38 protein-coding genes and 1 tRNA gene (1 of these 39 cut by a window edge) are annotated in these 41,705 nt (G+C 55.2%); 29 read left to right on the top strand and 10 right to left on the bottom strand.

Going from position 1 to position 41,705, the window contains the following annotated elements:
- Positions 1-3 precede the first annotated feature (3 nt).
- On the top strand, positions 4-1,329 hold the full coding sequence (locus tag AC13E3_RS19590) for an IS1182 family transposase (protein WP_053112091.1): 1,326 nt from the start codon (positions 4-6) through the stop codon (positions 1,327-1,329).
- Between the two features lie 165 nt (positions 1,330-1,494).
- Here AC13E3_RS19590 and AC13E3_RS19585 read toward each other — a convergent pair whose 3' ends face one another.
- The 7 genes from AC13E3_RS19585 to AC13E3_RS19555 all read right to left on the bottom strand — a co-directional run bounded on the left by AC13E3_RS19585 (position 1,495) and on the right by AC13E3_RS19555 (position 7,833).
- Complete coding sequence (locus tag AC13E3_RS19585; protein WP_482902419.1) at positions 1,495-2,421, bottom strand: carboxylesterase family protein; 927 nt, start codon at positions 2,419-2,421, stop codon at positions 1,495-1,497.
- A 452-nt stretch (positions 2,422-2,873) separates the two neighbouring features.
- A tRNA-Val gene (locus AC13E3_RS19580) sits at positions 2,874-2,950 on the bottom strand.
- A gap of 55 nt (positions 2,951-3,005) precedes the next feature.
- Positions 3,006-3,956, bottom strand: a complete 951-nt coding sequence (locus AC13E3_RS19575; protein ID WP_482902417.1) for a DMT family transporter — start codon at positions 3,954-3,956, stop codon at positions 3,006-3,008.
- A gap of 144 nt (positions 3,957-4,100) precedes the next feature.
- Positions 4,101-5,189, bottom strand: coding sequence for a hypothetical protein (locus tag AC13E3_RS19570; RefSeq protein ID WP_482902416.1), 1,089 nt, complete (start codon positions 5,187-5,189; stop codon positions 4,101-4,103).
- 102 nt (positions 5,190-5,291) lie between these two features.
- Positions 5,292-6,362, bottom strand: coding sequence for a hypothetical protein (locus AC13E3_RS19565; protein ID WP_482902415.1), 1,071 nt, complete (start codon positions 6,360-6,362; stop codon positions 5,292-5,294).
- A gap of 132 nt (positions 6,363-6,494) precedes the next feature.
- Complete coding sequence (locus AC13E3_RS19560) at positions 6,495-7,112, bottom strand: YceI family protein (protein WP_092029749.1); 618 nt, start codon at positions 7,110-7,112, stop codon at positions 6,495-6,497.
- The gene (locus AC13E3_RS19555) at positions 7,099-7,833 is read right to left on the bottom strand and encodes a CDP-alcohol phosphatidyltransferase family protein (protein ID WP_482902414.1); all 735 of its coding nucleotides are present in this window, start codon (positions 7,831-7,833) and stop codon (positions 7,099-7,101) included. Before AC13E3_RS19555 ends, AC13E3_RS19560 begins: the two co-directional genes overlap by 14 nt.
- A gap of 176 nt (positions 7,834-8,009) precedes the next feature.
- Between AC13E3_RS19555 and AC13E3_RS19550 the strand changes: the two genes are divergently transcribed.
- From AC13E3_RS19550 to AC13E3_RS19535, 4 genes are read left to right on the top strand one after another with little or no spacing between them, the layout of a single operon-like run.
- A complete protein-coding gene (locus AC13E3_RS19550) occupies positions 8,010-9,017 on the top strand; it encodes a zinc-dependent alcohol dehydrogenase (RefSeq protein WP_482902413.1) in 1,008 nt (335 codons plus the stop codon).
- A 30-nt stretch (positions 9,018-9,047) separates the two neighbouring features.
- Complete coding sequence (locus tag AC13E3_RS19545) at positions 9,048-9,446, top strand: 6-pyruvoyl trahydropterin synthase family protein (RefSeq protein WP_008171956.1); 399 nt, start codon at positions 9,048-9,050, stop codon at positions 9,444-9,446.
- On the top strand, positions 9,433-11,373 hold the full coding sequence (locus AC13E3_RS19540) for a glycosyltransferase (RefSeq protein WP_482902412.1): 1,941 nt from the start codon (positions 9,433-9,435) through the stop codon (positions 11,371-11,373). The genes AC13E3_RS19545 and AC13E3_RS19540 overlap by 14 nt, the downstream gene beginning before the upstream one ends.
- Complete coding sequence (locus AC13E3_RS19535; RefSeq protein WP_482902411.1) at positions 11,370-12,293, top strand: lysylphosphatidylglycerol synthase transmembrane domain-containing protein; 924 nt, start codon at positions 11,370-11,372, stop codon at positions 12,291-12,293. Before AC13E3_RS19540 ends, AC13E3_RS19535 begins: the two co-directional genes overlap by 4 nt.
- Here AC13E3_RS19535 and AC13E3_RS19530 read toward each other — a convergent pair.
- Positions 12,277-13,149, bottom strand: a complete 873-nt coding sequence (locus AC13E3_RS19530; protein ID WP_482902410.1) for a RibD family protein — start codon at positions 13,147-13,149, stop codon at positions 12,277-12,279. The genes AC13E3_RS19535 and AC13E3_RS19530 overlap by 17 nt on opposite strands.
- 308 nt (positions 13,150-13,457) lie before the next feature.
- Here AC13E3_RS19530 and AC13E3_RS19525 point away from each other — a divergent pair, with 308 nt between their 5' ends.
- On the top strand, positions 13,458-13,700 hold the full coding sequence (locus AC13E3_RS19525; protein ID WP_482902409.1) for a hypothetical protein: 243 nt from the start codon (positions 13,458-13,460) through the stop codon (positions 13,698-13,700).
- 16 nt (positions 13,701-13,716) lie between these two features.
- On the opposite strand, the gene galU is transcribed toward AC13E3_RS19525, so the two are convergent.
- Entirely contained in the window at positions 13,717-14,553 is an 837-nt protein-coding gene (gene galU, locus AC13E3_RS19520; protein WP_482902408.1) for a UTP--glucose-1-phosphate uridylyltransferase GalU, read from the bottom strand.
- A 383-nt stretch (positions 14,554-14,936) separates the two neighbouring features.
- Between galU and AC13E3_RS19515 the strand changes: the two genes are divergently transcribed.
- The 11 genes from AC13E3_RS19515 to prpD all read left to right on the top strand — a co-directional run bounded on the left by AC13E3_RS19515 (position 14,937) and on the right by prpD (position 28,210).
- Positions 14,937-16,523 (top strand): OpgD/OpgG family glucan biosynthesis protein, encoded by a 1,587-nt coding sequence (locus tag AC13E3_RS19515; protein ID WP_482902407.1) that lies wholly within the window; start codon positions 14,937-14,939, stop codon positions 16,521-16,523.
- A gap of 111 nt (positions 16,524-16,634) precedes the next feature.
- On the top strand, positions 16,635-17,315 hold the full coding sequence (locus tag AC13E3_RS19510) for a GntR family transcriptional regulator (protein WP_014577287.1): 681 nt from the start codon (positions 16,635-16,637) through the stop codon (positions 17,313-17,315).
- Between the two features lie 61 nt (positions 17,316-17,376).
- Complete coding sequence (prpB, locus tag AC13E3_RS19505; RefSeq protein WP_482902406.1) at positions 17,377-18,264, top strand: methylisocitrate lyase; 888 nt, start codon at positions 17,377-17,379, stop codon at positions 18,262-18,264.
- Between the two features lie 188 nt (positions 18,265-18,452).
- Entirely contained in the window at positions 18,453-19,583 is a 1,131-nt protein-coding gene (prpC, locus tag AC13E3_RS19500; protein WP_482902405.1) for a bifunctional 2-methylcitrate synthase/citrate synthase, read from the top strand.
- Positions 19,584-19,727: 144 nt separating this feature from the next.
- A complete protein-coding gene (acnD, locus tag AC13E3_RS19495) occupies positions 19,728-22,340 on the top strand; it encodes a Fe/S-dependent 2-methylisocitrate dehydratase AcnD (RefSeq protein ID WP_482902404.1) in 2,613 nt (870 codons plus the stop codon).
- 65 nt (positions 22,341-22,405) lie between these two features.
- Positions 22,406-23,584 (top strand): 2-methylaconitate cis-trans isomerase PrpF, encoded by a 1,179-nt coding sequence (gene prpF / locus AC13E3_RS19490; RefSeq protein WP_482902403.1) that lies wholly within the window; start codon positions 22,406-22,408, stop codon positions 23,582-23,584.
- Between the two features lie 112 nt (positions 23,585-23,696).
- The gene (locus AC13E3_RS19485; protein ID WP_482902402.1) at positions 23,697-23,951 is read left to right on the top strand and encodes a type II toxin-antitoxin system ParD family antitoxin; all 255 of its coding nucleotides are present in this window, start codon (positions 23,697-23,699) and stop codon (positions 23,949-23,951) included.
- Positions 23,951-24,247 (top strand): type II toxin-antitoxin system RelE/ParE family toxin, encoded by a 297-nt coding sequence (locus tag AC13E3_RS19480; RefSeq protein ID WP_482902401.1) that lies wholly within the window; start codon positions 23,951-23,953, stop codon positions 24,245-24,247. Before AC13E3_RS19485 ends, AC13E3_RS19480 begins: the two co-directional genes overlap by 1 nt.
- A gap of 30 nt (positions 24,248-24,277) precedes the next feature.
- The gene (locus AC13E3_RS19475) at positions 24,278-24,550 is read left to right on the top strand and encodes a helix-turn-helix domain-containing protein (protein ID WP_482902400.1); all 273 of its coding nucleotides are present in this window, start codon (positions 24,278-24,280) and stop codon (positions 24,548-24,550) included.
- 1,192 nt (positions 24,551-25,742) lie between these two features.
- On the top strand, positions 25,743-26,624 hold the full coding sequence (locus AC13E3_RS19470; protein WP_482902399.1) for a PEP-CTERM sorting domain-containing protein: 882 nt from the start codon (positions 25,743-25,745) through the stop codon (positions 26,622-26,624).
- Between the two features lie 101 nt (positions 26,625-26,725).
- On the top strand, positions 26,726-28,210 hold the full coding sequence (gene prpD / locus AC13E3_RS19465) for a 2-methylcitrate dehydratase (RefSeq protein ID WP_482902398.1): 1,485 nt from the start codon (positions 26,726-26,728) through the stop codon (positions 28,208-28,210).
- Positions 28,211-28,328: 118 nt separating this feature from the next.
- Here the strand turns inward: prpD and AC13E3_RS19460 are convergent, their stop codons facing one another.
- On the bottom strand, positions 28,329-29,039 hold the full coding sequence (locus tag AC13E3_RS19460; RefSeq protein WP_482902397.1) for a PEP-CTERM sorting domain-containing protein: 711 nt from the start codon (positions 29,037-29,039) through the stop codon (positions 28,329-28,331).
- Positions 29,040-29,408: 369 nt separating this feature from the next.
- Between AC13E3_RS19460 and AC13E3_RS19455 the strand changes: the two genes are divergently transcribed.
- The 12 genes from AC13E3_RS19455 to AC13E3_RS19400 form a co-directional block, all read left to right on the top strand.
- Positions 29,409-30,122, top strand: a complete 714-nt coding sequence (locus AC13E3_RS19455; protein WP_482902396.1) for a PEP-CTERM sorting domain-containing protein — start codon at positions 29,409-29,411, stop codon at positions 30,120-30,122.
- Positions 30,123-30,310: 188 nt separating this feature from the next.
- The gene (locus AC13E3_RS19450) at positions 30,311-31,723 is read left to right on the top strand and encodes a TIGR03013 family XrtA/PEP-CTERM system glycosyltransferase (RefSeq protein WP_482902395.1); all 1,413 of its coding nucleotides are present in this window, start codon (positions 30,311-30,313) and stop codon (positions 31,721-31,723) included.
- A 69-nt stretch (positions 31,724-31,792) separates the two neighbouring features.
- On the top strand, positions 31,793-32,437 hold the full coding sequence (locus AC13E3_RS19445) for an XrtA/PEP-CTERM system exopolysaccharide export protein (RefSeq protein WP_482902394.1): 645 nt from the start codon (positions 31,793-31,795) through the stop codon (positions 32,435-32,437).
- A 39-nt stretch (positions 32,438-32,476) separates the two neighbouring features.
- Positions 32,477-33,994, top strand: coding sequence for an XrtA system polysaccharide chain length determinant (locus AC13E3_RS19440; RefSeq protein WP_482902393.1), 1,518 nt, complete (start codon positions 32,477-32,479; stop codon positions 33,992-33,994).
- On the top strand, positions 33,994-34,896 hold the full coding sequence (locus AC13E3_RS19435; RefSeq protein ID WP_482902392.1) for a P-loop NTPase family protein: 903 nt from the start codon (positions 33,994-33,996) through the stop codon (positions 34,894-34,896). The genes AC13E3_RS19440 and AC13E3_RS19435 overlap by 1 nt, the downstream gene beginning before the upstream one ends.
- Positions 34,897-34,900: 4 nt before the next feature.
- A complete protein-coding gene (locus tag AC13E3_RS19430; protein WP_273157154.1) occupies positions 34,901-36,223 on the top strand; it encodes an outer membrane beta-barrel protein in 1,323 nt (440 codons plus the stop codon).
- 26 nt (positions 36,224-36,249) lie between these two features.
- Entirely contained in the window at positions 36,250-37,149 is a 900-nt protein-coding gene (locus tag AC13E3_RS19425; protein ID WP_273157155.1) for an XrtA system polysaccharide deacetylase, read from the top strand.
- Complete coding sequence (locus AC13E3_RS19420) at positions 37,149-38,303, top strand: glycosyltransferase family 2 protein (protein WP_482902391.1); 1,155 nt, start codon at positions 37,149-37,151, stop codon at positions 38,301-38,303. Before AC13E3_RS19425 ends, AC13E3_RS19420 begins: the two co-directional genes overlap by 1 nt.
- A gap of 12 nt (positions 38,304-38,315) precedes the next feature.
- Positions 38,316-39,455: an acyltransferase family protein gene (locus AC13E3_RS19415; RefSeq protein WP_482902390.1), complete on the top strand. Its 1,140-nt coding sequence runs from the start codon at positions 38,316-38,318 to the stop codon at positions 39,453-39,455.
- Positions 39,456-39,495: 40 nt separating this feature from the next.
- Positions 39,496-40,620 carry a glycosyltransferase gene (locus tag AC13E3_RS19410; protein ID WP_482902389.1) on the top strand — a complete coding sequence of 375 codons (1,125 nt, stop codon included), beginning with the start codon at positions 39,496-39,498 and terminating at the stop codon, positions 40,618-40,620.
- 16 nt (positions 40,621-40,636) lie between these two features.
- Entirely contained in the window at positions 40,637-41,695 is a 1,059-nt protein-coding gene (locus AC13E3_RS19405) for a GNAT family N-acetyltransferase (protein ID WP_482902388.1), read from the top strand.
- A protein-coding gene (locus AC13E3_RS19400) for a polysaccharide deacetylase family protein (RefSeq protein WP_482902387.1) crosses the window boundary here: on the top strand, positions 41,685-41,705 show its beginning. The gene runs 966 nt beyond the window's last position; 21 of the gene's 987 nt are visible here — the first part of the coding sequence; its start codon is at positions 41,685-41,687; its stop codon lies off the right edge, out of view. Before AC13E3_RS19405 ends, AC13E3_RS19400 begins: the two co-directional genes overlap by 11 nt.

The raw sequence follows: 41,705 nt of genomic DNA, 5'->3' as shown, positions 1-41,705 counted from the left end.
CTGATGGGAACCACTTTCCGCCCGTATTCGCCTGGCCAGGAACTGCTTCTTCCCCCGAGCCTGAACGAGTGGCTGCCTGAGGGGCATCTGGCCTATTTTGTCAGTGATGTCGTCGAGGAGCTGGATTTAAGCGCGTTTTATGCCCGCTACGAAGGCAACGGCCGACGCAACTCGCCCTTCGATCCACGAATGATGCTGAAGGTTCTGATCTACGCCTACGCCACCGGCGTTTTCTCTTCACGCAAGATCGCCCGGAAGCTGGAAGAAGACGTGGCCTTCCGGGTTCTGGCGGCAGGCAACTTCCCCAGGCATCGCACGATCTGTGATTTCCGCAAACACCATTTGGTTGCCTTCAAGGCCGTGTTTATTCAGGTGGTCCGGATTGCCCGGGAAGCGGAGCTGATCACGCTGGGAACACTGGCGATTGATGGCACCAAGGTTCGGGCTAATGCCAGCAAGCACAAGGCCATGAGCTATGGCCGCATGGGCGAGGAAGACGATCGTTTATCGAAAGAGATCGATGCACTTTGTCGTCAGGCGCGTCAGACAGACCAGTCGGAAGACCGACAGTTCGGCCCGGATAACCGGGGTGATGAACTGCCTGAAGAGCTTCAGTACCGGCAGGCGCGGCTGGACAAGATTCGTGCCGCCAAAGAGAAATTGGAAGCAGACCAGAAAGAGCGGGACAAGGCCCGGGGTCGGTCCCCGGACGATGATCGGCGCTCACCTCGCGGGGGCCCGAACTTCAAGCGGGATTATGGGGTTCCGGATGACAAGGATCAGAGCAATTTTACCGATCCGCAAAGCCGGATTATGAAAACGGCGGACGGGTTCCAGCAATGCTACAACGGCCAGTTGGCCGTGGATGGTGAATTCCAGCTGATTGTCGCCAACCACCTGGGCAATAATCCCAGTGACAATGGCTGTCTGATACCACTGCTGGATCAGGCAAAAGACACTCTGGAAACCTATCCGGATCAGTGTCTGGCTGACGCGGGTTACCGTAAAGAAGAAGATCTACAGACCCTGGAAGACAAAAGCATCGACGGCTATGTCTCGCTGCGCCGGGAGGGCAAGAAGAGTTCAGAGATAGACGCGAGCCGTTATCCGGCCAGCGCCCGGATGGCCGGGAAGCTGGCCACGGCAACCGGGCGATCGGTTTACGCTCAGCGCAAGCATCTGGTTGAGGCGGTCAACGGCTGGATCAAGCATGTTCTGGGCTTCCGACAGTTCAGTCTGCGGGGCCTTCACGCCGTGCAGGGTGAATGGGATCTGGTCTGTCTGTCGCTTAATCTCAGGCGGATGAGTTCACTGATGAGGCTGAAATAGAGGGTCCGAGGGATCCTTGGGCGTACTGAGTGATCGGACTACGATAACGCATTCGCTGATAACCGTCTTGACTGACTGAATAGAGAGAATCGAGACTCTATTCGGCTGGATATTGTGGATACGTTCTCGGGCCGAACTGTGATTCGACGCGGCGGGGTCACTTGCTCAAAATACTTCTGCCGCGCAGACCCCTAGTGTCAGATTACGCAGGCACTCCGCTGCTTCAGGCGACGAATCTCCCGCGCAAAGGCTGGCCATAAAGCCTGCGCCCCGTTGCTCCGCTTCAGTGGGCGTTTCCTGAAAGAAGGATGGACCACTTTGAACGATGACACGTTGGAACAAACCGTCCGTTCGATCATTTGCAGCCATTAACCCCTTGATGCTGAAGCCGCCTGCAGACTCACCGACCAGAGTTACGTTATTCGGGTTACCCCCAAATGCAGCAACGTTAGCCTGCAGCCATTCCAGGGCTTTAATCTGATCCATCAGCCCGTAATTTCCCGATCCCTTTTCAGAGGTTTGTGAGGTCGCAGTAAGTGCCGGATGCGCCAGGTAGCCAAGCACACCCAGGCGATAATTGATGGCCACTACAACAATGCCTTCTTTCACCAACCTGTCAGGTTTCGCGCTGGACTGAAAACCGGCGCCGGTATCCAGACTGCCGCCGTGAATCCAGACAACCACCGGGTGATTCTCACCCTCACCAGGCGCGTAGATATTGAGGTTCAGGCAATCCTCTGAGGTACTCGACCCCGGATTCGAACTTTGGATGGCAAACGGAGATTGCGCTGGCGTTTGTGGGCACGCATCACCAAATTCTGTTGCCTGCAAGACATCCGACCTGGGCTCCGGGCTTTGGGGTGCACGAAAACGGTTTGCTCCCTCGGTCGATTGGCCATATGGAACGCCTAACCATTGTTTCATCTCGGTGCCGTTACCGTCGCTGACAAGCACACCAGTGATTACACCTTCCGACGTTGTAACCTCCGTCGGATCAGTTGAAATCGCAGACGAGTCGTTCGAGTCGTTGTTACAGGCAGGCAGAGAAATAACGAAAATTGATACGATCAGAAGGCGCAAAGCCCTCGGCATTCGAGCTATACAGACACGCATAGGAGTCTCCACGTCGTTCATTCTTGTTTTAGTTGTGCTGACAGAGAGCCTTAACAGCTTATTTTCATTCAGCGTACATTTGTACGCTAAGGCTCTGAAGGAAGCGTAACTTGAGTCTTAAGAAAGTCAAAGATGTGTGCAAAACCGAATAATTAAACTTCTTTCGGTTGTTACGAAACAGTGACACCTATTAGTCGAATGAAGATGATATGGAGAGCAGTCTTAACCGACGGTCGGTGCCTGATCACGCCGGAGAAGCTAAAGACATGAATGTCAGGAGCCGGTTTTAAAGAGAGGTACTTACTGCGAAAGGTGGTTTGGTTTGGCGCAAGGTGGGGTAGTTGCCAGGCTTTCCCCAAGCCGTTCTATGTGGGCAGACACAAAAAAAGCCACTTGGCTTGCGCTCTAAGTGACTCTTTTTGTTGCAGAATTGGTAGGACCACCCAGATTCGAACTGGGGACCTCTACCATGTCAAGGTAGCGCTCTAACCAACTGAGCTATGGTCCTGTATCCTGCAACGGGGACGAAATATACTGATTCAGCCGATGCTGGTCAACCACTTTTATGCGGTTTTCCGCTTGCGGAGTTTTTCCTTGATGGCTTTGCTCAGCACGGCCCAGCGGTTGACGATCAGGGCGGCAAAGATGAGGCCACAGCCGGCCAGTTGAATGCCGGTCATAGACTCGCCAAACCATCCTGCCGCGAACAGAGCAACCCACACCGGCTCAAGTATCAGAATCACCACGCCATGGCTGTTCGCAGACAGGCTCTGGGCGAACGTCTGAAGCAGGAAACGACCGGCCGTGCCAATCACGGCACTGGCCACCACCCACCAGGCCAGCATTGGCGAGAGATTATTCAGGGTAGGCCGCCAGGGCTCCATAATCATGGATTCAACCAGGGTAAGCAGGCCGACCGTCAGCAGCGCAATGGCTGTCAGGGGCAGGGCGGGTACGCGGTGCTTTTCCACCGTTCTGCCGAGCCGGTTTATCACGGTTCTCTGGTTGGCTGCCCGGGTATTGAGATTGAAATACAGGGCGAAAATTGTCGCTGCCATGACAAAGAAAATCTGGCCTGCTTCAGGGCGAAATCCGTTTTCAAGGGATAGCAGAGCGAGCCCGGCAACGGCAATCGGAATGGCCAGCCATGTGCTCGCCGGTTGGGCTTCCTTGAATACCAACCGGGCAATAATGGGAACAATCACAACGCCCAGGCTTGTCAGGAAGGCTCCCTCGCCGAGGCTCGTTATATGAACCAGCCCCATCACCCAGCAGGTCATGGCCGTGCCGAACACCAGGCCGACACCCACGCTTCGACGTAGTTGATCAACGCTCAGCTTCATTAGCGAGCGGCGGGCGAAAAAGGCGAGCACCGTGCCGGCAATCAGAAACCGCGCAGCCATGAACATCAGCGGAGGCATCAGCAGCACCGCTTCTTTGGAGAACATCCAGCTGATGGCCGCAAACAGGGTGACAACAACCAGTAAAAGATCGGATTTGTGGGTGTCAGACATCAGTTATCGCTTGCCGGCAGTGGGTGAATCAAACGGAGAAGCGAACCAATGTATAGTTTGCGAACTAAAAAGAAAAGATGGGTAGAACTACCGAGGTGAGAAGTGGCTCTTCCCTGAGCCTTTGGTTTGCCTCCTCAGATGCGGTTAGTTATTCAGGGTGGTGTAAACCAGATTGGACATATCCGTCTGGTCCGAACCGGGCACTTCAATGTACCGGTCACCGGAACCCCACCACTGCCACCATGCGCGCTTGTTATAGGTGCGGCTGGCGAAATCCACCTGCAAACCGTTGAGGGTGGTGTTGTTGACTACCGGCACGGAGATGTTGCCCGTCTCGGAGCCCAGAACACCGCTGTGGGTGACGCCCTCGTTCATCAGCACCGGGTAGTGGTTGTAGTACAGAGCGTCCGGGCCATTCTGGCTCGTTACCTTGCCCGCCAGGCTGATGCTGGCGGAGCAGGAATCAATCCCGGCGGCGGAGGTTGCACCGCAAGCCGAATGGGTGGGTACCACGCCATCGTCGGTGCCGGCGATGAACGGTTTGGTGATACCGCCATAGGAGGAGCCGCCGGCCACGAAGCGCAGCCTGGGGATTGAATTCGGGCTTACCGCCAGGTTGCGAGCTGCGTTGGTCTGCAGGTCATTTACGACGCCCAGCTTGCCGGGCTCTGGCTCTATGCCGGTGAAGGCTTCGACGGCCGCCCTGAGTGGCCAGTTGTACCAGCTGTCGTTGTAGGCAAGACTCAGGGCCAGGTTGGCCAGTTCCGTGCCGCCCCCGGCGCCGGAGTAATCCAGGGCTGCCAGGATCTTCAGGGGTTGAAGGCCCTCGGATCGAAGCCAGCGTGCCTGGTTTTCCAGCAGATACCGGGTAACGAGATCCCCGGTAGAGTGAGAAACAACGATGCAAAAGTCATTGCACAGACCTTGCTGACTGATCTGACGCATCTGTTCATAGGCTTGCTGGGCAATGCCACCCTCAACACGTCCGTCACTGCCCCAGTCAATGCGGGCTTCGGCACGGGACAGCCAGAAGGTGCGCCAGTAGTCCTCACCGGCGCTCTTCACTTCCTGAAGGTTGGCGGGCGGGTTGGCCAGGTCTTCCTGCTGGAAACCGTGCACCAGGATCACATTGTGCCCGGCCAGCTGGGCCTGGGCGGTGCCGGCAAAGAGGCTGCCGGTGATAGCGACCGCCAGGGCGGTCTTACAGGCACTTCCGATCTTTGTTGTTTTCATAGTTGCTCCGTCTTTGCTGCTTTATTGTTGTCACAAGACGTTTATCCGCCACTTGTAGCGGTACAGCCCGGCGTTAGCCGGTGCAGAGCCTACGCCCTGCCATCAGAACTTGTCGGCAAGCTGCCGCAGCAGAGCCGCGCGCTGTTCTGATTCGGGATTCACCGCCGGAGTATCGGTAAGACTGCCGAGCTCCGGCGGTGTGAAAGCGTAGCCCTCGTCGGGGCCGAAAGCGTAATTAGTCCGGTCACCTGGCCGGGCGGGAAGCTGCCGAATCTGCAGGTTTTTCAGCTGTAGCCGGCCGTCCACCGTCTGATCGGCCAATACCGTGCCGTGTGCCTTCAGATTGATCGTGTTTGAGGTGCTGTCCAGCCTTTTCTCCATCTGCAATTGAGCAACCGGGCGTTGGCCAACAAACAGCTGGGCCGAAAGCGCGTAGTAGCCGGAGTCTTCCGGCGAGAAACGAACGGGAATTATCAGATTGTTACCCTGGATACGGGCATCGCCAAGCCCCTCGAATTCGCCCAGGTAAGGTTCAATGGCCAGTGTTGAGACATGGCGGACTGGTTTGCCGTCAAGCCGGGCCTCAACGATCAGCCGATATTCACCCGGTGATTCGTCGGCGGACAGAACGCCCTCGAAGTAACCCGGGGAACCCGCCTCTTCCAAGGTGGTGCCAGCGATGGCATCCCGGCTTTCCGGCCTCTCCAGCGTTGCAGACAGCGAGCGACCGACCACCTGAGAGCCCCGGATAGCCGCTGCAACAAGAATTTGTTCCCCTGCAGTAAACCGGTATTTCTCCAGCGTTACGGTGAACTGCCCGTCACCTTCGAGGGGCAGACTGACCGGCTCGTAGTGATTGCCACCGTAGGCGTTCGCCTGTTCCGGGGAGAGAGGTATGGACCACGGAGGGTATCGGGTAGTTTCAGCGTATTGATCGGCAACGCTGGCCAGCATGAACCCGAGGGCATTATCCGGGGGTGGTTCCGGCTCGGCCGAGGGATCGGTAGAAGACTGCCTTGCCAGGCCTGCGTTCTGGACAGGCGCCGTCTCGGCCGAGTCGACCACCTTCGAAAACCAGCTGAAATCTGTGTGGTTGTCAGCGGAGAGCAGATACCCCGCGCCAACCACGCCAGCAGTTACCAGTGTCAGAAGAAGAGCGACCTTGCCCGGCATGCGGCAGTTCCCTTGATTATTGTTGTAGCTCTAAAGATAACGGGATTTCCGCCGCACCCCAAAAATCCGGACTCTGTGTGTAACAGAATGTGTCCGCGTTGTGCGGTGGTTCACATTCCGATCAGCCGGTGATCAGAACATGCCGGATTCCCGAATGGCCTCGAAGCCAAAGTGCAATTTCACTTCATCACCGACCATCGCGCCATCAAGGCCGTAGGTCATGCCCCATTCACTGCGTTTCAGGGTGGTGGAGGCGCTGATGCCCAGTGTGTATTCCTCATGGCCAAAGGGGTAGACGTCTGCCTTGTTGAGGGTCACATCCAGCACCACGGGGCGTTTCTGGCCAAGTAACTCCAGATCACCAGTTACCTTGCCCGTGTTTTCCCCCGTGGTTTCGAAATCGGTAACAGTGAAGATGATCTCTGGGTACTCGTCGGCATCGAGAAAATCCGCATTGCGAACGTGGTCGTCGCGTTTCTTATGATTGGTGAACACACTGTCGCTCTGGAACACCAACTGACCGGATTTCAGCTCCCTCGCTTCCTCGTCGTAAACAAATTGTCCCTCGACTTCGCGGAACATCCCCATGACCGGGGCGTAGCCGATGTGCATGATCTCGAAGAACATTGAAAAGTGCTCGTCGTCGACGACAAAATCTGTTGGCTCGGCCATGGCTGCCGGGCTCAGTGCGAGTGCAGCAGGGAGGGCAATGGCGGAACGGGTAAGGGTTTTCCGTTTAATGAACATCATGGTGATGTCTCCTCTGATAAAGCCAGTGAATATCCAGGAAAAACGACCACACAAGCAGTGCTAGGGCAGTTGCAAGCGTGATACTGGCGAATAGCGCATTGACCGGCGGCAACACGGCCACCAGCAGGGTAACGATCTGCCAAACGCAAACCGTCTTGCGCCTGAAACTCTCCGGCAGTGGGGCATTCAGCCAGTCCAGGAAGTGAGTCGCAACAACGAAGGCATAGCGAATAAGGCCCAGGGCCAAAACCCAGGGACCAGCCTTGCCCAATGCCAGGACAGCCACGCTGAGGCCGAGAATAAACAGGGTATCCAGTTCCATGTCGAAGCGGGCGCCAAATTCGCTCTGGGAGCCGGTGGCCCTGGCGACTTTTCCGTCTACGCCATCCAGAATCAGCGCCAGCAACGCCATCCAGCCGTAGAGCCAGAGGCTGTCAGTGAGGTGGTCGGTAAAGGGGGCCAGAGCCACCAGGACTATCACCAGACTGCCTCTCAGCAGCGTCGCCCGGTTTGCCCATCCGAAATCCCGGGTTTCGGGCCAGAACGGGATGATCAGGGCACAAACGACCAGGTAAAGCGCCGCTGCCAAGAAGTAGAAAATGACGGGGGGCTGGGTTAACCAGCCGGTGACTGCACAGAACAGGGCGACAAGCCCCGAGCCCCAGACGAGATCCAGGGCAAGTGGCATCCTTTGCGAAGCTGAATGGCCGTTAGAATCCATCAATGAACTCCAGCGTATAGGTTTGCAGGCATCAAATACCCCGGATGCGCTGTACACTGACTATAGTTGGTATAACTGATCATGCTTACGATCATAGACCGTGTTCAGACCTGAAGGTTCAGCCCTGGCAGGGCGACGACCGGCACGTTTGAAAAACTGCCAAAAAGGAGATCCTTTTGCATCGCGACCCTGATGAGCCGAAAACCGAATCGATGGCACGGGCCTGGTGGGTAACCGGCGCCGGCAAGGGCGAGATTCTGGAAACGCCACTGGTTACCTCTGATGACGAGCAGAAGGACGAATCGGTTACGGTTCAGGCGCTGTATTCGGGTATCAGTCGGGGCACGGAATCACTGGTTTTCCATGGCCGGGTACCAAAGAGCGAATACGCAGCCATGCGGGCGCCGTTTCAGGAGGGAGATTTTCCCTGGCCGGTAAAGTACGGCTACGCCAGCGTCGGCAAAGTAGTGGAAGGGCCTGCCGAGTTAGTGGGCCAAACGGTGTTCTGCCTTTATCCGCATCAGAATTGCTACCGGGTGCCGGCGTCGGCGTTGACGCCTTTGCCCAAAGACTTGCCCGCCGAGCGAGCAATACTTGCCGCCAACATGGAAACCGCTGTAAACGGCCTCTGGGATGGAGCGCCAGCAGTCGGTGACCGCATTGCCGTGGTTGGTCTTGGTGTTGTTGGCCTGCTCGTCGCCTGGCTGGCGAGTCGTATCCCGGGAGCTCGTGTCACCGCGATCGATACGAATCCAGAGAGACAGGCCGTTGCCGAACAGCTCGGTTTGACCTTCAGCAGTGAGTCGGCCCCTGATGATCACGACCTTGTTATCCATGCCAGTGGCCACCCCTCGGGCCTGGAGACCGCTCTTGGGCTGGCAGGGCAGGAGGCGACCATTGTGGAAATGAGCTGGTACGGGGATCAGCTGGTATCTGCACCGTTGGGGGCCGCATTCCATCCGCGGCGTCTGACCCTGAAATCCAGCCAGGTGGGCCAGATAGTGCCATCTCGAGTTCCACGGTGGGACTATCGCAAACGCCTGGCGCTCGCATTGGAATTGCTCCAGGACGAGGCGCTGGATGTGCTGATTACCGGCGAATGCAAGTTTGATGATCTACCAAAATCCATGGCGCGAATTCTGATTGATGGCCGGGATACCCTGTGCCATCGCGTTGTTTACTGAAAATCCAAAATTGCCTGCTAAGGAGAGACTATGTTCGGTTTGACGGTCCGGGACCACATGATGATTGCCCACAGCTTCAACGGAGAGATCTTTGGTCCTGCGCAGAAGGTTCATGGTGCCACCTATGTGGTCGACGTGACCTTTGAGCGTCACCAACTGGATAAGGACGACCTGGTCGTCGACATAGGCCTGGCTTCCGAGCTTCTCAAAAGCATTCTCTCCGAATTCAATATGCAGAACCTGGACGAGCTGCCGGAACTGCGTGGCCGGAATACCACGACCGAATTCATGGCCAAACTGGTTTTCGATCGTATGGCGGCAGCCATTCACGGTGGCCGTCTTGGCGAGACAGGAGAAGGGATTGTCAGCCTGAAAGTCACCCTCTCGGAATCCCACATTGCCTGGGCGAGCTACCATGCCGGAATCTGACAAACCGGGCTTCCTGGAGTTTATTGTTCCGGGTGATCCGGAACAGAACACGGGCGGTTACCGGTATGTCCGCAAGCTCGTGGAAGCTCTGGGCGACGACGGTTGCAGAACCCGGGTCAGTGGTTTGCCCGGGCAGTTTCCACGCCCGGACAGGGTTGCCCGTAGTGGAATGGATAAGAAGCTCGCGAGTCTGCCTGATGGCGCCTCTGTGGTACTCGATGGTCTTGCCATGGGGGGGCTGCCGGACATTGTTGAAAAGCATTCTCCACGCCTCAATCTGATCGCGCTGGTACACCACCCCCTAGCTGATGAAACGGGGATCAGCGAAGCCAATAGACAGTGGTTTTTTGATTCAGAAACGCGGGCGCTTAGATTTGTAAACGGGGTGATCACCACCAGCCAATATACCGCCGCTCGCCTGGCGGATTACGAGGTGCCGGCTGAGAGGATCAGGGTTGCCGAGCCGGGTGTCACCCGAGCCGCGAACCCCAGAGGCTGTGATCAGTCGTCGCAAACTGGTACCCCTCACATTTTGTGCGTTGCTCATCTGTCACCCCGAAAGGCCCAGCATCAATTGGTGGAGGCGCTGGAAAACCTGAAGGGCGTGTCGTGGCAATGCACGTTGGCAGGGTCTGACAGTCGTGATCCGGAATATAGCCAGCAGGTTCGCCGGGCGATTGCAGAAGCGGGCCTTGAAGACAGGATTGCGCTGGCAGGGGAGGTCGAAGAAGCCGGGCTGGCCGAGCTCTACCGCAAGGCGGATCTCTTTGTACTGCCCTCCCTGTACGAGGGCTATGGCATGGTGATTGATGAGGCGCTGGCGGAAGGGCTGCCCGTTATTTCCTCCGATGGCGGCGCCCTTGCCAACACCTCCGCCAAGCCTGGTGTGGTTCAGTATTGTGCGGGCGATGTCAGGGCCCTTGAGGCGCGCCTCAGGAACTGGCTGGAACATCCGGAACGGCTTGAGCACGCCCGTAAACTTGCCGCAAGGGAATCCCGCCGAATCCGCTCATGGGCGGATACCGGCAAAGATGTCTTAGAAGCGCTGCACTACTTCAGTGGCCTTTCCACGCATCTGCACCAGCATTCGGAATTCGAGAGCACATGGCTGGCAGCCCGGGAAGCAGCGGATCACCGGGCTCGCTCACAAGGGCTGACCGATCAGCTCAATCACTGGTTGTTGAATCGTTATGATGGCTTGTCGCCCGAGAGCCACTACCCGATGCAAATTGTCGACATTGGAACCGGTCGTGGCTCAAACGCGATTTTCCTGGTGCCTGCGCTGCAGGTGCCTCAAACCTGGCTGGCACTGGATCAGGATTCTGCGTTATTGCGGGAGGCCGGACAGCGTGTGGACCGCCTGGATGTGCCGTTTGAAACCCGCCCGGTTCAGCTGACGTCGGAAAACATGGAGCAACAACTGCCCTGGGAGGCGGACCTGATAACAGCGTCAGCACTGATTGATCTGGTTTCCGAGCCATGGCTGGATGCGTTAGCCCTCGCAGCCGCAGGAAGGAAGTCCGCGATGCTCATTGTGTTGAGCTATGCCGGTCACTTTGAGCTGTCTCCCGAGCATCCTGATGATGAGCTGGTGAAGACATTGGTAAATCGGCACCAGCACGGCGACAAGGGAATTGGTGCCGCGCTCGGGCCGGAGGCCAGCACTGTGTTGCAAGACCTGCTGGTTACCGAAGGTTACCGGGTTGAACTGGCGGAATCCCCCTGGATACTGGATGGCGCGGATCACGCCTTGGCCAAAATGCTGATGCAGGGCTGGATCGACGCGGCCATTGAGCAGTCACCTCACGAGGCGGACCGATTGTCACGCTGGCTGGAGACACGCAATCAGCAGTTATCCGAAGGGGATCTGACGATTGTTGTGAGACATCTGGATCTGCTGGCACTGCCACCCGAGGCATTGCCTTGACCGAACTGCGTCAACGGCAGGTGAAGCTGGCGGCCCGTTGGTTATTCACGGTTCTGGTTATCGGATTCGTGATCCGCTCGATTGATTCGGGTGAGCTCTGGCAGGAGCTTGCCCGCTTTTCTCCCTTTGTCCTGGTTCCCGCACTGGCACTTACGGTCTTTCAGGTGGCGTTGTCTGCCTGGCGATGGCGTTACACCGTCGAACGGCTCGGGCTGCCCCTGGCCTATGGAGTAGCGGTGCGGGAGTACTATCTGGCGACGTTTCTGAACCAGGTGTTGCCGGGAGGTGTGCTCGGCGACGTAAACCGGGCCTGGCGACATGGCAGCGGCGCCGGAGAGCGCCTCTCCGCTGTGCACGGGGTGGCCATCGAGCGACTTTCGGGCCAATTGGTTTTGGCGCTCGTGGTTGTCATATCGGGCAGCTGGCTGCTCGGTTCCGGACGGGTAACGGCTGATCACTTGAACGGCGGCGTCTGGCTGGGCGCCGGCGTTATTGGGGTGTTTCTTGCTCTCTGGTTGGCCCTGAAAACCGGGCTGGCGGCTTATCTTCAGCGGCTCAGGCGGGATCTCTATGAGTCTTTGCTAAACCGAACGGTGTTGCCGGTTCAGATTGGCTCATCTTTACTGGTGCTGGCGAGCTATCTTGGGGTGTTTCTCTGTCTGGCCTGGGGCGCAGGCTATATCGAAAGTACAGAGTCGGGGGCCATTATTGTCAGTCTGGGCAGTATCCTGCTGCTGAGCATGGTAATACCGCTGACGGTTGCTGGCTGGGGCATCCGCGAGGGCGCGGCAGCCTTGCTGTGGCCGATGGCGGGATTGCCCGCGGAGCAGGGCGTGGCACTGAGCGTTGGGTACGGAGCGTTGGTGTTGGTGTCCAGTTTGCCAGGGGCTGCTTTTTTTCGACCTACATATCACGGGTGAAGTCGAGGTCGAACAGCATGTCGCTGCCGAGGTTTATCAGCTGGGCGCGCGGCCGCAAGGCATCATCCAGAAAGTCGATCTCGGGAAGCGAGAAGGCTGGTCTGCCGCTGCCGATGATCATGGGTGCGACCATCACGTGAAGGCGGTCCAGCAATCCAGCGTTCAGGAAGCACGAAACGGTAACACCACCCCCTTCCACAAAGACTTTTTTCAGCCCCAGGTCTGCGAGAACCTCAAGGATCAATCTCGGATCGACGGCATCTTCGGATTCGGCATCCCCGAGACAGGGAATCTCAGTAACCCCGGAACCGATCGATGGATTCTCCGCTTTATCGTAAGTACCTGCCACCAACCGCAGGGTGGGAGCTTCGCCATCGGTGAACAGGTGATGGCTGTCTGGTACGCGATGATGACGGTCAATGACCACGCGCACGGGGTTGCGGCCACTGGTGCGGCGAACGGTCAAACGGGGATTGTCTGTAGTGGCGGTTCCGGCTCCGACAACAACCGCATGCGACACTGCGCGGATCCGGTGCAGATGGGTAATTCCATCGTCGCCGTTGATGAAACGGGAGCGACCGGTAACCGTGGCAATGCGTCCGTCCAGGCTTTGGCCCAACTGACCAATAACTTTGGGGCTGCCGTTATCTGGCACTGGCCGGCAAAGGGGTAGGAATACGGAGAGTAGATCCTTTGCCTCACCCGTGGCTGGCTGCATCAGGTGCCAGGCTCCGTGGCCGTTAAGTTTTACCGCTTCTTTGTCGGTTCCCGGCAATGGCAGTGTCACATTGCTGCGGTTAACTGCGCTAAGCACCAACTCCCATGCTGAGTCGATATCCAGAGTTCTTGCCGCCATAAATAGCCTGTTTGGTTGTTGCCTAGGAGCCTCTGAATGCCTCCGGAGCGCCTCTGCGTGCTCTGAGGGCTTCAGATGCAAGGCGCAGTTCGCAGCTAATGGCCGTAGCCCTTAGCAAGAGCTGCAACACAGCATGTGAAGTCCTCAGAGTACGCCCTCCGGGTTCTTCAGAGGTGCTTCGGAGGCATTCAGAGGCTCCTTTAGTATAGGCAGATTGTGTGCAAAGCTATATGTACGTTACATTTCCGGATTGATTCACTTCGCAGGGCATTATCGGGACAAGACTCCCGATTTGAATGACGAGGTAAATGGCCATGCAACATGCGCAACCCATTCAGCACTGGGAACCAGAGAAGCCTGAGGACCACGGGCAACTGGAACTTCCCGGTATTGCCCTGGACAAGAGTGATGAGCTGCTGGAGTCCCTGGCTGAGCTGGAGGAAGCGCTTGAGGAGGTCCAGCTGACCGGAGAAGAGATGGAACTGCTTCGCCGGTTCCGCAGGACGAGCGCGGAAAACCGGCGAATGATTCTTCAGATCCTGGGCAGCTGAACCCGCCCCGGATCCCTTACTTGCCTTTTCTGTAGATATTCTCGTAGACGTAGTTGGTGGCTTCCACAAAGCCATCAATGCTGCCGCAATCGAATCGACGCCCCTTGAACTGGTAAGCGAGTACGCAACCGTTCTTCGCCTGTTCGAGAAGGGCATCGGTAATCTGGACTTCACCGTTCTTGCCCGCCGGGGTCTTTTCAATAATGTCGAAAATATCTGGCGTAAGAATGTACCGCCCGATAATCGCCAGATTGCTCGGGGCATCTTCCGGGGCTGGCTTTTCCACCATATCGGTGATCCGGTAGAGACCATCTTTCATGGATTCACCGGCAATCACCCCGTACTTGTGGGTTTCGTCGGCCGGCACTTCTTCAATGGCAACAATGGAGCAGCGGAACTGGTTATAGAGCTTGACCATCTGCGCCAGTACGCCGTCTTCACCTTCGGGGCCAATGCAGAAGTCATCAGCCAGCACCACCGCAAAGGGACTGTCCCCCACAAGGTTGCGACCGGTCAGGATGGCGTGGCCGAGGCCTTTCATTTCATTCTGTCGGGTAAAGGCAAAGCTGTTGTGGTCGATCAGATCACGGATGGAGGTCAGCAGGTCTTCCTTGCCGGAACCGGCAATCTGGTGCTCAAGCTCGTAGCTGATGTCGAAATGGTCCTCAATGGCCCGCTTGCCCCGACCAGTCACAAAGCCGAATTCATGAATACCGGCTTCCGCGGCTTCTTCAACGCCGTATTGAACCAGGGGTTTGTTCACCACCGGCAGGATTTCCTTGGGCATCGCCTTGGTGGCCGGAAGAAAGCGGGTGCCGTAGCCGGCGACGGGAAACAGGCATTTTTTGATCATATCGTTCGTCCTTTGATGGTCGGTTTCACGCCCTGTGGGCTGCTTAACGCCTTTGCGTAAGCCTATTAACAAGTGTTCTATCACAAAGTGTGCCGAGTTTACCCAAGTTGTAACGACAAATGCAGGGGCGTGATGGAAATTGTACGTTCTAGCAAAGAGCTATGGCCCTTTAGAGGAGGGTTCTTCAGGTTTACCATCACCAAAAATTTCTCTGACCATAGGTCTTTCAGTGCGACCCTCCTTGCCTGCCTGCACTCATTTGGTGCGCTTTCGGCAGCGTGGGTTCCTTAACCGAATAGGCTCTCTACCTTTTATTGTTCGTACATAGTCCACGTGATCTTCTCTATGGCAATCTATAGCCCGGTACAGGAGGGGCGAGAACAATGGACAGACGAACGCTGATCAAGGGGCTGGGCGCACTGGTAAGTGCCGGCGCGTTACCACTGTCGCCCCTTGCGATGGGTACCGGCCTCCAACCAGTATCTGGAAGCAGTCCCCGTACCTTCAGCTACGCCTGGCTCAAAGGTCGGGCCCGGGCATTGGCCGCTGAGGCGTATGTCTCCCATAAAGACGAATTGCCCCAATCCCTGAAAAACCTCTCCTGGGATGATTACCAGGCCATTGCTTTTCGCGAAGACCAGGCGCTTTGGCGAAACGACAATAGCGCTTTCCAGGTTCAGCTCTTCCACCTTGGGCTGTATTTCCAGCAACCCGTCAAAATCCACGAAGTCATTGATGACCAGGCCAACGAACTGGCCTATCGACAGGATCTGTTCCGCTACAGCGGAGACCAGCCCCTGGGCGATCTGCCGGAAGACCTTGGCTACGCCGGATTTCGGGTTCACTACCACAACAACTTTGCCCTGGATCTGGCGGCCTTTCTCGGCGCCAGCTATTTCCGGGCGGTGGGCTCCGAGATGCAGTACGGCCTGTCAGCCAGGGGGCTGGCGATTGATACCGGCATGAATCGGGAGGAGGAGTTCCCTCGTTTCTCGGAGTTCTGGCTGGAGAAGCCGGCACCGGGCAGCCAGCTGCTCCGGGTATGGGCTCTGCTGGATTCTCCCAGCATCACCGGTGCCTACGCGTTTGTGCTCGACCCGGGGCGCAATATGGTCATGGATGTCGATGTGGCGTTGTATCCCAGAACCGAGATCACCCGGGCAGGGATTGCGCCGCTGACCAGCATGTACCAGGCGGGTGAAAATGACGATCGGATGGGCTACGACTGGCGGCCGGAAATACACGATTCCGACGGCCTGGCCATACGCAACGGCAACGGCGAGTGGTTGTGGCGGCCGTTGGTGAATCCCGTCAATCTCCGGTTCAACACTTTTCAGGACAACAATCCCGTCGGCTTTGGCCTGCTCCAGCGGGACAGGGATTTCGACCACTACCAGGATGACGGTGTGTTTTACGATCGCCGGCCCAGCCTCTGGGTGGAGCCCCGGGGAGACTGGGGGCGGGGCAGTGTTGATCTGGTGGAAATCCCTACCGTGGATGAAACCTTCGACAACATCGTCGCCTTCTGGCGCCCGCAGGAACCTCTGTTGCCAGGCCGGGAATACCTCTACAGCTACCGCCTGCACTGGGGCGAGCAAGCTCCGTTGCAACCATATGAATTAGCCACTGTGCAGGCAACCAGGACCGGGCTGGGCGGTGTTGTGGGTCAGGAGCGCACCTATTTCTCTTGGCGCTTTGCAGTTGATTTCGCCGGCGGCGCGCTTCAAATGCTCGCCAAGGATGCAGGGGTAGAGACGGTCATAAGCGTGAGCCGCGGAGACGTCGAAATCACTTCCGCAAGACCATTGTCTGCAATCAATGGCTACCGGGCCATGTTTGACCTCGTGCCAGATGATTCCACTGAACCTGTCAATATCCGCCTGTACCTCAGGCTGGGCGGCGAGCCGCTGACGGAGACCTGGCTATATCAGTACACTCCGCCACCGGTCGACGAACGCCAGATCTACTGATTGGCTCTGCCTATTGTAAACAATCTGCAGCTCAATTTAGCCAATATTGTTGACAATATGATCGCTCAAGCGTAGCTTTGCTCAAAATCAACCCGGTTTTGTTGACAAACTATGGCTGAGTTACTGTCTACCACCTACACCCGCGCCGATGAGGCGTTTGATTGTCTGCAAACTGCAATCGTCAAAGGGGAACTGGCGCCCGGCGAGAAGATCGGCGAACTGGAGCTTTGTTCCCGTTTTAACCTCACGCGCGGCCCGCTCCGGGAAGCGCTGGGCCGTCTTGAATCCCGCGGCCTTCTGGTTCGCCGTCCCCACGCCGGCGTCAAGGTGGTTTCAGTCAGCGCATCCGAGTTAATGGAGCTCTACCGCATACGCGAAGTCATGGAAGGTCTGGCCGCCCGCCAGGCAGCCGAGCGTATGACCGATCAGGAAATTGCCGATCTTCAGGCGACCCTCGACACCCACGAACGCATGATCGACGAAGCCCAGGGCCAGGCCTATTACCAGGCCGAAGGGGATTACGACTTTCACCACAGAATCGCCACCGGCAGCCGCAACACCAAACTTGCCCAGATGCTGTTGGGTGATCTTTATTACATGGTACGGATGTACCGTTACCGTCTCAGCACCTCCACCGGGCGCCCCCAGCGGGCACTGGGTGAACACCGCCGTATCGTCGAGGCCATCGCCCAGCGCGATGGGGAACTCGCCGAATTTCTGATGAAGCGCCATATCAACGCAGCAAGACAGAACATCGAGAGAAAGATCGAGGAAGGCGAGCTCACAATTTGAACAAGGGGTCAGACCCCGATTTCACGCACAAATTTACGAATAACCAAGAGAGGCCAACACCATGTCCAACAAACTCAGCCCCGGCGCCCGCTTCCGCAAGGCGCTCAAAGACAACCAGCCCTTGCAGATCGTCGGCACCATCAACGCCTACGCCGCTATGATGGCCGATAAAGTGGGTCATCAGGCCATTTATCTTTCCGGTGGCGGCGTTGCTAACGCCTCCTACGGCTTGCCGGATCTGGGCATGACCTCCATGAACGATGTGGTTGAGGACGTTCGCCGGATTACCGCAGCTACCGACGTACCTTTGCTGGTCGACATTGATACCGGCTGGGGCGGCGCTTTCAACATCGCCCGCACCATCCGCGAGATGGAGCGTGCTGGTGCAGCCGCTGTCCACATCGAAGACCAGGTTGCCCAGAAACGCTGTGGTCACCGCCCGAACAAGGAAATCGTGTCCCAGGAGGAGATGGTCGACCGCATCAAGGCCGCCGTGGATGCCCGTGAAGACAAAGACTTCTTTATCATGGCCCGTACCGACGCGTTCCAGAAAGAAGGCCTCGAAGCCGCCATAGAGCGGGCCAAGGCCTGCATAGACGCCGGTGCCGACGGCATCTTTGCGGAAGCGGTTACGGAACTTGAGCACTACAAGGCCTTCTCCGAAGCCCTGGACGTGCCTATCCTGGCCAACATCACCGAATTTGGTGCCACACCGCTATACAACCGCAAGGAACTGGCCGAAGCCGGCGCAGACATGGTTCTGTACCCGCTCAGCGCCTTCCGCGCCATGAACAAGGCCGCTCTGACTGTTTACCAGAACATCCTGGAGAAGGGCGACCAGAAAGACGTGGTTGATATGATGCAGACCCGCATGGAGCTTTACGATTTCCTGAACTACCACGATTTCGAGCAGAAGCTGGACCAGCTGTTCCAGCAGAGCAAAGGCTAACAGCATTTATCCCCTCTCCCCTAGCGGGAGAGGGCCAGGGAGAGGGGGTAGAGAAGCACTCCGCAGAATCGGAAGCTTCCCCTCTCCCCCGGCCCCTCTCCCGCACGGGGAGAGGGGAGTCACAAATATTCAGGATTGGCCCAAGGGGTAATCCGACACCCCAAACAAGATAACGATGGGAGACAACAATGGCTGAAGCAAAACAACTGAGTGGCGCAGGCCTCCGTGGCCAGGTAGCTGGCGAAACGGCTCTGTGCACCGTCGGCAAAAGCGGCGCCGGCCTGACATACCGCGGCTATGACATCGCAGATCTAGCCGAGAAGGCCCAGTTTGAGGAAATCGCTTACCTTCTGCTTCGGGGCAAACTGCCCAATCGGCAGGAGCTGGATGCCTATACCAAAAAACTCCAGAGCCTGCGTGGCCTGCCGGCTGCCCTGAAAACCGTGCTTGAGCAGATCCCCAAAGACGCGCACCCGATGGACGTGATGCGTACCGGCTGCTCCATGCTGGGTAATCTGGAAACGGAAGAAGATTTCGGCGAGCAGGACGACAAGATCGACCGCATGCTGGCGGTGTTCCCGTCCATCATCACCTACTGGTACCGCTTTGCCCACGAGGGTGTTCGGATCGAAACCGAGAGCGACGTGGATTCCATCGGCGGCCATTTCCTGGAGCTGCTTCACGGCAAGAAGCCCAGCGAACTGCACGAGCGCGTGATGAACGTCTCTCTGATCCTGTACGCAGAGCACGAGTTCAACGCCTCCACGTTCACCGCCCGCGTGTGTGCCTCCACACTGTCTGACATTCACAGCTGTGTGACCGGTGCGATCGGTTCACTGCGCGGTCCTCTGCACGGCGGTGCCAACGAGGCCGCCATGGCGCTGATCCAGAAGTTTAAGACCCCTGAAGAGGCCGAAGAAGGCCTGATGGGCATGCTTGAGCGGAAAGAAAAGATCATGGGCTTCGGTCACGCGATTTATAAGGAGTCCGACCCGCGGAACGCCATCATCAAGCAGTGGTCCAAGAAGCTGGCGGAAGAAGTGGGCGATACCGTGCTGTATCCGGTATCCGAGCGCTGTGAAGCAGTTATGTGGCGCGAGAAGAAGCTGTTCTGTAACGCCGACTTCTTCCATGCATCCGCCTACCACTTCATGGGCATTCCAACCGAATTGTTCACCCCGATCTTCGTAATGTCCCGGGTATCCGGCTGGACCGCCCACGTGAAAGAGCAGCGCGAGAACAACCGCATCATCCGCCCAAGTGCCGATTACACCGGCCCGGCGGATTCGAATTGGGTGCCGATCGACGAGCGGCCGTGATTTTTCACTCTCCTCTCCCCCCCGCGGGAGAGGGGCTGGGGGAGAGGGGGAGCGTGAACATCACACCACGCGGTCTCCCCCTCTCCCTAACCCTCTCCCACAAGGGGAGAGGGAACCAATAAACCAAGATTCCGAGTACTGCTCATGAACACTGAATACCGTAAACCGCTCCCAGGTACCGACCTGGACTATTTCGATACTCGCCAGGCCGTGGAAGACATCCAGGCCGGCGCGTACGACAAGCTCCCATACACCTCCAAGATCCTGGCTGAGCAACTGGTTCGCCGGTGCGATCCCGAGGTGCTGACGGATTCCCTGAAACAGCTGATCGAACGCAAGCGCGACCTGGATTTCCCCTGGTATCCGGCCCGCGTGGTGTGCCACGACATTCTTGGCCAGACCGCCCTGGTGGATCTGGCCGGCCTGCGTGACGCCATCGCCGAGAAGGGCGGTGATCCCGCCAAGGTCAACCCGGTGGTTCCTACCCAGCTGATCGTGGATCATTCGCTTGCCGTTGAGCACGCCGGTTTCGAGAAGGACGCGTTCGAGAAGAACCGTGAGATTGAAGACCGTCGAAACGATGACCGTTTCCACTTCATCAACTGGACCAAGACCGCGTTCAAAAACGTGGACGTGATCCCTCCCGGCAACGGCATCATGCACCAGATCAACCTGGAGAAGATGTCTCCGGTGATTCAGAATCGGCCGGATGGGGAAGGAAAGCGCGTAGCCTTCCCGGATACCTGTGTCGGTACCGACAGTCACACCCCGATGGTTGATGCCCTGGGTGTTATCTCCGTGGGTGTGGGTGGTCTGGAAGCCGAGAGCGTTATGCTGGGGCGTGCCTCCATGATGCGCCTGCCGGATATTGTGGGTGTAGAGCTGACGGGCAAACTGCAGCCCGGCATCACCAGTACCGACATGGTACTGGCCATCACCGAGTTCCTGCGCAAGGAGAAAGTGGTCGGCGCATACCTGGAGTTCTATGGTGAAGGCGCAGACAGCCTCAGCGTGGGCGACCGTGCCACCATCTCCAACATGACTCCGGAGTATGGTGCCACCGCAGCGATGTTCTACATCGACGGTCAGACCATCGACTATCTGAAGCTGACCGGTCGCGAGGACGATCAGGTTGCCCTGGTGGAGAAATACGCCAAGGAAACCGGTCTCTGGGCCGACAGCATGAAGAACGCCGAATACGAGCGCGTGCTGAAGTTCGACCTGTCCAAAGTTACCCGTACCCTGGCTGGCCCCTCCAACCCCCATGCGCACCTGCCCACATCCGAGCTGGCAGAACGCGGCATCGCGGGTGAGTGGGAACAGGAAGAGGGTAAAATGCCGGATGGCGCCTGCATCATCGCCGCCATCACCAGCTGTACCAACACCAGTAACCCCCGCAACATGGTGGCTGCCGGCCTGATCGCCCGTAACGCCAACAAGCTGGGGCTGACCCGCAAGCCCTGGGTGAAAACCTCCCTGGCGCCGGGTTCCAAGACCGTGAAGATGTACCTGGAAGAAGCCAAACTGTTGCCGGAGCTGGAACAACTCGGTTTTGGCGTGGTGGCTTTTGCCTGCACCACCTGTAACGGCATGAGTGGCGCCCTGGATCCGAAGATCGCGCAGGAAATCATGGATCGCGATCTGTTCTCCACGGCGGTGCTGTCCGGGAACCGGAACTTTGACGGCCGGATTCACCCCTACGCCAAACAGGCATTCCTGGCGTCGCCGCCGTTGGTGGTTGCCTATGCGATCGCAGGCACCATCCGTTTCGACATCGAAAAAGACGCCCTGGGCTACGACAAAGACGGCAACCCCGTCACCCTGAAGGACATCTGGCCGGACGATGCGGAAATTGATGCCATCGTGAAATCCAGCGTTAAGCCGGAACAGTTCCGCAGCACCTACATCCCGATGTTCGACATCACCCGGGATGCCCAGGCCAACACCAACCCGCTTTACGAGTGGCGCCCCCAGAGCACCTACATCCGCCGCCCGCCGTACTGGGAAGGTGGCATGGTTGGTGAGAAGACCCTCAAGGGCATGCGCCCGCTGGCGGTGTTGCCGGACAACATCACCACCGACCACCTGTCGCCCTCCAACGCGATCATGATGAACAGCGCAGCCGGTGAATACCTGCACAAGATGGGTGTGCCGGAGGAAGACTTTAACTCCTACGCCACCCACCGCGGCGACCACCTGACTGCCCAGCGCGCAACGTTTGCCAACCCGAAACTGTTCAACGAAATGGTCCGGGATGAGAACGGCAACGTGAAGCAGGGCTCCCTGGCCCGCATCGAGCCGGAAGGCAAGGTTGTCCGCATGTGGGAAGCCATCGAAACCTACATGGAGCGCAAGCAGCCGCTGATCATCATCGCCGGTGCCGACTACGGGCAGGGCTCCTCCCGTGACTGGGCCGCCAAGGGCGTTGCCCTGGCCGGTGTCGAAGCCATCGTGGCCGAAGGTTTCGAGCGGATTCACCGCACCAACCTGATCGGTATGGGTGTTATGCCCCTGCAGTTCGAGGAAGGCACCACCCGCAAGACGCTCGGCATCGACGGCACCGAAACCTACGACGTGGAAGGTACCCCGGCGCCCCGCGCGGAGCTCACGCTGGTCATCCACCGGAAGAACGGCAGCACCGAGCGCATTCCGGTTGTCTGCCGTCTGGATACCGCTGAAGAAGTGTCTATCTACAGCGCAGGTGGTGTGTTGCAGCGGTTTGCGGAAGATTTCCTGCAGTCCGAAGGCGCCGCCTAAGCTTGCAAACAAGGGGTCAGAAGAAAGCCTTCTTCTGACCCCGTCTTCACTAAGAGAGCAGATTAATGACCCACGCTCCCCAAATTAAAGTCCCGGCCACGTACATGCGTGGCGGCACCAGCAAAGGCGTCTTTTTCCGGCTGAAGGACCTCCCGGAACCCTGCCAAACCCCAGGCGAAGCCCGGGACAAACTCCTGCTGCGAGTCATTGGCAGCCCCGACCCCTACCAGAAACAAATCGACGGCATGGGCGGCGCTACCTCCAGCACCAGCAAGACTGTGATCCTGGCGGAGCCGACCCAGCCGGATCACGATGTCGACTACCTGTTCGGCCAGGTCTCCATCGACAAGCCGTTCGTGGACTGGAGCGGTAACTGCGGCAACCTCACCGCTGCCGTGGGCGCTTTCGCCATCAACAGCGGTTTCGTAGCCAAAGACCGGATTCCGGAGAATGGCACCTGCACCGTGCGTATCTGGCAGGCCAACATCAGAAAGACCATCGTCGCCCACGTTCCCATCACCAACGGTGAAGTGCAGGAAACCGGCGATTTCGAGTTGGACGGCGTAACCTTCCCGGCCGCGGAAGTGCAGGTGGAGTTCATGGACCCGGCCGATGGCGAAGGCTCCATGTTCCCCACCGGCAACCTGGTGGACGACCTGGAAGTACCGGGCGTAGGCACCCTCAAAGCCACCATGATCAATGCCGGTATCCCTACCATCTTCGTCAACGCCGAGGACATCGGGTACAAAGGCACCGAGCTGCAGAACGACATCAACTCCGATCCCAAAGCCCTGGCCAGGTTCGAAACCATCCGTGCTCACGGTGCGGTAAAAATGGGGCTGATCCAGAACATCGAAGAAGCCGCCAACCGCCAGCACACCCCGAAAGTCGCTTTCGTGGCGAAGCCGTCGGATTACGTATCCTCAAGCGGTAAGAATATCGGAGCAGGGGATGTGGACGTCCTCGTTCGTGCCCTGTCCATGGGCAAGCTCCACCACGCCATGATGGGCACGGCGGCGGTGGCGATTGCCACGGCATCGGCGGTTCCGGGAACCCTGGTGAATCTGGCTGCAGGTGGTGGCGACCGCACCCATGTGACTTTCGGTCATCCTTCCGGCACCTTGCGTGTGGGAGCTGAAGCGAAGGAAGTGGAGGGTCAGTGGACCGCGACCAAAGCCATTATGAGCCGCAGTGCGCGGGTTTTGATGGAAGGTTGGGTTAGGGTTCCTGGCGACGCATTCTGAACCGGAGCAGAGTGGTCATGGCTCTGAACTGGATCCAGGAAACGGAGAGTTGATTCGGCTCAGGCTAATGGTATGATTTTGTCATACGCAGTCCGTTTCGTAGGGAATAGCCATGACCATGCAACGCAAGACTATCACGCTGACAGAACAACAGGACTCTTGGGTGAAAGGCCGCATCGATAGCGGCCACTTCGGCAATGATAGTGAGTATATCCGCTATCTGATTCGCAGAGATCAGCAGGCAGAAGAGCGCCTTGCTATTCTCAGACAAGCCCTCGCTGAAGGTGAGTTGAGCGGTGAACCAAAGTCTCTGGATATGTCAGCAATAAAGGCTGCCGGACGTGAGCGAATAAAGGCAGCGGATTAGTGCTACAGCTAACTATCTCCCCGAAGGCCGAATCCGACCTGATCGGAATCTGGGTGTACACCTGTGAACAATGGGGAGTTGATCAGGCCGATAAATACTTGGATCAACTGGATTCAGGAATGAATCGACTTATCGAGCATCCGTCACTCGGCGCCGACTACACGCACGTTTTCCCGGAGTACCGTAGATTGCAGGTTGAGCACCATTCTGTTTTCTACAAAGTTCAGGCATCCCAGGTGATTGTTATACGTGTATTGCACCAGGAAATGGATGCGCCAGATCGGCTTCTGGAATAGTAATAGTGATCGTTCCTAAAGGGGGCGTATATGAAAGATCAAGATGCAGCTCTGGCCAGTTTTTCAGCCGAAGATGAGGAGATTCCCGCTTCGATAGTGACGAGTCTCCTTTCAGGTGATGAGCATCCGCTTAAGATCTGGAGGGAGTATCGGGGCTACACCCAAGAATCACTTGGCAACGAAGTTAGGATAGGAAAGTCGTACGTGTCTCAAATCGAGGCGGGATCTAAAACCGCTTCTACAAAGGTCCTTGGAGCACTTGCGAAAGCCCTTCGGGTTGATATCGACGATTTGCTGGAGTGATGTTTTTTTATAACACCGGCTATTTAAAGCTCAAGTCGGCAACCAAAGCCATCATGAGCCGCAGTGCGCGGGTTTTGATGGAAGGTTGGGTCAGGGTGCCTGGCGACAAGATTTGATTGCAAAGTGTAGACTGCGTTAACCATTTGAGCCGGAGTTTAATAACTTCGGCTTTTTTGTTCCTACAATCCGAGGTATCAGTCCGAGTGCTGTTTCGTCAGAAAAATATACACTTTTTGGTGCCGCCTCTATCAAGAAACGAAGTTCCAGTGTTTTCGTGCCCTAACTGAATGTAATATAAAGAAAAATAACTCTCGATTAAAAAAGGCACTTTTCTTGCGTCTCCATTAGGGTCAACTTGGGATTCATACAGTTGGATTCATGGCAGTAATTGTGCGCGCCCTAAACAAGGAGTAGAACTCCAGCAATTTTTACATGTTCGACTGGAAACAGGGTAACCAAGACTATGAGGGTGCCTCGGCCCCGCAAGGTATGACAATCAAAAAGTACCAGGGCGGAACTGGAAAGGGTTGAAGTAGTTTTACGGACTATGAGCTATGGAATATAACGGTCAATGATGCAACGTTTTCGTCCGGCCAGTTTCGTTTCTACAACTACTCTCAGGCAAACGTGCAATATGCAGGTTTCGAGCAGGAGGGAGGCGTAATCGTAACGCCTACACCAGTTCCAGAGTCTGGAACGATTGGATTGCTGTCTCTAGGGCTGCTTGGATCAGGGTTCCATAAAGCCATTCGGCCTGCAGACCGAATGGCTTTTTTAGGATATACCTTTGACAGATCGCTAACGCGATATTAATGAGCTCTGGAAAGGCGGTAAACTTGGTGTTTTATCCGGTTTTGACGCCATTATCCTCACGATAGCGTTGAAGATATTGGCGTTCAGTAGAGAGCTTTGTCTATTACTGCAGTGTATCCCTCAGTCGCAGAATTACCGTCAAAAACCTTTACATTGCGCTTTCTTCCAGTCAGGCGGAATACACCAGGCTGTCACTGAATATAATTTGTAACTACCTGAATTAAAAATGAAACCTTGGGAAAATTCCGACAACCGGCATTGGTTTTGCATTTTTAACTGACGATGGATGGATTTCGAAAACCCAATCCTTCCACGCGGCTCCGATGATGGACCCGAAATTAATCGGATGTCCTGAACAGGAAACAGGGAGTAAGTGATCATGACTCGTTTCACTAAAAAGATTCTAGCAGCGGCGGTAATGAGCACAATTGGAGGTGTCGCATCGGCTGCCCCGTTCACCGAGATCCGGATTGGCGATAATGATGGTTTTGGCTATGACGCTGATCCCAATTTCGCCGATTTGACGGGTGACGGCGGCACTGCTGACCGAAATTCTGATGGTCACCTTGGCCCGAATGATGTTCTTCCAAGCATGAATGGTGATAACACTGTAGCCACTGGTTCGGGAGATGATTTCGACAACAGAAACGGCGAATCCATTAATGGTGCCGGATTCACAGATAAAGGAACGACTGGCGCAACATTCACTGATATCAGCCTCTCAACCAGCTACGACAGCTCTTCTGCAAGTGAGCAGGTTTATAACGCCAACACGGGTACCTCCGGCAGTGGAGGTGTCTTCCCTTCAGGTCTATCCAGTACTCTGCCGAATCAACCGGGTTTTTCATTTCTTTTTGAAGTGGATAAAGCAGACATTACGGTCGGTACCGATATCTTCTTTAATATGGTATTCGCCGATTATGATGTCCAGCCGGCGAACATAGAGTTTATTTATGCGTCGGGAAAAGAAACTCTGGGGGTGACTTCGCAAAACAACGGTCCGAACGATGGTTTGATCCAGGGCGCTTTCGCGAAACTCGATTTTTATGATGTTTTCAGTGATGGCGATAGTGTATGGAATGGTGTTCTCGGCGTAAACTTCGACGCACCAAACGAGCCATATACGGCGTTTGATTACGTCGAGCTCAGCGTGAAGCCGTTGGTGGTCGATGTGCCAGAGCCGGGCACGTTGGCTCTTTTTGCTCTTGGTTTGACGGGTATATTCGGCATTAGGAAATTGCCCTTGCATCGGCCAATGTAAAAGCTCTTTCTGATAGGCACCTGGTGCGCATTCCAGGTGCCTTGTCTCCCAATGTGTGTGAGCTAGGCTCTAGGCATAGCAATTCTTTTGGGAGAAACATTATGAGCTCCACATTCGATCTCAACGAACGCCCCGACTACGATGAAGTCCTGCAGAAAATCGCGGACTACGTTCTTACCTATGAAATAAACAGTGAAGAAGCCTGGAATACCGCCCGTTATTGCCTGATGGATACCATCGGCTGCGGGCTTCTGGCTTTAAGGTTCCCCGAATGCACCAAACATCTCGGTCCGTTCGTCAAGGGTACGGCGGTTCCACATGGCTCGAGAGTACCCGGAACGCCTTACCGGCTGGACCCGGTAAAAGCTGCCTGGGATATCGGTTGCATCGTCCGCTGGCTGGATTACAACGACACCTGGCTTGCGGCTGAGTGGGGCCACCCCTCAGACAACTTGGGCGCTATTCTGGCCGTGGCCGACCATTTGTCGCAGAAGCGTGTTGCCGAGGGCAAAGAACCTTTAACCATGCGGGCTGTGTTGGAAGCCATGATCATGGCCCATGAAATCCAGGGCGTTCTGGCGCTGGAAAACTCCTTCAACCGCGTGGGGCTGGATCATGTCGTGCTGGTCAAGGTCGCTTCAACCGCTGTTTCAGCAAAACTCATGGGCGCCAACCGTGCACAGATGCTGTCTGCGCTGTCTCACGCCTGGGTAGACGGGCAGTCTTTACGAACCTACCGCCATGCTCCCAATGCAGGCTCCCGAAAGTCCTGGGCGGCAGGTGATGCCACATCGAGGGCTGTGAGGCTTGCCGATATCGCCATGCGCGGTGAGATGGGTATCCCCAGCGCGTTAACTGCGCCGCAGTGGGGCTTCTATGACGTACTGTTCAGCAAAACCAACAAGGATCAAAAGCTGAAGCCTGAGCACAAGCGTCAGTTTTCTTTACCACAGGAGTTTGGCTCCTACGTGATGGAGAATATCCTGTTCAAGATTTCCTTCCCGGCTGAATTTCATGCCCAGACGGCGGCTGAAGCGGCGGTTACTTTGCATCCGCAAGTCAAAGACCGATTGGATGAGATCGGCCGCATCGTGATCACCACCCACGAATCGGCGATTCGGATTATTTCCAAACAGGGCGATTTGGCCAATGCCGCGGATCGGGATCATTGCCTGCAATACATGACCGCCGTGCCTCTGATTTTTGGCAATCTCAAAGCGGAGCATTACGAAGACGGCTTTCACGCGGAAAATCCGGTTATCGATCAATTGCGTGAGAAAATGGAGGTGGTTGAAGATGAGCGATACACCCGGGAGTACCTGGAAGAAGACAAACGCTCCATAGCCAATGCCATTCAGGTTTTCTTTAAGGATGGCAGCAGCACCGGCCAGGTGGCAGTTGAATATCCCATTGGCCATCGTCGTCGCAGGAAGGACGGCATTCCGCTGTTGACGGATAAATTCCGGAATAACTTGGCGACACGGTTTAACGGCCAGCGGTGTGAACAGATCTATGGTTTCTGTAAGGACCAGGAGACGCTAGAGAACCTGGCCGTGCAGGAGTTTGTCGGGCTTTTTGTAATCTAATCGGTCGGTGGGCTTAAAAACTGACCCGGGCCCAAGTCGAGCTTAACAATACTTTGAGATACACACATGAAAACGGCTCCCAAAGGAGCCGTTTTCACTCTAGGCAGTTCGGCTTGATTCAGCTCCGGCGACGGTAGCTGGCGCCGAGACCGAGAAGACCAAGACCCAGCAGAGCTAATGTGCCAGGTTCCGGAACCTCTGCGGTGACCGAGCCAATGGCAAATCCGCCGTTTTCAGGGCCAGTATGCGCGACTCTGAAGGTTGTTCCACTGATTACAGTGGGGAAGCTCCAGTCATCCACGGCAGCATAGTTAGCCTCGAATACACCGTCGACAAACAAGTCGAAATATCCACAAGGACCCTCGCTTCCTGCTGTACCGCAATCCGAGTCGCTTCCGTCATTGAAGTCGAAGCCCAGTAGATTCACGCGCTGCCCGAAAGTGAACAGAATCGACTCGCCGGTGGCGACCTGAACCTGGTCATCTGAACTGCTATCGCCTGGTGAAATGACAGCGAGCCCGGAATTGGAGGGCGACAGGTCCTGCATCAGGAACGCATCTCCATTCGTATTGTTCGCCGTCGCGCTGAGGTCCAACCCGGATTTCGAATAGTCGAGGCCCGCCCCTAATTCTGTTTCACAAAGATCCGAACCTGAAATATTGGTGCCGTTGCAGGTACCGCCAGTTGTGTAACTGTTGGTCGGAAGGTCTGCTCCGGGATTCTGGAAAGTGAACGTCACGGGGCCTGCATGAGCAGTTCCTGCCAGGGCAAGCATACCCAGAGTTAAGAAAACTCCCCCAACTGCTTTGCGTATAATTTCCTTTTTCATGATCTTCTCCAAAAAGTCGAGTGGTGTGGCACGTTTTACTCAGCACGCTCTATGCCAAAGCTAAGGATGATCGACAAAACAGGCACCTAGAGGAAAAGCGGGGATGATCTGCGTGCTTGGCTGTAAATTTTCCCGACAAATCGCAATGCCAGTCGGTTGAGGATCCACATCCCCACCTCAAAGAACGTTGACATCAAAGGAGGGAGGGCGCCCGGTCTGCAGGGTGGTTATTTGACATCGGTGGAGTCGAAAAAATTTACAGCTCTAGTTTTTGGTGAGTATAAGGCACTGAAATATATGAATTTACCGTTCTGGCATTATTTCTGCATGAGTGTCCATGCAGTATCCACAAGGACGGAGAAAACAAAGATGAATGCAGTAAAGAAAATCATAGCCACGGGTTTACTTGCCAGCGTTGCTGGTCTGGCCCACGCAATCCCGACAGATCTGGTCGATCTCAAAGATGACGGCGGTAACACGCTTTTCAATGATATAGCTCCGGGTGAATACACCGACACTGGCGCTGCTTATGCCGAATTAATCGATACAGACAGCGCAATCGATAACGCTACCGCGTTTTTGATCTTCGAGTTCGCTGGTTTCGATTCCAGGAATTCTTTCGGCATTTACGATATGAACCTGTTTGACCCTAATGCAGCGTCCAGCAACAACATCCTTGAAGTGTTCACTGGTACAGACTCGCCCATCAAGAGCCGAAGCCTTGAGTTCGATCTTGCTGCCGGGACTGTTTCGGTGGGCTCAACAACAGCTGAAATTGGGCGTTACTTCGGTTTCTATCTCGAAAGGGACGGCAAGCGCTTCTACTCAGATGCGACTATGAATGCCAATAATGAAGACATGGCGTTGATCTACGACGTGCATGGCTACTCGGGCGACACCGAAATTCTTGGCAGCCAACTGCTGGTAGCTTTTGAGGATGTGCTTGGCGGTGATAATGATTTCAACGATCTGGTCGTTGGTATTAATGACGTAAAAGCCGTTCCTGAACCCGGCACCCTGGCTCTCTTCGGCCTTGGTCTTGCAGGCTTGGGCCTGGCTGCTCGCCGTCGCAAGCAAGCCTGATCTGAGCAGGCAAGAAAACACTGACAGCTTCGGATAAGGATGCCGGGGCTGTCAGCTTTTTATACAGGTGCCATGGAGGCGTCTGACCGTTGCAGATAATCGAAATTGCAGTACACTGCTGATCACGTAACGTTGTGTTTGACGCATGGGATGCGTTCTTCTGAATGTGAACAGCAAAAGGAGTTGGCGTGGCCCACGTCAGGTTGTTTCGACATTACCTTCACGTACCCTACCTGATCCTTGGATTGATCGATTTTCTTGTACTCGGATTTTCGTTCGCACTATCCGCCTTCTTTAGATATTTCGGCGACTTATCATTCTTTCTTGACAACTTTTGGCTGGTGCTGCCTTCAGCGGTAACATTCGGCATTCTGAATCTTGTTGTCATGGTTGCCCTTGGCGTCCACCAGTCCCGCCTGGAAGAGGGCATGTCAGGGATGATGCTCCGCACTATTTTGTGCGTGATTCTCGGGATACCTTTCTGTGGTTTTGCTTATCTGTTGTCGTCTGATTGGCTCTGGTATCTGGGCAGTAGCGGGGTTCTCACTACTGCGGCCGTGTTCTCCGTATTTATGCTGGGAGCGGCAAGGCTGATCTTCTTTGCAGTGGTTGGCAAAGAAACCTTCAAACGGAAAGTCCTGGTACTCGGTGCGGGTTTCCGTGCCCGGCAAATTCATGAGGATTTGCGCACACCGTTTAATCGCAAAGGTTTCATCCTTACTGGGTTCGTGCCGATTGCAGACGAGCCCATTGAAGTCGAGGACAAGTACCTGTTGAGGCTGAGCGGTTCGCTCCACGAGCATGTGGTGGACAACACGGTTCATGAAATCGTGGTGGCGGTCAACGACCGTCGAAAGGGCCTCCCAATGGAGGACCTCCTGGAGTGTAAAATGGAGGGTGTAAAGATAGTCGACGGGGTAAGTTTCTATGAGCGAGAGAGCCGCAAGGTCGCTTTGGAAATGGTTACCCGCGGCTGGCTCGTTTTCTCGGATGGGTTTACGGTTTCTTCGGTATTCGGTTTTGGTAAGCGTTCCCTGGATATGCTCGCGGCGCTGACATTGCTCATCGCCTCACTGCCTTTGATGATCCTGACGATTATCGCCATCAAACTGGAGGACGGCCTGAAAGCACCGGTTTTTTACAGCCAGGAGCGCGTAGGGCTTAATGGCCGGATCTTCAATGTCCATAAATTCCGCTCGATGATTACCGATGCCGAAAAAAATGGTGCCGTCTGGGCCCAGAAGAACGATGCTCGGGTTACGAAGGTGGGCGCCTTTATTCGCAAAGTAAGAATCGACGAGCTGCCCCAAATTTTTAATGTGTTGAACGGCAGCATGGCGTTTGTTGGTCCCCGGCCAGAACGCCCTGTCTTCGTTCAGCAGCTCTCTGAAAAAATTCCGTTTTACAGTGAACGGCATCGGGTGAAGCCCGGTCTGACTGGCTGGGCGCAGCTTTGTTTTGCTTACGCGGATAACGAAGAAGACACTCGAGAAAAGCTCAGCTACGACCTTTATTACATTAAAAATCAAAGCCTGTTACTGGACTTGTTGATTATAATTCAGACAGTAGAGGTGGTATTGTTCAAAAAAGGATCACGGTGACCCGGCGGATTTTCGATGGATGCGCCATTTGAAGTTTCAATAAGACGAATTGGAAGAAGAGAGGAAACCATGGCACGGAAGACATTTTTGAAAGGGGCAATCATCTCTTTCCTGGCGGTAGCGTTGGCAACGGGGTGTGCCACACAAACGGCCTCATCGCCCGAACAGATCCAGAGAGCGCTCGCGCTGGAAAGCCGGGACAGTGTGGATCAGTACATCCTGGGAGCCACCGATGTGGTCCGCGTTTCGGTTTGGCGCAACGAGGATCTAAGCATCGCAGTTCCCGTGCGTCCCGATGGCAAGATTTCCGTCCCCCTGGTAGGTGATGTACAGGCCAGCGGCCGGACGCCGGAACAGCTCGCCAACGATATCCGGATCTCGCTCTCAGAATATATCCGTGAGCCGCAAGTCAGTGTTGTTGTTACCTCCATGGGCAGTCATGAATTCACAGACCGGGTTCGGGTAACAGGTGCCGTCCGACAGCCGGTGTCCATCCCTCATCGGAGTGGCATGACCGTGCTGGACATCTTCCTGAACGCCGGTGGCGCCAACGAATTCGCCGCTCTCAACAATGCCATGCTGTACCGGAAGGTGGAAGGAGAGGTAGTTGCCATCCCGATCCGGTTGGACGACATACTGAACAAAGGGCAGGTTGAAACCAACTACAGCATGCGGCCGGGAGATATCCTGACGGTCCCGGAACGGAATTTTTAACGCTTTTTGCTCTGAACGCTACATGAGTCGGGTTTGATTATGGCATTACCTCTGTCCCAGTTGCCGATTGAAATTGTTCGCGAAGTTCGCCAGCGAAAGTGGCTGGCGTTTCTCGTGTTCCTGCTCGTGAGCTTTGGGGTTTTGGGCGCGGGCTTTGTGTTTCCATATAAATACCAGTCCGATGTCATCATCTTTGTGGACGATAAAAACATCATCGGCCCACTAATGGAGGGGCGGGCGGTGACCACAGAAATCAACGACCGCACCTCTGCGGCAAAAGAGCTGTTGATGACCCGCGACGTAATGGAAAAGCTGGCGACGGATCAAAATGTGTTTCCCGACGCATCCATGGAACAGGAGGCTGTTGAGGCCAGGATTGCAAGGCTCCGGGAAGATCTCTCGGTTCGGCCCCGCGGCGACAGTTACTTCAGCGTCGGGTTTTCGGCTTCATCGCCTATCGAAGCTTTCCGGGTCGCCCAGCGACTGGGGCAACTTTTTATTGCCGAGTCGAACGAACGGAAACGGCGTGAGAGTCGCAGCGCTTACGACTTCATCGACAAGCAGGTGAAAAGCTACGAGCGCCAGCTGGCAGATGTGGAGGCCAGGCTGAAAGAGTTTCTTTCCGAGAATACCGACGGTACCGAGCAAGAAGCGAACGCCCGAATGGCGCAGCTTCGAAACCAGCTTGAGCTCGCTCAAATTGAAAAACAGGAGCTGGAATCCCGCGTTGCCTCGCTCCAGCAACAGTTGGCGGATGTGAACCCCACTATTCGTCAGGGCCGGACCGAAGATGCCTACAGGGGTAGAATACAGGCGCTGGAAGAGAGGCTGGATAATCTGAGGTTACAATATCACGATACCTATCCGGACATTGTGATCCTCCAGGAACAGTTGGCGGAACTGCGTAAACAGCGTGAACTGAATGCCGGCGACACAGAACAGCAACCACCGGTGGAAGGCGAGGAAGCAGTGAATCCCTTTTACCAGGAGCTGAGCGCAGCCCTATCGAAAGCCCGGGCGGATGTTGCAACGGTGGACACGCGCATAGCCTTCTTTGAACGGCTGATGCAGCAGCAGGAACTCCGGATGGAACGTATTCAGGCCAACAAGGCGGAATATTCCGAACTGACCCGGGACATGGAGGTAAACCGCGAAATTTACGACGACCTTCTGAAACGCCGTGAAAAGGCCAGGGTGTCCATGCATCTGGATATCGAAGGCCAGGGACTTAATTACCGCATCAATGAAACCGCGCAGTACCCCCGTAACCCCAGCGGCCCGCAGTTTTCGATGTTTGCAGCCGCGGGACTTTTCCTGGGTATCATGGCGCCTTTTGGAGCCGTGGCCGGCCTGCTGCAGATTGATCCGCGTGTGCGCGCCCGCAAGCAGCTTGAGGAAGGTATAGGTTTGCCAGTACTTGCCGAAATTCCGAGGGTTCGTACGCCCTATGAAAAACGTCATGACAGGCGGCTCACCACGGCTGTCATCGTGCTCGCTGTATTGGCAATCGCCGCCTATCTGGGTGTGGTTGTAGCCACCCACTTTGGAGTTTTGTGATGTCTGAATGGAAAGAGCAGGCGGGACGCCAGCCAGGGAATTCCAACGAGTCTGCTGAGGAGAATCGCAGCGGCAGCGGCTCGAACGTGCAGTCACACGCCTATTTCGAAGAGCGCAAGGAGCGCCTGAAAAAGGAACTGGGCCACGAAGACACAGATGATTCCAGATTGCTGGTTCCGAGCACTCTTGAATTAGGGGCGGGGGCTGTTGACAAGTACGTTATCAGCAAACAGATCGTTCGCATGCAGGAACCTCGCCGGCTTACCCCGGACGATCTGGATGAGCGGCGTATCATTTACCCCGAGAGTAAAAACCGGGCCCTGGTCAACCGGTTCCGGGATCTGAGAACCAAACTCCTGGAACTGTCTGGCGGTAACAACTTCACATTGGTGGTCAGTGGCGCTTCAGAGGGTTCTGGTTCATCATTCATGGCACTGAACCTGGCGGCAGCGTTTGCCTTCGATCAGGCCAAAACCGCCCTGATTATCGACTGCAACCTCCGGGAACCGTCTCTGCACACCATGCTCGATATCATGCCGGAGACGGGCCTGACCGATTTTCTGGAAGACCCGGACTACGACATTGCCCGCATACTCTATCCAACGGGCATTCCGCGCCTGCGCCTGATACCGGCAGGCAGCAAACGCGAAACGCCAGCGGAGTTCTTTACCTCATTTCGCATGAAGCAGTTCCTGCAGGCCATCCGCCGCCGCTATCCAGATCGCTTCATTGTGCTGGATACGGCGCCCATTTCCGACTCTCCGGACGCACGGATTCTGACGGATCTTTGCGATTACGGCATGCTGGTGGTCCCCCACGGCAAGCTGACGCCAGGCAAGATTGAGAATGCGGCCCTGGCGTTCAATCCGGATAAATTTGTGGGTGCGGTGATCAATGGTTAAGGCAATGGCGTTCAGGTCTTTCGCCGCGAAGCTGCGGCCTTCGCTGGGGCTGGCCCTTCTGGCCAGCTCGCCGGTTACACTGGCTACACCTCCGGAGCTGTATGTGGGCTTTGGGCCTAGATACAGCGACAACATCGCCAGAAGGGCGGATCAACAGCAGAGCGATATTGAAAACCGGTTTACCTTACGGGGCAACTACCAGACCGATCCCGGAAAATGTATTGCCAGCGCGAACGGCGAATTATCCTATTCGGTGTACTCGCAGAATACCTACGAGCCGCAAACAGGAATTAACGCAGGCATTACAGGCAGCTGTGAACTTGCACAGGGTCTTTCCTGGGAAGTCGACAACCAGACCCGGGAATATACCCGAACCCGTCGCCTGAGCAACACACCCGACAACCGGACCCGGAAAAATGTCCTCCGAACCGGGCCCAGCTATCTTTGGCAACTGTCACTGCTGGATTCGGTTCAGTTATCCTCAAGTTATGAGAACACAGAGTATAACGACCTCTCAGACCCGAACAGAAATAATAACAGTACTCTGTCCTATCCAGACAGTGACAGATTCATCGGCGCCATCGCCTGGAGCCACCTTTTTTCGCCGGATTTTTCCGCCGGTTTATCCGCTTCGGTGAGCGACGCGGAGCTTGACACCGGCGCGCAGATCCGCACAAGCACACTCAGTGGCACCTTCAGCAAACGCTGGGCCACAACCGCATTGAGTGGGTCCCTGGGGGTCAGTGAAATAAATACCACACTTGGGAGTTTTGAGCAGAATTCAGGCGGGGTGGTGGGTGACCTGAACCTTACACGCTCACTGAACTCCGGAGGAACGCTCTATCTCAGGGCCTCCCGGGAGTTCACGGACCGGGCATCGAATTACGACATTCGCTTCAATGAATTCACTTTCGAGCTGGAAGAAAGTAACACGCTTGAAGCCACCAGTATTGAAACCGGCCTGGACAAAATATTCAGTAACGGTGATTCCTTGTCTGTCTCCGCCTTCGCCAACCGCTCCGACTACCTGGGAGCGAGATCCGTCGCCGGAGGCCGGCGGGACGGAACAGGGGTAAGGGTCGGTTATACCAGACAACTGACCCCAAAGCTGTCCGCGGTCGCCTCTGGCGAGTATGAGTTGCTGACCTACAAGGCAGATCAAGCCGATTATCAGACCACCGGCCTTGATCTGGGCCTGACCTACCGCTCCTCGCGCCGCCTTGAGTGGGCCGCAAGAGTGGGCCGGTATGAGCGCGACAGCGACATCGAAACACAGACCTATGACGAGAACTGGGTGCAGTTAAGTGTTGACTACAGGCTTCTGTAAACCGGCGCCGCAAGGATGTGATGACCATGAGCGCGATTGAAAACGCCCTGACCATTGATGTTGAAGACTACTTCCAGGTTGCCGCACTGGCCGAAGCCGTCCGCCGGGAAGACTGGCATTCCATGGAATACCGGGTAGAAGCCAACACCCAGCGCATTCTCAGCCTGCTGGACCGTCACAAGGCCAGGGCTACCTTCTTTACCCTGGGCTGGGTTGCAGAAAAGTCTCCCGAACTGGTTCGCCTGATCCGGAAAGAAGGCCACGAAATTGCCAGTCACGGCTACAGCCACCAGCTTATCTACAACCAGACCCCCGAGGTTTTCCGCGAAGAAACCCGGCGCTCCAAAGCCGTCCTGGAAAACATTACCGGTGAACCCATTACCGGCTACCGGGCCGCAAGCTATTCCATTACCAATGAAAGCCGCTGGGCACTGGATATTCTGGCCGAGGAAGGGTTCGCCTGGGATTCCTCAATATTCCCCGTTCATCACGACCGCTACGGCATGCCTGGCACCCCCCGCTGGCCTCACACACTCACTACGGACAAGGGTTATAAACTGGCCGAGTTTCCGCTCAGCACCCTGAAACTGCCCGGCTACACCCTGCCGATCGCCGGCGGTGGCTATTTCCGATTGTTTCCCTACTGGTTCAGCCGCTGGGGACTTGGCAGCATCAACCGCCAGGGCGAGCCGTTTGTGTTCTACCTGCACCCCTGGGAGGTAGATCCGGGCCAGCCCAGGCTGGACGTGAAATGGTTCTCCCGTTTTCGCCACTACAACAACCTGGATGTGTGCGAAGAACGCCTGTCAAAGCTTCTGGGCCATTTCCGGTTTACCACCATGGGCAATGTACTGCGGGCTCAGGGATTGCTGGGGGTGGAACCTATGGAAGCCGGTGCACTGAAGGCTGCAGGTGGAATCGCATAATGCAGTTCGTGTTCTGGTTTTCACTTTTGCTGCTTTTCTACATCTACTTTGGCTACCCGCTGGCGGTAAAAGTTGTCGCGTCTATAAGGCCAAAACCGATACGGAAATCAGAGGAATTCCTGCCAAAGGTGTCCATTCTGATTGCGGCCTATAACGAAGCCAAAGACATCGAAGCCACCCTCAGAAACAAGCTGGAACTGGATTACCCCCGGGACCAATTGGAAATCCTGGTGATTTCAGATGAGTCCGAAGACGGCACTGATGTCATAGTCGAAAACGTTGCCAAAAACGCCCCGGTGCCGGTCCAGTTGTTCAGGCAAGTGCCCAGACAGGGCAAAACCTCCGGCCTGAACACCCTGCACCAGCACGCCACCGGCGAAATCCTGCTGTTCTCAGATGCAAACTCCCAGTGGGACACCCAGGCCCTGCGCAAACTGGCCCGCAACTTCAGCGACCCTGCCGTGGGTTACGTCACCGGCAAAATGGTGTACGTACACCAGGACGGCTCCCTGATCGGCGACGGCTGCAGCGCCTACATGAAATACGAGAACTGGCTGCGCCTGCAGGAAACCAGAATAGGATCGGTAGTTGGTGTGGATGGCGGAATAGACGCCATAAGAAAAGAACTTTACCAGCCATTACGCGCCGACCAATTGCCGGACTTTGTCCAGCCACTAAAAGTAGTAGAGCAGGGCTACCGCGTGGTTTATGAGCCAGAAGCGCTGTTGAAAGAAGAAGCCCTCACAGACGGCAGCAGCGAATTTAGCATGCGGGTACGGGTCAGTCTTCGTGCGCTGTGGGCCCTGAAAGACATGAAACAACTGATGAACCCGGCCAACAACGCCACCTTCGCCTGGCAGATGATATCCCACAAACTGCTGCGCTACGGCGCCTTCGTGCCCATGGCCACCCTGGCACTGGCTACACTGTATCTGGCACCAAAGGCAGGCATATACACTCTGGCAGCCCTTGGCTATATCGGCTTCGTGCTACTTGCCTGGCAGGGCCACAAAAAAGAGAAAGAGGGCCAACCACTGTCGGCTCTCTATTCGATACCTTATTATTTCATGCTTCTGAACCTGGCTTCTTACAAAGCCTGGGTTGCGTTTTTGAAGGGCGAGAAGAAGGTTATCTGGAATCCAAGGAAGGGATAGGAAGGCACACTCATGGACTCATCTAGAATATTCGGGCTGGATTTCCTGCGATTTATGGCAATCATGCTCGTTGTCATAGGCCACGGCCTGGTATTGTTGCCGTCTTTCAGTGGTGTTTATGAGTTTTTCCGGATCTTCGATTTTCTCGGTGTCGAGTTCTTTTTTGTTTTGAGTGGCTTCCTGATCGGAACTATATTTCTCAAAACATTTTCGAACAACTCAGGGCTTAATGACCTGGTTTATTTCTGGAAGCGCCGCTGGTGGCGAACCCTTCCCAATTATTACCTTTTTATCCTGATCAACCTTGTTGGCTTTAGTCTTCTAAAGGACGATTTTAATTTTGATTGGCGCTACCTTTTCTTTCTTCAGAATCTGACAAGTCCAAATGAGGGATTCTTCAGTGTCTCGTGGTCATTGACGGTAGAAGAATGGTTCTATGTCACGATACCTTTAATATTTCTCGTTTCGTTACGGCTTTCCAAAAGCAAAACCATAGCAATATGGTCAACTTTCGTTTTGATTGTCGTTGCGTCACTGTTGGGAAGATATCATTACATCATCAACTATGACGCCACCTGGAACGACGAGATGAGGCGTGTCGCGTTGTTACGATTAGACTCGCTCATCTATGGCGTTGCAGCGGCCTGGCTTTGGTTGAAGAATCGGGAATTTTTAACAAAGTATAAGCTTCCACTTTTTGTTACGGGCATTGTTCTGCTTGCCGCCGGGATCGCTATTCGAAATAGTCCGGAGGTGAACGAGCAAGCCTGGATGCTCCTGTTCCTTTTTCCGGTTATTTCCCTTGGCATCAGTTGCTGGCTTCCCCTGTTATCGAGTTGGAGCTTTCAGAATGACCGGGAACGCCTTCTGGAAAAGTGGGTCCGGAATATTTCACTGTGGTCCTACTTTCTTTACCTTGTTCATGTTCCAGCCCTTGAAGGGTTCAGGATTTTTATCCTGCCAAAAATCGTCGATAGCTGGATTCTGCAAATAATGACGTTCACTGGCTGGACCGCGTTTGCAATTTTTTCATCTTTCCTGATTTATCGTTTTTTTGAAAAGCCGTTTACTGATCTACGTGATGGCGCGCCCGATGCCGGTTGGATCAGATTCATCCTCACCGGGCGCAGTCAAGTGAGGTCAGAAAAGTGACCCCTTTTATGTTCATTATGAAAAAAGCCCGGAGGCCTGGGTGAGAGTTTTGCATCTGATTGACAGCGGCGGCCTATACGGTGCCGAAAAGATGTTGTTGAGCTTGGTTCAGGAACAGGTAAAGCAGGGCCTAGAGCCAATGATTCTTAGTGCCGGTGAACCCGGAATCGACGAAAAATTGCTTGAGGCAGCGGCGAAGGAAAAGGGACTGCCCGTAACTCCATGGCGAATGAAGCCAGGCCTGAACATCAAAGAATCCTGGAAAATCCTGAAGTGGGCACAGGCTAACAACTATGAACTTCTCCATTCCCACGGGTTCAAGTTCAATGTTCTTCTGGGAATCTATCCAGAGAGATTCAGGCGCATTCCGATGATCGCTACCCTGCATGGCTATCTGAATGCGCCACGTTTTTCAAAGTTATGGGTATACGAAACCCTGGATCGATTCGCAATCCGCCGCATGAGAGGCGTGGTTCTGGTCGGGGAGGCAATGAAAAAAGAGCTGCCGGCAAGCCTTTCAGACAACCACGCTGTTGTTATTCCGAATGGCCTCAATATTTCGGAGCTTCAGGAGTCCGCATTGACGCCAATGGAAGAGCCTTACAAATCGTTTTTCGCGAAGCATGAAACTGTAATACTTGGCGTCGGCCGTCTCTCCCCAGAAAAGGGCTTCGACAGGCTGATTTCCGCCTTTTCCGAGCTCAAAAAACAGTTCCCGGACTCGGGGCTGGTTATTGTAGGTGAGGGTGGGCTTCGCCAGGAGTTTGAGGCGTTAATGGAAGATCTTGGCATCAGACACGATGTGCTTATGCCGGGGTATTGCAGTACCGTACCTGCGCTGCTGAAGCATTCAAAACTGCTGGTGATGCCCTCACTTACTGAAGGGCTGCCTATCACCCTTCTTGAGGCTATGGCATTACAAACTCCAGTTGTTGCCTCGGATGTGGGTGAGGTTAGTAGTGTTCTGGGTGGAGGAAAAGGCGGCAAAGTGGTCAGCCCTGTGAGTGAACCGGAGTCATTGGGTAATGACCTATTAGCGTGTCTTGCCGATCCGGGTCAGTTGTTCAGAACAACGAACTGGGCTAAAGATCGTGTAAATCGTGATTACTCAGCGACGCAAATGGCGAAACATTATCTAGTTTTTTACCGTCAGGCACTCCTATAACCTGAAAGAAGACTTTATGCCTAACCTCAGTATCCAGTCATATCAGAACGAGCTTCCAATATGGGTTGTTCAGTGGTGTAACAAGTTTGCAAAGGAAATGTTTGAGCCCAGTTTTTTTTGCTCGGGGGATTGGCTTTCATCTGCAGCCCGGTTTGAGAATGACATTCATGTCATCACCGTTACGGAGCAGGAATCCGGTGATTTGATTGCAGTGCTGCCCGTGATCCGAAAGAGAAATATACTCGGAGGGATAGATGCGAAAATACTCGGGACCCGTTTTCACCCTGATCCTATTGGGCTTGTATGCAAGAAAGATAAGCTTGAAGAAGCAGCTACAAAAATTCGGCATCATTTTGAGTCTGATGTGCGTTGGGACAGCCTGACAATCGACTGGACTACCGCCGAAGAGTGCCTGGCGTGGGGTGTTGAGGGTGAAAAGCAGACAGTTGCTCCTTACTTGCCAATTAATTCCGGGTTTTCGGAAGTGCTGGGTCAATTCCGGAAGAAAAAAAGATACAACCTCAAGGCAAGTACGAAGAAGCTGTTGGAAGTGAAAGGCGCCACTGTCACACAGAGCCTTACCCCGGATCAAAAACAGGATTGCTTCCGGGAGTTCTTCAGGCTTCATCAGATGCGAGCTGCGGAGCGGGGTATCGAAAGCAGCGTCGAAAACAAAGATTTTTTCGAGCATCATTCTGCGCTGATCCAACAGTCTGATTATGCGAGACTATTTTCGCTCAAGCAGGAGAACCGGACCCTTGCTGTCATTTATGGCTTTGAATTTGCGAGCAGGTTCTTTTATTACCAGGTAGCCCATGATCCGGAGTTCGGCGAACTTAGTCCAGGTAAAGTAATCCTTCATGAGGTGATAAGGCATTATTGCGATCTTGGCTATAAGGAGTTCAACTTTCTCCAGGGCGATGAAGAATATAAAGGGTTCTGGACTTCAGAAAAGAGACAGCTGTTTCGGCTGAGGCTTGAACGTCGAAACCTGCGAGTGCTTACCTTTCGATTTCTGGCTGTAGTCAAAGGCCATCTCAAACGAATCAGGAAACAGTTCCGCGATGGGCATTAAAAGAAGACTG

The organism is Marinobacter sp. L-80, from assembly GCF_056859395.1.
This window is presented reverse-complemented; position numbering and strand designations above follow the sequence as displayed.

Coding starts and splice junctions, on each gene's coding strand:
- AC13E3_RS19540 (WP_482902412.1), top strand. CDS start 9,433: ATGCCGGAATCTGACAAACCGGGCTTCCTGGAGTTTATTGTTCCGGGT.
- AC13E3_RS19445 (WP_482902394.1), top strand. CDS start 31,793: ATGGCACGGAAGACATTTTTGAAAGGGGCAATCATCTCTTTCCTGGCG.
- AC13E3_RS19530 (WP_482902410.1), bottom strand. CDS start 13,149: ATGGCGGCAAGAACTCTGGATATCGACTCAGCATGGGAGTTGGTGCTT.
- AC13E3_RS19405 (WP_482902388.1), top strand. CDS start 40,637: ATGCCTAACCTCAGTATCCAGTCATATCAGAACGAGCTTCCAATATGG.
- AC13E3_RS19545 (WP_008171956.1), top strand. CDS start 9,048: ATGTTCGGTTTGACGGTCCGGGACCACATGATGATTGCCCACAGCTTC.
- prpB (WP_482902406.1), top strand. CDS start 17,377: ATGTCCAACAAACTCAGCCCCGGCGCCCGCTTCCGCAAGGCGCTCAAA.
- AC13E3_RS19485 (WP_482902402.1), top strand. CDS start 23,697: ATGACCATGCAACGCAAGACTATCACGCTGACAGAACAACAGGACTCT.
- AC13E3_RS19425 (WP_273157155.1), top strand. CDS start 36,250: ATGAGCGCGATTGAAAACGCCCTGACCATTGATGTTGAAGACTACTTC.
- galU (WP_482902408.1), bottom strand. CDS start 14,553: ATGATCAAAAAATGCCTGTTTCCCGTCGCCGGCTACGGCACCCGCTTT.
- AC13E3_RS19475 (WP_482902400.1), top strand. CDS start 24,278: ATGAAAGATCAAGATGCAGCTCTGGCCAGTTTTTCAGCCGAAGATGAG.
- prpF (WP_482902403.1), top strand. CDS start 22,406: ATGACCCACGCTCCCCAAATTAAAGTCCCGGCCACGTACATGCGTGGC.
- acnD (WP_482902404.1), top strand. CDS start 19,728: ATGAACACTGAATACCGTAAACCGCTCCCAGGTACCGACCTGGACTAT.
- AC13E3_RS19525 (WP_482902409.1), top strand. CDS start 13,458: ATGGCCATGCAACATGCGCAACCCATTCAGCACTGGGAACCAGAGAAG.
- AC13E3_RS19515 (WP_482902407.1), top strand. CDS start 14,937: ATGGACAGACGAACGCTGATCAAGGGGCTGGGCGCACTGGTAAGTGCC.
- AC13E3_RS19435 (WP_482902392.1), top strand. CDS start 33,994: ATGTCTGAATGGAAAGAGCAGGCGGGACGCCAGCCAGGGAATTCCAAC.
- AC13E3_RS19440 (WP_482902393.1), top strand. CDS start 32,477: ATGGCATTACCTCTGTCCCAGTTGCCGATTGAAATTGTTCGCGAAGTT.
- AC13E3_RS19570 (WP_482902416.1), bottom strand. CDS start 5,189: ATGAAAACAACAAAGATCGGAAGTGCCTGTAAGACCGCCCTGGCGGTC.
- AC13E3_RS19575 (WP_482902417.1), bottom strand. CDS start 3,956: ATGTCTGACACCCACAAATCCGATCTTTTACTGGTTGTTGTCACCCTG.
- AC13E3_RS19565 (WP_482902415.1), bottom strand. CDS start 6,362: ATGCCGGGCAAGGTCGCTCTTCTTCTGACACTGGTAACTGCTGGCGTG.
- AC13E3_RS19585 (WP_482902419.1), bottom strand. CDS start 2,421: ATGCCGAGGGCTTTGCGCCTTCTGATCGTATCAATTTTCGTTATTTCT.
- AC13E3_RS19420 (WP_482902391.1), top strand. CDS start 37,149: ATGCAGTTCGTGTTCTGGTTTTCACTTTTGCTGCTTTTCTACATCTAC.
- prpC (WP_482902405.1), top strand. CDS start 18,453: ATGGCTGAAGCAAAACAACTGAGTGGCGCAGGCCTCCGTGGCCAGGTA.
- AC13E3_RS19470 (WP_482902399.1), top strand. CDS start 25,743: ATGACTCGTTTCACTAAAAAGATTCTAGCAGCGGCGGTAATGAGCACA.
- AC13E3_RS19430 (WP_273157154.1), top strand. CDS start 34,901: ATGGCGTTCAGGTCTTTCGCCGCGAAGCTGCGGCCTTCGCTGGGGCTG.
- AC13E3_RS19460 (WP_482902397.1), bottom strand. CDS start 29,039: ATGAAAAAGGAAATTATACGCAAAGCAGTTGGGGGAGTTTTCTTAACT.
- AC13E3_RS19560 (WP_092029749.1), bottom strand. CDS start 7,112: ATGATGTTCATTAAACGGAAAACCCTTACCCGTTCCGCCATTGCCCTC.
- prpD (WP_482902398.1), top strand. CDS start 26,726: ATGAGCTCCACATTCGATCTCAACGAACGCCCCGACTACGATGAAGTC.
- AC13E3_RS19510 (WP_014577287.1), top strand. CDS start 16,635: ATGGCTGAGTTACTGTCTACCACCTACACCCGCGCCGATGAGGCGTTT.
- AC13E3_RS19455 (WP_482902396.1), top strand. CDS start 29,409: ATGAATGCAGTAAAGAAAATCATAGCCACGGGTTTACTTGCCAGCGTT.
- AC13E3_RS19590 (WP_053112091.1), top strand. CDS start 4: ATGGGAACCACTTTCCGCCCGTATTCGCCTGGCCAGGAACTGCTTCTT.
- AC13E3_RS19555 (WP_482902414.1), bottom strand. CDS start 7,833: ATGGATTCTAACGGCCATTCAGCTTCGCAAAGGATGCCACTTGCCCTG.
- AC13E3_RS19415 (WP_482902390.1), top strand. CDS start 38,316: ATGGACTCATCTAGAATATTCGGGCTGGATTTCCTGCGATTTATGGCA.